At 71.1% G+C, this 57,671-nt stretch carries 41 protein-coding genes (1 of these 41 running past the window's edge); 22 read left to right on the plus strand and 19 right to left on the minus strand.

Features of this window, described 5'->3' with window-relative positions:
- Window positions 1–128 precede the first annotated feature (128 nt).
- Both ACWDRB_RS58510 and ACWDRB_RS58515 read right to left on the minus strand, forming a co-directional pair.
- Entirely contained in the window at window positions 129–893 is a 765-nt protein-coding gene (locus ACWDRB_RS58510; RefSeq protein ID WP_449910114.1) for a C39 family peptidase, read from the minus strand.
- Between the two features lie 51 nt (window positions 894–944).
- On the minus strand, window positions 945–2,495 hold the full coding sequence (locus ACWDRB_RS58515; protein ID WP_449910116.1) for a glycoside hydrolase family 88 protein: 1,551 nt from the start codon (window positions 2,493–2,495) through the stop codon (window positions 945–947).
- A gap of 280 nt (window positions 2,496–2,775) precedes the next feature.
- Here ACWDRB_RS58515 and ACWDRB_RS58520 point away from each other — a divergent pair, with 280 nt between their 5' ends.
- From ACWDRB_RS58520 to ACWDRB_RS58555, 8 genes are all read left to right on the plus strand, one after another.
- Entirely contained in the window at window positions 2,776–5,190 is a 2,415-nt protein-coding gene (locus ACWDRB_RS58520) for a PQQ-dependent sugar dehydrogenase (RefSeq protein WP_449910118.1), read from the plus strand.
- 66 nt (window positions 5,191–5,256) lie between these two features.
- Window positions 5,257–7,050, plus strand: coding sequence for a glycosyl hydrolase family 28 protein (locus tag ACWDRB_RS58525; protein WP_449910120.1), 1,794 nt, complete (start codon window positions 5,257–5,259; stop codon window positions 7,048–7,050).
- A complete protein-coding gene (locus ACWDRB_RS58530) occupies window positions 7,047–8,228 on the plus strand; it encodes a carbohydrate-binding protein (RefSeq protein WP_449910122.1) in 1,182 nt (393 codons plus the stop codon). The genes ACWDRB_RS58525 and ACWDRB_RS58530 overlap by 4 nt, the downstream gene beginning before the upstream one ends.
- On the plus strand, window positions 8,225–10,024 hold the full coding sequence (locus tag ACWDRB_RS58535) for a glycosyl hydrolase family 28 protein (RefSeq protein ID WP_449910124.1): 1,800 nt from the start codon (window positions 8,225–8,227) through the stop codon (window positions 10,022–10,024). The genes ACWDRB_RS58530 and ACWDRB_RS58535 overlap by 4 nt, the downstream gene beginning before the upstream one ends.
- A complete protein-coding gene (locus tag ACWDRB_RS58540; RefSeq protein ID WP_449910126.1) occupies window positions 10,021–11,970 on the plus strand; it encodes a glycoside hydrolase family 28 protein in 1,950 nt (649 codons plus the stop codon). Before ACWDRB_RS58535 ends, ACWDRB_RS58540 begins: the two co-directional genes overlap by 4 nt.
- 10 nt (window positions 11,971–11,980) lie before the next feature.
- Window positions 11,981–14,113 (plus strand): discoidin domain-containing protein, encoded by a 2,133-nt coding sequence (locus ACWDRB_RS58545; RefSeq protein ID WP_449910128.1) that lies wholly within the window; start codon window positions 11,981–11,983, stop codon window positions 14,111–14,113.
- Entirely contained in the window at window positions 14,110–15,810 is a 1,701-nt protein-coding gene (locus tag ACWDRB_RS58550) for a CBM35 domain-containing protein (RefSeq protein WP_449910130.1), read from the plus strand. Before ACWDRB_RS58545 ends, ACWDRB_RS58550 begins: the two co-directional genes overlap by 4 nt.
- A 27-nt stretch (window positions 15,811–15,837) precedes the next feature.
- A complete protein-coding gene (locus ACWDRB_RS58555) occupies window positions 15,838–17,583 on the plus strand; it encodes a CBM35 domain-containing protein (protein ID WP_449910132.1) in 1,746 nt (581 codons plus the stop codon).
- A 235-nt stretch (window positions 17,584–17,818) separates the two neighbouring features.
- On the opposite strand, the gene ACWDRB_RS58560 is transcribed toward ACWDRB_RS58555, so the two are convergent.
- Window positions 17,819–19,435, minus strand: coding sequence for an AMP-binding protein (locus tag ACWDRB_RS58560; RefSeq protein ID WP_449910134.1), 1,617 nt, complete (start codon window positions 19,433–19,435; stop codon window positions 17,819–17,821).
- A gap of 85 nt (window positions 19,436–19,520) precedes the next feature.
- On the opposite strand from ACWDRB_RS58560, the gene ACWDRB_RS58565 reads away from it, so the two are divergent.
- Complete coding sequence (locus ACWDRB_RS58565) at window positions 19,521–20,381, plus strand: LuxR C-terminal-related transcriptional regulator (RefSeq protein WP_449910135.1); 861 nt, start codon at window positions 19,521–19,523, stop codon at window positions 20,379–20,381.
- Between the two features lie 7 nt (window positions 20,382–20,388).
- Here the strand turns inward: ACWDRB_RS58565 and ACWDRB_RS58570 are convergent, their stop codons facing one another.
- Window positions 20,389–21,651: an ABC transporter substrate-binding protein gene (locus tag ACWDRB_RS58570; protein ID WP_449910137.1), complete on the minus strand. Its 1,263-nt coding sequence runs from the start codon at window positions 21,649–21,651 to the stop codon at window positions 20,389–20,391.
- 42 nt (window positions 21,652–21,693) lie between these two features.
- A complete protein-coding gene (locus ACWDRB_RS58575) occupies window positions 21,694–22,554 on the minus strand; it encodes an AraC family transcriptional regulator (protein ID WP_449910139.1) in 861 nt (286 codons plus the stop codon).
- Window positions 22,555–22,649: 95 nt separating this feature from the next.
- On the opposite strand from ACWDRB_RS58575, the gene ACWDRB_RS58580 reads away from it, so the two are divergent.
- From ACWDRB_RS58580 to ACWDRB_RS58590, 3 genes are read left to right on the plus strand one after another with little or no spacing between them, the layout of a single operon-like run.
- Complete coding sequence (locus ACWDRB_RS58580) at window positions 22,650–23,426, plus strand: phytanoyl-CoA dioxygenase family protein (protein WP_449910141.1); 777 nt, start codon at window positions 22,650–22,652, stop codon at window positions 23,424–23,426.
- A gap of 57 nt (window positions 23,427–23,483) precedes the next feature.
- Complete coding sequence (locus tag ACWDRB_RS58585; RefSeq protein WP_449910143.1) at window positions 23,484–24,278, plus strand: COG4280 domain-containing protein; 795 nt, start codon at window positions 23,484–23,486, stop codon at window positions 24,276–24,278.
- A 2-nt stretch (window positions 24,279–24,280) separates the two neighbouring features.
- On the plus strand, window positions 24,281–24,493 hold the full coding sequence (locus tag ACWDRB_RS58590) for a hypothetical protein (RefSeq protein ID WP_449910145.1): 213 nt from the start codon (window positions 24,281–24,283) through the stop codon (window positions 24,491–24,493).
- An 8-nt stretch (window positions 24,494–24,501) separates the two neighbouring features.
- Here the strand turns inward: ACWDRB_RS58590 and ACWDRB_RS58595 are convergent, their stop codons facing one another.
- From ACWDRB_RS58595 to ACWDRB_RS58605, 3 genes are all read right to left on the minus strand, one after another.
- Window positions 24,502–25,110, minus strand: coding sequence for a Chromate resistance protein ChrB (locus tag ACWDRB_RS58595; RefSeq protein WP_449910147.1), 609 nt, complete (start codon window positions 25,108–25,110; stop codon window positions 24,502–24,504).
- An 87-nt stretch (window positions 25,111–25,197) separates the two neighbouring features.
- Window positions 25,198–26,769: an amidohydrolase gene (locus ACWDRB_RS58600; protein ID WP_449910200.1), complete on the minus strand. Its 1,572-nt coding sequence runs from the start codon at window positions 26,767–26,769 to the stop codon at window positions 25,198–25,200.
- A 48-nt stretch (window positions 26,770–26,817) separates the two neighbouring features.
- Window positions 26,818–28,095 carry an MFS transporter gene (locus tag ACWDRB_RS58605; protein ID WP_449910149.1) on the minus strand — a complete coding sequence of 426 codons (1,278 nt, stop codon included), beginning with the start codon at window positions 28,093–28,095 and terminating at the stop codon, window positions 26,818–26,820.
- 122 nt (window positions 28,096–28,217) lie between these two features.
- Between ACWDRB_RS58605 and ACWDRB_RS58610 the strand changes: the two genes are divergently transcribed.
- Window positions 28,218–29,729: a PucR family transcriptional regulator gene (locus tag ACWDRB_RS58610; RefSeq protein WP_449910151.1), complete on the plus strand. Its 1,512-nt coding sequence runs from the start codon at window positions 28,218–28,220 to the stop codon at window positions 29,727–29,729.
- A gap of 38 nt (window positions 29,730–29,767) precedes the next feature.
- Here the strand turns inward: ACWDRB_RS58610 and ACWDRB_RS58615 are convergent, their stop codons facing one another.
- The 3 genes from ACWDRB_RS58615 to ACWDRB_RS58625 all read right to left on the minus strand — a co-directional run bounded on the left by ACWDRB_RS58615 (window position 29,768) and on the right by ACWDRB_RS58625 (window position 32,374).
- Window positions 29,768–31,096: a sensor histidine kinase gene (locus ACWDRB_RS58615; protein WP_449910152.1), complete on the minus strand. Its 1,329-nt coding sequence runs from the start codon at window positions 31,094–31,096 to the stop codon at window positions 29,768–29,770.
- On the minus strand, window positions 31,093–31,764 hold the full coding sequence (locus ACWDRB_RS58620) for a response regulator transcription factor (protein WP_192791537.1): 672 nt from the start codon (window positions 31,762–31,764) through the stop codon (window positions 31,093–31,095). The genes ACWDRB_RS58615 and ACWDRB_RS58620 overlap by 4 nt, the downstream gene beginning before the upstream one ends.
- A 64-nt stretch (window positions 31,765–31,828) precedes the next feature.
- On the minus strand, window positions 31,829–32,374 hold the full coding sequence (locus ACWDRB_RS58625; protein WP_449910155.1) for a hypothetical protein: 546 nt from the start codon (window positions 32,372–32,374) through the stop codon (window positions 31,829–31,831).
- A 310-nt stretch (window positions 32,375–32,684) separates the two neighbouring features.
- Here ACWDRB_RS58625 and ACWDRB_RS58630 point away from each other — a divergent pair, with 310 nt between their 5' ends.
- Window positions 32,685–35,915 carry a BTAD domain-containing putative transcriptional regulator gene (locus tag ACWDRB_RS58630; protein ID WP_449910157.1) on the plus strand — a complete coding sequence of 1,077 codons (3,231 nt, stop codon included), beginning with the start codon at window positions 32,685–32,687 and terminating at the stop codon, window positions 35,913–35,915.
- On the opposite strand, the gene ACWDRB_RS58635 is transcribed toward ACWDRB_RS58630, so the two are convergent.
- Both ACWDRB_RS58635 and ACWDRB_RS58640 read right to left on the minus strand, forming a co-directional pair.
- The gene (locus tag ACWDRB_RS58635) at window positions 35,903–36,541 is read right to left on the minus strand and encodes a hemerythrin domain-containing protein (RefSeq protein WP_449910159.1); all 639 of its coding nucleotides are present in this window, start codon (window positions 36,539–36,541) and stop codon (window positions 35,903–35,905) included. The genes ACWDRB_RS58630 and ACWDRB_RS58635 overlap by 13 nt on opposite strands.
- 141 nt (window positions 36,542–36,682) lie before the next feature.
- Window positions 36,683–37,009 (minus strand): DUF5713 family protein, encoded by a 327-nt coding sequence (locus ACWDRB_RS58640; protein WP_449910161.1) that lies wholly within the window; start codon window positions 37,007–37,009, stop codon window positions 36,683–36,685.
- Window positions 37,010–37,083: 74 nt separating this feature from the next.
- Here ACWDRB_RS58640 and ACWDRB_RS58645 point away from each other — a divergent pair, with 74 nt between their 5' ends.
- The 3 genes from ACWDRB_RS58645 to ACWDRB_RS58655 all read left to right on the plus strand — a co-directional run bounded on the left by ACWDRB_RS58645 (window position 37,084) and on the right by ACWDRB_RS58655 (window position 40,444).
- Window positions 37,084–38,259 (plus strand): ROK family transcriptional regulator, encoded by a 1,176-nt coding sequence (locus ACWDRB_RS58645; protein ID WP_449910163.1) that lies wholly within the window; start codon window positions 37,084–37,086, stop codon window positions 38,257–38,259.
- Between the two features lie 63 nt (window positions 38,260–38,322).
- A complete protein-coding gene (locus ACWDRB_RS58650) occupies window positions 38,323–39,339 on the plus strand; it encodes a hypothetical protein (RefSeq protein ID WP_363982346.1) in 1,017 nt (338 codons plus the stop codon).
- A 169-nt stretch (window positions 39,340–39,508) separates the two neighbouring features.
- A complete protein-coding gene (locus ACWDRB_RS58655; protein WP_355210383.1) occupies window positions 39,509–40,444 on the plus strand; it encodes a DUF5829 family protein in 936 nt (311 codons plus the stop codon).
- A gap of 69 nt (window positions 40,445–40,513) precedes the next feature.
- Here ACWDRB_RS58655 and ACWDRB_RS58660 read toward each other — a convergent pair whose 3' ends face one another.
- Complete coding sequence (locus tag ACWDRB_RS58660) at window positions 40,514–41,707, minus strand: MFS transporter (RefSeq protein WP_449910166.1); 1,194 nt, start codon at window positions 41,705–41,707, stop codon at window positions 40,514–40,516.
- 99 nt (window positions 41,708–41,806) lie between these two features.
- Between ACWDRB_RS58660 and ACWDRB_RS58665 the strand changes: the two genes are divergently transcribed.
- Entirely contained in the window at window positions 41,807–42,388 is a 582-nt protein-coding gene (locus ACWDRB_RS58665; protein WP_355210388.1) for a TetR/AcrR family transcriptional regulator, read from the plus strand.
- 438 nt (window positions 42,389–42,826) lie between these two features.
- Window positions 42,827–45,523, plus strand: a complete 2,697-nt coding sequence (locus ACWDRB_RS58670) for an ATP-binding protein (protein ID WP_449910168.1) — start codon at window positions 42,827–42,829, stop codon at window positions 45,521–45,523.
- A 108-nt stretch (window positions 45,524–45,631) separates the two neighbouring features.
- Here ACWDRB_RS58670 and ACWDRB_RS58675 read toward each other — a convergent pair whose 3' ends face one another.
- On the minus strand, window positions 45,632–47,170 hold the full coding sequence (locus tag ACWDRB_RS58675) for an alpha/beta fold hydrolase (RefSeq protein ID WP_449910170.1): 1,539 nt from the start codon (window positions 47,168–47,170) through the stop codon (window positions 45,632–45,634).
- Window positions 47,171–47,261: 91 nt separating this feature from the next.
- On the minus strand, window positions 47,262–47,744 hold the full coding sequence (locus ACWDRB_RS58680; RefSeq protein WP_449910172.1) for an Lrp/AsnC family transcriptional regulator: 483 nt from the start codon (window positions 47,742–47,744) through the stop codon (window positions 47,262–47,264).
- Between the two features lie 153 nt (window positions 47,745–47,897).
- Here ACWDRB_RS58680 and ACWDRB_RS58685 point away from each other — a divergent pair, with 153 nt between their 5' ends.
- Complete coding sequence (locus ACWDRB_RS58685; RefSeq protein WP_449910175.1) at window positions 47,898–48,878, plus strand: aldo/keto reductase; 981 nt, start codon at window positions 47,898–47,900, stop codon at window positions 48,876–48,878.
- A gap of 97 nt (window positions 48,879–48,975) precedes the next feature.
- Here the strand turns inward: ACWDRB_RS58685 and lanL are convergent, their stop codons facing one another.
- Complete coding sequence (lanL, locus tag ACWDRB_RS58690) at window positions 48,976–51,801, minus strand: class IV lanthionine synthetase LanL (protein ID WP_449910177.1); 2,826 nt, start codon at window positions 51,799–51,801, stop codon at window positions 48,976–48,978.
- Window positions 51,802–51,870: 69 nt separating this feature from the next.
- A complete protein-coding gene (locus tag ACWDRB_RS58695; RefSeq protein WP_165974944.1) occupies window positions 51,871–52,041 on the minus strand; it encodes an SflA family class IV lanthipeptide in 171 nt (56 codons plus the stop codon).
- Between the two features lie 291 nt (window positions 52,042–52,332).
- On the opposite strand from ACWDRB_RS58695, the gene ACWDRB_RS58700 reads away from it, so the two are divergent.
- Window positions 52,333–54,237 carry an ABC transporter ATP-binding protein gene (locus ACWDRB_RS58700; RefSeq protein ID WP_449910180.1) on the plus strand — a complete coding sequence of 635 codons (1,905 nt, stop codon included), beginning with the start codon at window positions 52,333–52,335 and terminating at the stop codon, window positions 54,235–54,237.
- Entirely contained in the window at window positions 54,234–55,082 is an 849-nt protein-coding gene (locus tag ACWDRB_RS58705; protein ID WP_449910182.1) for a MauE/DoxX family redox-associated membrane protein, read from the plus strand. Before ACWDRB_RS58700 ends, ACWDRB_RS58705 begins: the two co-directional genes overlap by 4 nt.
- 83 nt (window positions 55,083–55,165) lie before the next feature.
- On the opposite strand, the gene ACWDRB_RS58710 is transcribed toward ACWDRB_RS58705, so the two are convergent.
- Window positions 55,166–57,671, minus strand: partial view of a hypothetical protein gene (locus ACWDRB_RS58710; protein ID WP_449910184.1) — the 3' portion only. The gene runs 359 nt beyond the window's last position; only the last 2,506 of its 2,865 coding nucleotides appear in the window; the start codon falls outside the window, past its right edge; the stop codon is at window positions 55,166–55,168.

The raw sequence follows: 57,671 nt of genomic DNA on the forward strand, positions 1-57,671 counted from the left end.
GAAGGGTCTCGATGTCGTTCGTCACAAAACGATCAACGAGGCCCTTCCCCATTGGTGGCTACCGCCCAAGAACTTCGGACTTACTCGTCTAGGGCGCGGCCGTCACCGCGGGCCGTCACCGCGGGCCGTCACCGCGGGAGGAGCGGCTTGGACAGCTCGAACACCCCGCCGATCCTCCTGGCGGGGATGTCGTAGACGACGGCGGCCAGGTCCTTGGCGGGGATCACGTGGGTGCCGGTGGCGCCCCGGCGCGCGTTCGGGTCCCAGACGGTGATCGTGCCCTTCGCGGTGTCGTAGCCGTAGGCGACGATGGCGTGGCCGAAGTCGCGCTTCTTCCTGCTCCAGGGCAGCCGGTTGCCGAGGACCGCGACGATCGTGGGCTTCCCGAGCACGCCGACCGCCTGGGAGACCTGCGCCATCAGCGCGGCGGGGTCGTCCTTCGCGTACGTGAGCCGGAACTGGTAGCCCTCCGGCCTGACGTACGCGTTGAGCACGGCCAGCGTGTTCTCCCGCTTGGTCGAGCGGGCCTCGGCGCTCGTCTTCATCTCCTCGGCCAGCTGGTCCTGACCGCGCTTGACGCCGAACGCGCGCAGCACGATCGCGCTGGACGCCGGGGCGCAGTAGTAGCTGGTCCGCTGCGCCTGCCCCTTGATCCCCACCGAGACCGCGGCGGGCACCGCGAGCTGCACCCTGACCGGGGGCAGCACGGTCGCGGACCCGGCGACGATTGGCACGGTCGCGGACCCGGCGACGATTGGCGCGGTCGCGGACCCGGCGACGATTGGCGCGGTCGCGGACCCGGCGACGAGCGGCGCGGCCGCCGCGGGTGGGGTGGCGACGGGCAGGACACAGGCGGCGAGGGCGGCGCCGAGGACGAGTCTTGCGGAACGCACGCGGTCTCTCTCCGTGTTGCAGGCGATACGGAAGTGACCAAAATACACACTTCAGCGGCTCAGTTGTTCGTTCATGATGAGGAACGCCCCAAGCCCGTGGAAGTCGTTGACCGGCCGGCCGCGCCCGAAGTAGTAGGAGAGCGAGTCGCTGGCGTTGGTGCCCTCGCTGACGCCCACGAGGTTGGTCCGCCCGTCGGAGCCGAGCGACACCTGGGAGAGCACTCCCTGGTAGCCGCGTTCGGCGTTCGCGCGGTAGGAGGCGTCCACGTACCCGCGCTCGACCGCCCGCGAGATCGTGTACGTGTACATCGCCGAGCACGACGTCTCCGTCCAGTTCGACGGGTTCGACGGCTCGGTGACCACCTGCCACCAGCGGCCCGTGGCCGGGTCCTGCCAGCGGGCGTACGCGGGCACGAGCTCGCGCAGGATGTCGATGAGCGCCGCCCGGCGCGGATGGTCGGCCGGGATCAGCTCGAGGATGTCGGTCACGGCCATCCCGAACCAGCCCATCGCCCGGCACCAGGAGATCCCGTTCGTGTTGCCCAGGGAGGGTTTGACCCAGGACGCGGTGGGGCCGCCCGGCTCGTCGTAGGCGTGGTACAGCAGCCCGGCGGCCTGGCCCGACGTGCGGCGCAGGTGACTCCAGTAGATCTCGAGCTGCTTGGCCGGCTCGGCGCTGGTGAAGGTGTCGGCCGCCACCCAGGCGCCGTACCGGGCGAGGAACGGATCGGCCATGTAGACGCCGTCACCCCAGAGCTGGCCCTCGCGGGAGGTGGAGGTGGAGTGCCACCAGCCGCCGTCGGAGGTGCGCGGGTACGTGTTCAGCCGGGTCCTGATCTTGGCCGCGGCCGTGCGGTAGCGGGCCTGTCCGGTCTCCCGGTAGAGGGCGAGCAGGACGTTGCCGGCCTGCATGCTGTCGAGGTTGCCGAAGGTCTGGGAGATGCCGCCGGAGGAGTCCACGAACCGGTCGGCCCAGTCCTTGATGTACTGCAGGTAGCGGGGCTCGCCCGTGCGCTGGTAGACGAGGTACTGGCCCCAGAGGTAGAGGCCCTGCGGGTAGCTCCAGCCGCCGAGCGTGCCGGGGGAGAAGCGGGCCATCGTCGAGTCGACCATCGCCCGGGACCAGTCGGTGCCCGGCGAGGAGGGGTCCACGCTCAGCGAGTCGAGGTTCGGGCCGCCGTTGGCGGTGGTGGCCGTGGCCTTGACCGCGTTCGCGCCGGCTGTCAGCGTGACCCGTACGGTGACGGTCCGCCAGGTGGTCCAGGCGCCGGTGCCGGGGAAGGACAGGGTGGTGCCGGTGCCACCGGCGGTGACGGTCATCGGGCGGTCGGCGGCCGTCCCGTTGGCGTAGCGGAGGGCGAGCGTGACCGGGCCGGGGTCCGCCGCCTGGATCGTCCACTCGACGGAGGAGCCGGTGACGTTGTCGAGGTTGACGAACCCCGAGCCGGTGAACCCGGCGTGGTTCGACTCCACGACCCCCTGCGAGATCGTCCCGTTCTCGGCCTCGTAGAGGGTGGCCGCCGCGGCCGAGCTGACGGCAACCGGTTGCAGAAATAACAGACCGCCGAGTGCCGTGGCGGTGATTGCGCGAAGACGTCCCATGTATCACTCCGGGTCTGACGAGCTGTGATGCCGTGCCGCCGGTGCGGTCCTGCACGATCGGAGGCCCATGGCTCCGATCTCCTTGCGCACCTCAGGGATACATCCCGGCGTGGTGCCCTGTCTACCGGTCAATGTCATCCGATGTATCGATGCGACAAAGTTAGGAAACTTTCCTAAGCAATGGACCGTTCCAACTATTGACGAGGCTGACGGTTTATGGCAAACGTTTGGAAAGCTCCCCTCTCTTACACCAGGCATCACTCTCAGCCAGGAGCGCCCGATGAACTTCAGCAAGTCCCGGGCCTGCGTCATCGCCTGCTTACTCGCCCTGGGAATGGCCACGGCCCTTCCGGCGGACGCGGCGCCCACCCGGTACGAAGCCGAGAACGCGACGATCTCCCAAGGCGTCGTCGAGTCCAACCACGCCGGCTACTCCGGCACCGGTTTCGTCAACGGGGACAACGTCGCCGGCTCTTACACACAATGGACGATCAACGCGCCCGCCGCGGGCACGGCCACGCTGGCCTTCCGCTACGCCAACGGCACCGGCGCCGACCGCCCCAGCGACATCGCGGTCAACGGCACGACCGTCGCCGCCGCCCGGTCCTTCCCCGCCACCGGCGCCTGGACCACCTGGGCCACGATCACGCTGACCGCCCAGGTCACCGCGGGCACGAACACGATCAGGGCCACCGCCACCGGCGCGGGGGGCAACCCGAACTGGGACTACCTCGACGCCGAGGTCCAGTCCTCGAACTTCACCGACTACCAGGCCGAGTCCGGGACGATCTCGCAGGGCGTCGTCGAGTCGAACCACGCCGGATTCACCGGCTCCGGGTTCGTCAACTACGACAACGTCACCGGCTCGTACGTCGAGTTCGCCGTCAGCGCGGCCGCCGCCGGCACCCAGAGCCTGACCTTCCGCTTCGCCAACGGCACCACCACCGACCGGCCGATGACCATCGCCGTCAACGGCACCGCGGTCGCCACCGCCCGGTCCTTCCCCGGCACCGGCGCCTGGACGACCTGGCAGGAGATCAGCGTGGACGCGCCGCTCAACGCGGGCGGCAACACGGTCAGGGCCACGGCCACCACGGACAACGGCGGCCCGAACCTCGACCGGCTGCGGGTCACCGGCCCCGGCGACACCGAGAAGCCGACCTCGCCGGGCCAGCCGACGTGCTCCGACATCACGCACAACGCCCTGACCCTGGACTGGCCGCCGTCCACCGACAACATCGGCGTGGTGGCCTACGACATCTACCACCAGGGCCAGCAGATCGCGACCGCGACCGCGCCGCCGTACCGGCTGACCGGGCTCAACCCGAACTTCTCCTACCAGCTGTCGGTCTTCGCCCGCGACGCCTCCGGCAACGTGTCGCTGAGCAGCCCCGAGGCGAACTGCCAGACGCTGCCCGCGCCCGCCGACAACCCGCCCTCGCAGCCGGGGCAGCCCACGGTCAGCGGCGTTCAGTCCGCCTCCGCCACCGTGACCTGGGGCGCCTCCACCGACGACAACGGCGTGCGGGCCTACCTCGTGCGCGACAACGCCACCAACGCCGTGCTCGCCACGGTGACCGGCACCCCGCCCGCCACGACGGCCAGTGTGCCGCTCGAATGCGCGCACACGTACCAGGTGCACGTGGTCGCGCGTGACAGCGCCAATCAGCTCTCCACGCCGAGCGCGCCGTCCGCGTCGTTCACCACCGGCACCTGCGGCACCGTGCCGCAGACGCCGACCAGCGTCGCCGGCGGCTGGGACGTGCCGTGGGACATCTCCTGGGCGCCCGACGGCACGTACGCGCTGGTGACCGAGCGCGACACGTTCAAGGTCTTCAAGATCACCCCGTCGGGCACCAAGACGCAGGTCGGCACCGTGCCCAACGTGCAGACCACCGACGGCGAGGGCGGCCTGATGGGCCTGGACTTCTCGCCCACCTGGAACGGCACGAGCGACCAGGAGGTGTTCTTCATGCACACCGCCTCCGAGGGCAACCGGGTCGTGAAGATGAACTTCAACGGCACCGCGCTCAGCGGCTACGCCACCATCCTCCAGGGCATCGACAAGAACCGGTACCACAACGGCGGGCGCATCAGGTTCGGCCCCGACGGCTACCTGTACGTCACCACCGGGGACGCGCAGTCGTCGAGCAACGCGCCCGACCTCGACTCGCTCAACGGCAAGATCCTGCGCATCACCAAGACCGGCGCCGCCGCGCCCGGCAACCCGTTCGGCACCCGCGTCTACAGCTACGGCCACCGCAACCCGCAGGGCCTGGCCTGGGACTCGGCCGGCCGGCTGTGGGAGTCGGAGCTGGGCAACTCCTCGCGTGACGAGCTCAATCTCATCCAGCCGGGCAAGAACTACGGCTGGCCCACCTGCGAGGGCACCTGCAGCACGTCCGGCATGACGAACCCGAAGTACACCTGGAGCGTCTCCGAGGCCTCGCCGAGCGGCATCGCCATCGTCAACAACACGGTGTTCATGGCGGCGCTGCGCGGCCAGCGGCTGTGGCGCATCGTGCTGAACGGCGAGAACGTCTCGACGGTCAACTCGTACTTCAACGGCACGTACGGCAGGCTCCGCGCGGTCGAGAAGGTGCCCGGCGCCAACGCCATCTGGTTCGGCTCCACCAACTCCGACAACAACGGCGACGGCTCGGCCGACACCATCCGCCGCTCCAACATCCAGTAGTCACCCCCCTCATCGCCGGCGGCCGCGCCATCGCGCGGTCGCCGGATCCACCCCCCGGAGCCTCCGATGCATCCCTCCAGAAGGGCCGTGCTCAAAGGAGCGCTGCTCGTCCCCGTGCAGGCGGGCGCCGTGCTGCCGCCGGCGCCCGCCACGGCCCAGCCGCTCGACTCCCCGTGGGACCAGGTGCCCGCGATCCTGGCCAGGATCGTCCCGCCGACCTTCCCCGACCGCACGTTCCCGATCACCGATTACGGTGCCAAGCCGGACAACTCCACCGACTGCACGGCCGCCTTCCGCTCCGCCATCGCGGCCTGCAACGCGGCGGGCGGCGGCACGGTGCTCGTGCCCGGCACCGGCAAGTTCCGCACCGGCAAGATCCACCTGCTGTCCGGCGTGCGGCTGCACGTCGAGGCGGGCGGCACGATCCGGTTCAGATCGGACGCGGGCTCGTACCTGCCGACGGTGTTCACCCGCTGGCAGGGGATCGAGTGCTTCAACTACTCGCCCTTCATCTACGCCAGGAACCAGACCGACATCGCCCTGACCGGCACCGGCACGATCGACGGGAACGCGGCGGCCGGGCCCTGGTTCGGCTTCGACGACCAGCGCGGCCCGGACTGGGACCGGTTGCAGCAGCAGGCCGTGGACGGCGTGCCGGTGGAGCAGCGGCAGTTCGGCGACGGTCACTTCCTCAAGCCGAACATGATCCAGTTCTACGGCTGCCGGAACATCCTCGTCGAGGACCTGGACATCAGGAACCCCGCGATGTGGACCATCCACCCCGTCTTGTCCCGAAATATCACCATCAGGCGGGTCAAGATCTATAGCCGGGGCGCGATGGTGGACGGCGTCGACCCCGAATCCTCCTCCGACGTGCTCATCGAGGGCTGCACGTTCGACACCGGCGACGACGGCACCGTCATCAAGTCGGGCCGCGACACCGACGGCCGCCGCGTGGGCGTGCCGTCCACCGACATCGTCATCCGCGACAACACCTACTACGGCCGCTGGGGCGCGATCACGGTCGGCAGCGAGATGTCCGGCGGCGTCCGCAACGTCTTCGCCGAGAACAACCGCATCCTCGCCGGCTCCAGCTACCACTCGTTCTACGCCCTCTACCTGAAGACCAACAACCGGCGTGGCGGGACGGTCGACGGCGTGCACGTCCGCAACCTGACGGGCGGCCCGTGCGACCGGGGCGGCTTCTACATCGACATGAACTACAGCCTGACCGGCCCCGGCAACGGCCCGATCGTCAACCCGGTCATCCAGAACATCACCGTGGACGGCCTGAACATCGCCGGCTCGCCGTTCGCGATCAAGCTGTCGGGCTCCGCCGCCAGCCACATCCGGAACGTCACGATCGCCAACAGCACCTTCACCCAGATCGACACCCCCGCCCCCCAGCTCTCCAACGCCGACAACGTCGTGCTGCGCGACGTCCGCATCAACGGCGTCCTGTACGGGGGCTCGTCGCCGGGCAACCGGTACGAGGCCGAGAACGCGACGATCGCGCAGGGTGTGGTCGAGTCGAACCACGCCGGCTTCTCCGGCACCGGGTTCGTCAACTACGACAACGTGGCCGGCTCGTACGTGGAGTTCGCCGTGAACGCCGCCGCGGCGGGGACGGCGACGCTCACCCTCCGCTACGCCAACGGCACCACGGCCAACCGGGCGATGGACATCGCGGTCAACGGCACGGTCGTGGCGGCGGCCAAACCCTTCAACGGCACGGGCGCCTGGACCACCTGGCAGTCCACGACGGTCTCCGCCCAACTGGCCGCCGGCGCCAACACCGTCAGGGCGACCGCCACCACCGCGAACGGCGGCCCCAACCTCGACTACCTGGAGGTCCAATGAGCGTGACCCGTCGCCAGCTCGGGGCCCTGGTGGGGGCCGCGTTCCTCGCCCCCGCCCTGCCCGCCAGGCCGGCCTCGGCCGGCACCTTGACCGTCGCCCCCGCCTGGAAGCTCATGTGGGCGCCCGACCCGGCCGCCGTCGGGCTGGGCGCGTTCGAGACGATCGAGGACGACCGCGCCGACTCGCATCCGGCCGGGCAGCCCCACATCTACGCCGAGGGCGACGCCTTCCGCTTCAACATGCACACCGCCGACCGCGACACGTCGACGGACCGGCAGCGCCAGGAGGTCACCGGCAACCGGAACCCGGACGGCTACCTGCGCTGGCTGACGGGGGAGACCTGGCGGGTCACGTACTCGATGTACATCCCGAGCTCGCTGAAGGCGACGACGACCTTCACCCACATCAGCCAGACGAAGATGCCGGGCACCGGCACCAGCCCGATCACCGTCACGTCGCTGCGCCGCGTGAACGGCGTGCAGACCATCGAACACAAGATCTTCGAGTCCGACACCCTGGTGGGGCGCACCGAGCTCGAGCCGCTGCACGACAAGTGGATCGACGCCGAGTACGAGATCAAGATCGGCGACGGCGGCTCGGGCTCGGTGCGGTGGGTCCTGCGCAGCGGCGGCGCCACGCTCGTGGACGCCACCAAGACCGGCGACACCTTCCTCGGCGACCGGGTCCGCCCCAAGTGGGGCATCTACCGCTCGCTCGGCGACACCTCCGGCTCGCTGCAGAACTGCTACCTGCTGCTGCGCGACCTGCGCGCGTACAAGCAGGTGCAGGCCGCCGCCACCCGGCTGGAGGCGGAGAACGCCACGATCTCGCAGGGCGTCGTCGAGTCGAACCACGCGGGGTTCTCCGGCGCCGGGTTCGTCAACACCGACAACGCGGCGGGCGCCTACGTGGAGTGGCGGCACACCGCCGCCGCGGCCGGTCCCGCCACGCTGACCGTCCGGTACGCCAACGGCACGGGCGCCGACCGCCCCGCGGACCTGGCCGTCAACGGCCGGGTCGTGACCTCCGGCCTGTCCTTCCCCGGCACCGGCGCCTGGACCACGTGGGCGTCCCGGAGCGTGGTGGCCGACCTCGCCGCCGGGGCCAACACCGTCCGCCTCACCGCCGCCACGGCGGGCGGTTGCCCGAACCTCGACTACCTGGAGGTGGTCCAGTGACGATCTCCCGGCGCGACCTGATCAAAGCGGGCGGCGTCCTCCTCGTCGGCACCGGCACCACGGGCGGGCCCGCGTACGCCGAGTCGGCCATCACCGCCACCCCCGCGGCGGCGTCGCCGTGGGACCGGGTGCCCGAGATCCTCGCCAGGATCGTCCCGCCGACCTTCCCCGACCGCACGTTCACGATCACCGATTACGGCGCCAAGCCGGACAACTCCACCGACTGCACGGCCGCGTTCCGCGACGCCATCGCCGCGTGCAACGCGGCGGGCGGCGGCCGCGTGGTGGTGCCGTCAGGAACGTTCCGCACCGGCAAGATCCACCTGCTGTCGAACGTCAACCTCCAGGTGAACGGCACCATCAGGTTCCGCACGGACCCCGGCTCCTACCTGCCGACGGTGCTCACCCGCTGGGAGGGCATCGAGTGCTACAACTACTCACCCTTCATCTACGCCAACGGCCAGACCAACGTCGCCATCACGGGCACGGGCACGATCGACGGCAACGCGCCCGCCGGTGACTGGTCGTCGTGGGGGAGCGGCGGCGCGGACCGCGACCAGCTCCGGTCCTGGGGCGCGGATGACCACCCGGTGGCGCAGCGCCAGTTCGGCAGCGGCCACAAGCTGCGGCCCAACATGATCGGCCTCTACAGCTGCACGGCGGTGCTCGTCGAAGGCGTCAACCTGCGCAACCCGGCCATGTGGACCCTGCACCCGGTCTACTGCACCAACGTCACCGTCCGGAACGTCACCTTCTACTCCACCAACTCCCAGGGTGACGGCTGCGACCCCGACTCCTGCACCGACGTGCTGATCACCGGCTGCAAGTTCGACACCAACGACGACTGCGTTCCCATCAAGTCGGGCCGCGACCGCGACGGCCGCCGGGTGAACCGCCCCTCGCAGAACATCGTGATCCAGAACTGCAAGTTCAGCGGCCGTTGGGGCGGCGTGACCATCGGCAGCGAGATGTCCGGCGGGGTCCGCGACGTCTTCGCCGAGGACTGCGAGTGCAACGCGCCCGACTTCCCCGGCCGCTACCCGGTCAAGTACGCCCTCTACGTCAAGACCAGCTTCAACCGCGGCGGCTTCGTGGACGGCGTGCACCTGCGCCGCATCACCGGCCACGACCTGGAGCGCAGCGCCCTGTACGTCACGCTCAACTACGAGACCTCGGGCTCCCTGCCGCCGGTCGTGCAGAACTTCACCGCCGACGGCCTCATGATCGATGGCGCGGCGCAGGCGTACGACCTGGACGGCCGCCCGACCGACCACATCAAGAACGTCACGATCTCCAACAGCACGTTCACCGGGATCACGACGGCCACGCCGACCGCGTCGAACGTCGACAACCTCGTGTTGTCCCGGGTGAGCGTCAACGGCAAGGACATCTCCAACACCCAGCCGCCGGCCGGGACGCGGTACGAGGCCGAGGACGCCGTGATCTTCCAGGGCGCCGCCGAGTCGAACCACGCCGGCTACTCCGGCACCGGCTTCGTCAACACCGACAACGTGGCCGGCGCCTACGTCGAGTTCGCGGTGAGCGCGGCGGCGGCCGGCAGCAGGTCCCTCACGATCAGGTACGCCAACGGCACGAGCACCAACCGGCCGTTCGCGGTCACCGTCAACGGCACCGCCGCCGGATCCGCCGTGAACGCCCCCGGCACCGGCGCCTGGACCACCTGGGTGTCCGCCTCCGTCACCGTGCCCCTCGTCCCGGGCGTCAACGCCGTCCGGCTCACCGCCACCACCGCCGGCGGCCTGCCCAATCTCGACTACGTGGAGCTCCAGCCATGAAACCGCTCGCCCGAGCCCTGCTGGTAGGCGCACTCGCCCTGCTCGGAGCCGCACCCCTCCCGGTGAGCCCGGCGCACGCACTCGCCGAGTTCAACGTGCGCGACTACGGCGCCACCGGCAACGGCTCGACCAACGACGACGACGCCATCGACCGCGCCATCAACGCGGCCAGTGCGGCCCCCGGCGGAACCGTCGTCTTTCCCTCCGGCCGCTACCGGGCCCGCACCATCCACCTGAAGTCCAACGTCACGCTCAGGCTCGACTCCGGCGCCACCCTCCTGGCCGCGAGCAGCGGCATGGACGCCGCCGAGTCCAACCCCAACGACGACTACCAGGACTACGGCCACAGCCACTTCCACAACTCGCTCATGTGGGGCAGCGGCATCACCGACTTCCACATCACCGGCACCGGCACGATCGACGGCGACGGCAACCTCATCACCGGCAACCCGTCCTCCGGCCAGGCCGACAAGGCGCTGACCCTCACCGAGTGCTCGAACGTCAGCCTCGAAGGCGTCACGTTCCGGCGCGGCGGCCACTTCGCCGCCCTGATCAACGGCTGCCACGACCTCACGATCGACAACCTCAAGACGATCAACTCCAGCAGCGGCGTGCGCGACGGCATCAACCTGATCAACAGCTGGAACGTCACCGTCACCAACAGCCGCATCGAGGCCAGTGACGACGCCCTGGTGTTCAAGAGTGACTACGCGCTCGGCCACACCTACACCAGCCAGAACGTCCGCGTGCGCGACACCACCGTCTACTCGCACGAGAACAACGCGCTCCAGTTCGGGTCGGAGACCTGCGGGAGCTTCCGCGACTTCCGGTTCGAGAACATCACCGTGCTGGGCGCGGGCAAGGCCGGGATCGGCATCGTGTCCATGGACGGCGCGATCATCGAAGACGTCCACTACGACAACGTGACGCTCACCAAGACCACGTCGCCGTTCTTCTTCAAGATCGGTGAGCGGAAGCGCTGCCCCGGCTCGCCCCCCGCCGGACGGATCCGGAACATCACCATCTCCAACGTGACCGGGACCAACCTGACCGCGCCCGTCGTCACCGGCACCGTGGGCGCCTCTGACTACACCAGCACGCTGACCGGCACGCCGTCCGTGGACCTCGGCCCCGGCATCACGTTCCAGAACGTCGACCTCACCGTCCCCGGCGGCCACCCCGCCTCGGAGGCCACCCGGGTGCCCGGCGAGTTCCTCACCACCTACCCGCCGCGCGACTACGGCGCGCGCCCCTCGTACGGCTACTGGATCAGGCACGCCACCGGCATCACGCTCAACGGCGAGACCCGGTTCGACGACAACGACAACCGGCCCTACGCGATCGCCGACGACGCCTCCGACGTGCAGGTGAACGGCGTCGTCGCCCAGCGCGGCAGCGGCAGTGCCTACGACGTCGGGTTCAGCGGCGTCAGCGGCTACGCCGTGCGCGACAGCGCCGACACCTCCGGCGGCGCGCTGCGCGTGCGCGCCACCAACTCCACGCCCGTCCCCGGCACACCCGACAGCCTGTACGCCGAGGCGGAGGCGGGCACGGTCACCGCCCCCATGCAGACGGCCGCCGACCAGGCCGCATCCGGCGGCTCGTACGTGAGCGTCGCCGCCGGCAACAACAGCAAGTCCAGCGCGCCCTCCACCGGCTGGACCACGATCCCGTTCACGGTCGAGCACGACGGCACGTTCGCCGTCTGGGCCCGCGTGATCGCCGCCAACGACGGCGACGACTCGTTCTGGGTGCGCTCGGGCACCGGCTCGTGGACGAACTGGAACAACATCCCGATCGGCACCTCCTGGCACTGGGCCAAGCTGCCCGTCACGTACGACCTGGCGGCCGGAGCGCGCACGATCACCTTCGCCTACCGCGAGGACGGCGCCCGCCTGGACCGGGTGGCCATCAGCAGTGACCCCGCGTTCGATCCCGGATCCTAGGAGGCGCACCATGAGACGCACGGCGACGCTCGCCGTCCTGGCGCTCCTGCTCGGCCTGCTCACCGCCCTCCCGGCGCGGGCCGACCTGCAACACCCGCGCCAGGCGTTCCTGCGCAACTCGATCGCCGGCCTCTTCCTGCACTGGGGCGAGCGGACCTCGCCGCAGCACACCAGTTGCAGCGCGTGGGAGGCCGACGTCACCAACGGCGGCTGGAGCGCCTCCTACTGGGTGAACGAGGCCAAGAAGCTGCACGCCCAGTACATCGTGCTGGCCACCTTCCACAGCCGGCTCGGCTACGCCCGGCCGTACCCGTCGGCGATCCCGGGCTCCTGCCGCACCACGCGAGACTTCCTCGGCGAGCTGATCGACGCCGCCGACGCGCAGGGCCTGAAGGTCATCCACTACATGACCGACGACCCGCAGTGGCACAACGAGGGCCTGTCGTCTGGGTCGTGGCTCAACTCCTCGGCCTTCTCCGGCTACGTCGGCCACGACGTGGACCTGACGACCCGGGACGGGTTCGGCGAGTTCAGCTACCTGCAGTTCTTCGAGCAGATGCAGCGCTATCCCAAGCTCGCCGGGTTCTGGATCGACAACGACAACGCCTACTGGGAGCGCAACGACCTCTACGCCAAGATCTACCAGCAGCGCCCCGACATGACGATCTCGAACAACAACGAAGACACGCCGATCATGGACATGATCAGCAACGAGCAGAAGACCGGCATGACGCCGTCGTACGACTACCCGCAGGCGGTCTACACGGCGCTGCCGCGGCTGATCGAGGCCGACTTCAAGCTGCCCACCGGCGGCCCCTGGTGGTACGGCGGCTCCGACCAGGCCGTGGACCGCAAGCTCACGCTCGGCCGGCTCATCACGAACGCGGGGTCGTCGATCAAGGCGCTGATGGCCGAGACCGCCATGGTCAACGGCAAGTTGCCCGCCCAGCAGGTCAGCTTCAACAACTTCGCGAACACGTACCTGGAGGAGATCTGGGAGTCGCTCGGCGGCACGGAAGGCGGCGGCTACATGTTCGGCGGGCTCAAGCCGGGCTTCTGGAACAACGGCGCGCACGGCGTGACCACCGTCGCCAAGGACGACCCCAACCGGCACTACATCCACGTGATCACGCCGCCGTCCGGCAGCACGCTGTCGCTGCGCGACAACGGCTACCGGGTCGGCTCGGTGACGAACCTGCGCACGGGCGCGCCGGTCGCGTTCACGCAGTCGGGCGGCACGCTGACGCTCAGCGGGATCGCCAGTTGGGACCAGTACGACACCGTCTTCAAGGTCGTCACCAGCGGCCGTCAGGGCATCTACACCGGCGTCACGCTCTCGGCGAGCTCGTCCACCAGCGGCCACGGCGCGGCGGCGGCGGGTGACGGGAACTACCTGACCTACTGGGACAGCGACGCCGCCGAGCCCGCGCGGCTCACCTTCGACCTGGGGTCCGCCAAGCCCGTCCAGTATCTGGCGTTCAACCAGCGGGAGGACTCCACCGTCTACCCGTCGTCCGGGTCGGCGCGGATCTCCGGCTACCAGGTGCACGTCAGCAACGACGGCTCGACCTGGGGGAGCGCGGTCAAGAGCGGGACCGTGCCGAACGCCCGCGGTGTCCAGTTCATCGACCTGAGCGGGGTCACCGCCCGCTACGTCCGGCTCTCCAAGACCGGGCACCACGGCGTCGCCCGCTGGCGGGTGGACGAGGCGTGGGTCGGCGGCCAGTACGCGGGCGGCGGCGGCTCCACCGGCACCCGCTACGAGGCCGAGAACGCGACGATCTCGCAGGGCGTCGTCGAGTCCAACCACGCGGGCTACTCCGGCACCGGCTTCGTCAACGGCGACAACGTCACCGGCTCCTCCACCGAGTGGACGATCAACGCGCCCGCGGCCGGAACCGCCACGATCGCGCTGCGCTACGCCAACGGGACGACGACCAGCCGCCCGGCGGCCGTCACCGTGAACGGCGGCGCCGCCCAGAACCGCGACTACCCCGGCACCGGCGCCTGGACCACCTGGGCGACCGACACGTTCACCGTCCCGCTCAACGCCGGGGCCAACACGCTGCGGGTCACCGCGACGACCGACGGCGGCAACCCGAACCTCGACTGCATCGACGTCACGACGGGAGGCGCCTCATGAGGGCGTTACTCGCGGCACTGGCGCTGGCCGCCACGTGCCTTACCTTGCCGGCGGCACCGGCCGCCGCCTCGGACAACGGGCTGTCGATCAGGCCCGCGATGGGCTGGAGCAGCTGGAGCTTCGTCCGCCGCTGGCCCGACGAGACCAAGATGAAGGCCCAGGCGGACGCCCTGGTCAGCAGCGGGCTGGCCGACAAGGGCTACGTCTACGTCAACCTCGACGACTTCTACCAGAAGTGCGACTCCAACGGCTTCGTCGTCGACGACTACGGCCGCTGGGCGGTCGACACCGCCAAGTTCCCGTCCGGGATCAAGGCGCTGGTCGACTACGTGCACGCCAAGGGGCTGAAGTTCGGCTTCTACGTCACCCCGGGCATCGCGAAGAACGCCGTCACGGCCAACAAGCCGATCGAGGGCACGTCGTACCACGCGCAGGACATCGCGGACACCTCGCAGACCCACAAGAACTACAACTGCAAGAACATGTACCGGCTCAAGTACTCCCACCCGGGCGCGCAGGCGTTCATCAACTCGTGGGCCGACCAGATGGCCTCGTGGGGCGTGGACTACCTCAAGATCGACGGCGCGGACGCGTCCACGGTCGCGGACGTGGAGGCGTGGGACAAGGCACTGCGCCAGACCGGACGGCCGATCAACTTCGCGCTCTCCAACAACCTGCCGATCGCCCAGGCCACCACCTGGAAGCGGCTGGCCAACAGCTGGCGCACCCAGGGCGACGTCGAGTGCTACTGCGGGTCCGGCCCGAACGGCAGCGGCTACCCGCTCACCGACTGGTCCCACGTCGTCAGCCGGTTCAACTCGGCCGCCTCCTGGCAGCAGTACGCCGGTCCGGGCGGCTGGAACGACTACGACTCGCTGCAGATCGGCAACGGCGACCAGGTCGGGCTCACCGCCGACCAGCGCCGCTCGCACATGACGCACTGGGCGATGGCCGCCAGCCCGCTGCTGCTCGGCACCGACCTGACCGCGCTCACCTCCGTCGACCTGGCGATGCTGAAGAACGACCGGCTCATCGCGGTCAACCAGGACGGCGTGGCCGCCCAGCGCGTCGTCAACAGCGGCGTCAACCAGGTGTGGCGCAAGCGGGAGGCCAACGGCGACTACATCGTCGCGCTCTACAACACCGGCACGTCGGGCAACTCCACGGTGAGCGTCACCTGGGCGCAGGCCGGCTTCACCGGCCCGGCCGCCGTCACGAACCTGTGGTCGAGCGCCTCCGAGGGCACCGTCGCCACCTCCTACAGCGCCACCCTGCGCCCCGGGGAGACCCGCCTCATCCGTGCCCGGCCGGCCGCCGCCGCGACCCGTTACGAGGCCGAGAACGCGACGATCTCCCAGGGTGCCGCCGAGTCGAACCACTCCGGCTTCTCCGGCGCCGGGTTCGTCAACGCCGACAACGTGACCGGCTCGTACGTGGAGTTCACCGTGAACGCCGCCGAGGCCGGCTCGCGCACCGTCACCATCCGCTACGCCAACGGCACCTCGGTGAACCGGCCGATGACCGTCGCGGTGAACGGCGCCGCCGTCCAGACCCGCGACTTCCCCGGCACGGGCGACTGGGACACCTGGGCGGACGCCGCGCTGACGGTGTCGCTGAACGCCGGGGTCAACACCGTCCGCCTGACGGGCACCACCGCCAACGGCGGCCCCAACGTCGACTACCTCGACGTCTCCTGAGACGTCCGCTGATCGGAAGGAACGCCTGTGCACCCCCCACGCTTACGCCGCCTCGTCATCCTGGCCGTCGCCTGCCTGTCCGTCACCGGTCTGGTCGCGTTGCCCGCCCGGGCCGCGACCGTGCGGTACGAGGCCGAGAACGCCACCAACGTCCAGGGCGTCGTCGAGTCCAACCACGCCGGGTTCTCCGGCACCGGCTTCGTCAACAGCGACAACGCCGCGGGCCCGTACACCGAGTGGACGGTGAACGCGCCCGCGGCCGGCACCGCCACGCTCGCCATCCGCTACGCCAACGGCACCACCACGACCCGCACCACCGACGTCTCGGTCAACGGCACGGTCGTCTCGGCCGGGCGCACGTTCGGCCCCACCGGGGCCTGGACCACGTGGGCCACCTCCACCCTGACCGCCACGCTCGCCGCGGGCGACAACAAGATCCGCGTCACCTCGACGGCCTCGGGCGGCAACCCCAACCTCGACTACCTCGAGGTCACCATGGCCGACGCGCCCGCGACCGAGTACCAGGCCGAGGCCGCCACGCTCTCGGAAGCCTCGGTGGCGACCAACCACACCGGCTACACCGGCTCCGGTTTCGTCGACTACGTCAACGCCGTGGGCGGCTACATCGAGTGGTCCGTCAACGTGGCCGAGGCCGGCACGCACACGCTCACGCTGAGGTACGCCAACGGCACGACCGTCAACCGGCCGATGACCGTCGCGGTGAACGGCGCCGCCGTCCAGACCCGCGACTTCCCCGGCACCGGCAGCTGGGACACCTGGGCGGACGCCGCGCTGACGGTGGCGCTGAACGCCGGGGTCAACACCGTCCGCGCGACCGGCACCACCGCCAACGGCGGCCCCAACGTGGACCGGCTCTCGGTCAGCGGCTCCGGCGGGCCCGACGGGCAGGCGCCGACCGTGCCCGCGGACGTCCGCGTCACCGGCACCTCGGCCGCCAGCATCACGCTGGCCTGGACGGACTCCGCCGACAACGTGGCCGTCACCGGCTACCGCGTCTACGAGGGGACGACCGTGGTCACGACCACGCCGACGGCCGGCGCCACGATCGGCGGGCTCACCGCCGGGTCCACGCACACGTACACGGTCACCGCGATCGACGCGGCGGGCAATGAGTCCGGGCACAGCGCCGCGGCCACCGGCACGACCGGCAGCGGCGGCACCGGGCCGACGGCCGACCAGCTCCTCGCGAAGGTGACCGCGTGCAGCCAGATCTCCAACGGCAAGTACAAGACGGACTCCGACGTGAGCTCGGCGACGGTCGCGGTGTGCGAGAAGACCGGGGCGGTGTTCTGGAAGGGCGACATGGACATCGACTGCGACGGGGTGCGCACGACGCAGTGCAACGAGGACACCGACTGCTGCTTCCAGGCCGACACGTTCTGCCACACCAGCGGGGACTCGCCGCTCAACGCGGCGCAGCTCGCGTACATGGTGGTGCCGAGCACCAGCTCCATCTGGGACTACCGGACGAAGGGCATCGGCTGCGGCACCGTGGTGGCGATCGTCTACAACGGGCAGGTGGAGTACGCCGTGATGGGTGACACGGGGCCGAGCGGGATCATCGGCGAGGCGTCCTACCGGACGGCGGCCGACCTCGGCATCAACCCCGACCCGAGCAACGGCGGCACGGACACCGGCGTCACGTACATCGTCTTCACCGGCTCCGGCACCAAGGTCCAGACCATCGAGAACCACACCCAGGCCACCACCCTGGGCCGCACGCTGGCACAGCGTTTCCTCGACCAGAACTGACGCGCGGCGCCGCACTCCTGCGGCGCCGCCAAACCCCCATCCTTCACGGCTGCGCACGGTGGGCCGCGCGCCGATCTTCAGGCCCATCCTTTACGGCTGCGCACGCTGGGCCGCACGCGCCGACGTCAGTGACCGTCCGTCATGGCCGGTCGTGAAGGCGCACGGGTCGCTCGCCGTGACGACGCGCATCCTGGGCCGGCTCCGTGGTCGTCCTGACCACGGAGCCGGCCCGTCTTCATGGGCGGCCGAGGATGCCGGCGGCCCGCTCGCGCATCTCCACCTTGCGGATCTTGCCGGTGACCGTCATGGGGAACGCGTCCACCACGTGCACGTACCGGGGGATCTTGTAGTGGGCCAGGCGGCCCGCGCAGAACTCCCTGACCCGCTCGGCCGTCAGCGGCTCGACGCCCGGCCGCATGACGATCCAGGCCATCAGCTCCTCCCCGTACCTCTCGTCGGGCACCCCGATCACCTGCACGTCGGCGACGTCCGGGTGGCCGTAGAGGAACTCCTCGATCTCGCGCGGGTAGATGTTCTCGCCGCCGCGGATCACCATGTCCTTGATGCGGCCCACGATGCTGACGTAGCCGTCGGCGTCCATGGTGGCCAGGTCGCCGGTGTGCATCCAGCGGGCGGCGTCGATGGCCTCGGCCGTGGCGTCGGGCTGGGCCCAGTAGCCGAGCATGACCGAGTAGCCGCGGGTGCACAGCTCGCCCGGCACGCCGCGGGGGAGTGCCAGCCGGGTCTCCGGGTCGACGACCTTGACCTCGATGTGCGGCATGACGCGGCCGACGGTCTCGGTGCGGCGGGCCAGGCCGTCGTCGCGGCGGGTCATCGTGGACACGGGTGAGGTCTCGGTCATGCCGTAGCAGATGGCGATCTCGGTCATGTTCATCTCGCTGACGACGCGTTTCATGACCTCGACCGGGCACGGGGATCCGGCCATGATGCCCGTTCTGAGCGTCGAAAGATCGAAATTTCCGGACCCGGTCAGCAGGGCCAGCTCGGCGATGAACATCGTCGGCACCCCGTACAGGGACGTGCACCCCTCGGCCTGCACGGCGCGCAGCGTCGCCTCCGGGTCGAACCCCGGCGAGGGCAGCACCACGCACGAGCCGTGCGAGGTCGCGCCGAGGTTGCCCATGACCATCCCGAAGCAGTGGTAGAGCGGCACCGGCAGGCACACCCGGTCGGCCTCGGTGTAGCCGAGCAGCTCGCCGACGAAGTAGCCGTTGTTGAGGATGTTGTGGTGGGACAGCGTGGCGCCCTTGGGGAAGCCGGTCGTGCCCGAGGTGTACTGGATGTTGATCGGGTCGTCGAACGTCAGCCGGGCCGCCCGCTCCGCCAGCAGGGCCGGGTCGGCGCGCCTGCCGCTCTCGACCAGCTCGTCCCAGCCGGGCCCGCCGATGAACACCGCGTCCCCGAACCCGATCTCGTCGATCATCGCCCGGTAGTCGCTGCTCTTGTGCGTGACCGCGCTGACGAGCAGCCGCATGCTCGACTGCTTGACGACGTAGGCCAGCTCGTGGGCCCGGTACGCGGGATTGACGTTCACCAGGATCGCGCCGATCTTGGCGGTGGCGTACTGGACGAGCACCCATTCGGCGCAGTTGGGCGCCCAGATGCCGACTCGGTCGCCCTTGCCGATGCCGCGGGCCAGCAGGCCGAGCGCCACCTCGTTCACGGCGGCGTCGAGCTGCGCGTACGTCCAGCGGCGCCCGGCCGCCACGTCCACCAGCGCCTCGCGCTCGCCGAACCGCGCCACGGTGCGCTCGAAGTTCTCGCCGATCGTCTCGCCCAGCAGGGGGACCTCGGACCCGCCCGAGGCGTACGAGAGCAGTGCGTCAGCCATGAACGGAGAATTCCCCCGGACCCGGCCCGGCACCACCCCCTTTCGGGGGTGGCTCTCCGCCCCGGGCCTCGTCCATGCTGGACCCATGGCCGCACCGTACGCGCCCATCGATCGTGAGGCGTTCCAGACCGCCGTCGGCCGGCTGCGCCGGGCGACGGGCCTGCCGGTGGTGTTCGGCGGCCTGGTGGAGTCCCGCTCGCTCGGCGTGACGCTGACGGAGTTCAGCGGCACCCTGACCGGCGCGCTGCGCGGCCTGGTCGTCGGCGCGGGCAACGGGCTCGGCGGCCGGGTGATCACCACCGCGCGCCCCGGCACCGTCGACGACTACGCCGCCGACCCGCGCATCAGCCACGAGTACGACAAACCCGTGATCGCCGAGGGGCTGCGGGCCATCGCGGCGGTGCCGGTCACGGTGGACGGCGGCGTTTCCGGCGTCCTGTACGGCGGGATCCGCGAGCCCCTGTCGATCAGCGACCGCGTGGTGGACGCCATGACCCAGGTCGCCGCGCGGGTGGGCTTCGAGCTGGCCGTCAGGCGGGAGGTGGAGCGGCGGCTGGCCGAGATGGAGACCGCGGCGATCACCCGGGCCGCCCGCGAGTCGCCGTCCGCCGGCGAGTGGGAGGCGGTCCGCCAGGCGCACGCCCAGCTCAGGGCCATCACCCAGGACGTCGCCGACGCCGGGCTCCGGGCCCGGCTCCAGGACGTGTGCGACCGGCTGGCCCGCCCGGACGGCCGGACCCCGGAGCGGCCGAGCCCGCTGTCGCCGCGCGAGCTCGACGTCCTCGCCCTGGTCGCCGTGGGCTGCGGCAACGCGGAGACCGGGGAGAGGCTCGGGATCCGGCCCGAGACGGTCAAGAGCTACCTGCGCAACGCGATGCGCAAGCTGGGGACGCACACCCGCATGGAGACGGTGATCGCCGCCCGCCACCGCGGCTTCCTGCCCTGACGGGCGCTCAGTTGCCCTGCGGGTGGGTGCTCCAGTACTCGTCGGCGGCGGCCTGGATGTCCGTCAGGACCTTCTGGTAGGTGTCCGGCTTGACGACGAAGGCGCCGAAGCCGTCCAGCGCGGCGGTGAGCACCGGGGGCGGGGTGGCCTCGAAGTAGCGGTTCACCAGGCGGTAGTCGCCGCTGCCCGCGGCCTTGCTGACCTCGGCGATGGCCTGGTCGGCGATGGCGACCTTGGGGTTGGCCGACACGTCGCCCCTGGCCGTGGCCCACTTCTCCTGGGCGGACGAGCTCACCCACCACTTGAGGTATTTGGTGCTCGCGTCGGGGTCGGGCGCCTTGGCCAGCGAGCAGAGCGGGCCGCTCTCGAAGATCATCGAGGTCTTGGGCAGCGCGGGGTTGACGTTCGGGATGACGAAGAAGCCGTAGTCGGTCCCCGCCTTCATGTCGCGCTGCGTCATGCTCGTGTTGAACCAGGTGCCGAACGACACCATCGCGGCCTTGCCGGTCTTGAGCACGTCGCCCGGGTCGGTCTTGTCGCCGGGGTTGTTGAAGTAGCCGGCGTCGATCATCGACTTCCACCGCTTCATCACGTCGACCACGCCGGGGTCGGTGTACTTCGCCTGACCCGTCGAGAGGCGGTCGTAGAGGTCGGGGTCGGTGCCGGCCAGGAGCTGCTCGAACCAGACGAAGGAGAACAGCACGCTGGTGTGGTAGAAGGCCTTGACGCCGTTCTTCTTCAGCGTCTCGGCGACCTTGACCAGCTCGTCCCACGTCGCCGGCGGCTTGAGCTGGTACTTGTCGAAGACGCTCTTGTTGTAGAACATGCCCCAGTACGCCGCGTTCAGCGGCACGCAGTACTGCTTGCCGCTCACCGTGTAGTACTTGGCCAGGTCGGCGGACAGGTCGCCGTTCTTGATCGCCTCCTGCCAGATGGCGGTCGTGTCGGAGACCTGCTTCTGCGCGACGATCTCGGCCAGCCGCCCGCCCGTCGTCCAGGTGAACAGGTCGGGCTTCACGTCCGTGCGGAACGACGCCTTGATGAACGCCTGGTACGTCGGCTCGTCGGTGTAGCCGACCGGCTTCATGGACAGGCCGATCTGCTGCTTGGACAGGCTGCCCATCTCGTCGAAGTATTTGCTCCAGGCGCCCTTGTCGTTGTAGAGCTTCAGCTCCGTCTTGCCGGCGGCCTGCTTGGGCGCGGATCCGCCGGAGGAGCAGGCGGTGACAGCGAGGCAGATGACGGCGGCGACACCAAGTGACCGGATCATGCCCGGCCTCCTCTTCGATCTTGGGGGGATTAAGTCATCTAATCACTTGATATCTTGGCTGTCCAGAGGGACGACGGCTCGCCGCGTAACCTCCCGGTAACATCGCGGGGCCATGCCGTACCGCTCCTGGAAGAGCCGGCCGAAATACGACTGGCCGGAGAAGCCGCAGCGCTGGGCGATCCGGCCGATGCCCTCCGTCGTCGTGGTCAGCAGCAGGGCGGCGTGCTCCAGCCGCCGCCCGACCACGAACCCGATCGGCGTGCACCCGTAGTGCCTGCGCATCGAGCGGGCCAGATGCCCCGGGCTGACGGCGGCGAGGGACTGCAGCCGGGGCAGGCCCTCGCGCAGGTTCTCCTCGCGCCGCATCGCGACGCAGGCCGAGACCAGCCAGCCGGGCCGCCGGTCCACGGCCGTCCCGTCGGCGCCCTCCAGCAGCGGGACGACCTCGGTCAGCAGTCCGACCAGGTCGAGCACGCGGGGCACGCCGGAGTAGGCGGCCAGCAGGCGGCCGAACTCCGCCGCCACCGGCCCGTCCAGGTCGGCGCGGGCCGACAGCGGGAGCTCCCGGCGGTCCCAGTCCGCCGGTCCCGCCAGCCCCGCCAGGTCGGCGAAGGCCCGCCAGCGCTCGCTCGGGAAGGCGATGTTGACGAAGCGCATGCCGTCGGCCGAGGCGAACTCGTGCCGGTCGTGCGGCCGCACCAGCACCACGTCCCCGGCGCGCAGCGGCTGCTCCGCCTCGCCGACCCGCTGCACGCCCGCCCCCGCGGTCACGAGGACCAGCTCGTGGAAGTCGGCATGGGAGTGCGGCTCCGGCCGGTCCCTGCGGCCACCCTTCACCGGCACCAGGGCCGCGTGGTACGGCAGACCGGCCGCGAACTCGACCCAGCGCAGGACGGTCGGCATGTCAGGAAATTAATACTTGTGGAGCGGTGATTACTAGTAACCCGTCCCGCGAAGACCGAAGAATCCGAGTGACGCCCCACCCTCACAAGGAGCGCATGGTGAGAGTCGACCGGACCCTTCAGGACTACGACCGCGACGGCTACACGATCTTCCGTGACGTCCTCGACCGCGACCTGATCGCCGAGGCGAGCGAGCACGTCGCCTGGCTCCAGGCCAAGCACCCCGACCTGAACGGCGAGGACCTGGGCACCGAACTGGTCGCCCGCGACCCCTTCTGGGTGCGGCTGGTCGGCGACGACCGGCTGCTGGACATCGCCGAGCTCTTCGTCGGCTCCGACATCGCGCTGTTCGCCTCGCACTACATCAGCAAGCCGCCCTTCTCCGGCAAGCCGGTCCTGTGGCACCAGGACGGCGCGTACTGGCCGCTGGAGCCGATGCGCGTCGTCACGCTCTGGCTGGCCGTGGACGAGGCCACGACGGAGAACGGCTGCCTGCGCGTGATCCCCGGCTCGCACCGGCAGGACCTGCACGAGCTGCGGCAGCGCGACGACATCGACAACGTGCTCGGCTCGGAGAGCGCGGTGACGGTGGACGAGTCACAGGCCGTGGACCTCGTCCTGGCGGCCGGCGACGTGGAGGTCCACCACCCCAACATCCTGCACGCCTCCAACGCCAACACCTCGCCGCACCGCCGCTGCGGCCTGACCATCCGCTACATCCCGACCTCGACCCGGATCACCAGCGAGGAGCAGCCGTTCGTCTCGGCCCTGCTGTTCCGCGGGGACCCGGGCGTGAACGTCTACCAGCCGTTCCCCGCGTACGTGGAGGGCGAGCACATGCCCTTCGCCGCACCGCGTAGACATATCCAGTGACATGTGGGCAAACTAACGGCTGTTACATTCTTTGCGCAACGGAAGGATGTGGGGCCGATGGCTGCGGCCGCATGGGGCCTGGGCGCGGCGGTGCTGCTGGCCTCGATCGTGGAGATGGTCGAAGCGATGACGATCGTCATGGCGATGGGCATGACGCGGAGCTGGCGATCGACGCTCATGGGCGTGGCGGCGGCCCTCGTGGCCCTGGCCGCCTTCACCGCAGCCGCCGGCTACGCCCTGGCGACCTGGCTGCCGGAGGCGGCGCTGCAGCTCGCGATCGGCTCCCTGCTGCTGATCTTCGGCCTGCAGTGGCTCCGCAAGGCGATCCTGCGGTCGTCGGGGCGCAAGGCCATGCACGACGAGGAGCAGATCTTCGCCGAGGAGGTGGCCGCCGCCAAGGGCGCGGGCAAGGTCAGCGCCAAGGGGCTCGACTGGTTCTCGTTCATGATCAGCTTCAAGGGCGTCTTCCTCGAAGGCGTCGAGGTGGTCTTCATCGTGATCACCTTCGGCCTGAGCGCCGGCAACCTGCCGGTGGCGATCGCGGCGGCCGTCGTCGGCGTGCTCCTCGTGCTCGTCCTGGGCGTCGCCGTCAGGGGGCCGCTGTCGAAGGTGCCGGAGAACACCCTCAAGTACGGCGTCGGCCTGCTGCTGGCCGGCTTCGGGACGTACTGGTCGGTCGAGGGGCTCGGCATCTTCACCGACAGCCGCGAGAGCCTGGAATGGCCGGGCGCCGACCTGGCGATCCTGGTGCTCATCGCCGCCTGGTACGGGCTGTCGCGCCTGATGGTGCGCGCGCTCAGGCGTCCGTCCGCGGCGCGGTCCGGGGCCGTGCCGACTACTTCCGGGAGCTAGGCATGGGATTCATCCGAGGATTCGGGCAGTTCTGGTACGACCTGATCGTCGGCGACGACTGGAAGATCGCGGTCGCCGTGGTCGTCACGCTGGCCCTGGGCACGGTGGCGCTGCTGGCGTTCGGGCCGCCGTCAGCGGTGCTCGCGCCGGTGCTCGGCGTCTGCCTGATGGCGGCCTTCGCCATCGCGCTGCGGATCGACGTGCGCGACAGATAGCCCGGCGCTCACCCGGCGCCGTGCTGGAAGATCGCGGTGTCCTCGGCCTCGTAGACCGAGGCGGCGAACTCCTCCAGCGTCCGCGCGCAGTCGTCGAGCGCCTTGACGACCTCCTTGCGCCGGGCCGCGCCCAGGACGTCGCGGACCGTGACCTTCTCGAACCAGCCCCTGAGCTTGTTGAGATCCTCCTCGTTCTCCTCAAGCTCGCTGTAGGTGAAGTGCTTGGCCCGCACCTCCTTGGCCACCTCTTCGTGGAAGTCGGCGCACTTGTCGAGGATCTCCTCGTACTCGTCGTCGCGGGCGGCGTTGTAGAGCGCGACCAGGTCGGACTCGCCGATCACCGACGAGGTGCTGACCAGGAACGCCTGGCCGGACATCGACTCGACGATCTCGCTGCGCAGCGCCCGCAGGGCCCGCTCGCTCTGCGGGGTGCGCGGCGCGGCGGCCGCGGAGTTCTGCAGATAAACGGCGCCGAGGTTGCGCAGCTTGCGCCAGACCGCGGCCCGCAGCCTGGTCGGCTCGGTGGGCACCCGGTAGATCAGCATGAGCCAGGTGACCGCCTTGGCCGGCCCGGCGGCCTGTGGCTCGCCGCCCTTCGGCTCCTCCGTGCCCGGCACCGCGCCTCCTTCTCCGAACGGGACCACTCGATCGTATCCGCGCCCGGCGGCGGGGCGGGCCGCCCCATAAGCCGGCCCGCCGGCGGGCTACCCCGCGCGGTAGGCGATGTCCCCGTCGAGCATGGTCAGCCACGCGTCCACGCCGGACAGCGCGTCCGCGGGCAGGCTCCGGACGTCGCCGTCCAGGACCACCACGTCGGCGAGCTTGCCGGGCGTGAGCGACCCGATCCGGTCCTCCATGCGCAGGGCGTACGCCGCGTCGATCGTGTGCGCGCGCAGCGCCTCCTCCAGGGTGATCGCCTGCTCAGCCCCGATCGGGCCGCCCTCCCTGGTGCGGCGGCGCACCGCGTTCGACACCGTCTCCATGGGCCGCAGAGAGGAGACGAACGAGTCGCTGGACAGCACCGGGCGCAGCCCCGCGTCCAGCTCCTCGCGGATCGGCTGCAGCCGGTGCGCGCGTCGCTCGCCGAGCCGGCGCACGAAGTCGGTGCCGCTGTCGTACAGGAAGTTGGGCTGGTTGACCGGGATCACGCCGAGCGCGGCGAACTCCCTGACCTGGGCGGGCGTCGGGTGACCGCAGTGCTCGATCCTGGGCCGGGCGTCGTCGCCGGACACCGCCACCGCGGCCTTGATCGCTTCGAGGGAGTAGCCCATGGCCCGGTCGCCCTGGGTGTGGATGCCGATCTGCCAGCCCGCCGTCGCGGCCCGCCGTACGAGGTCGACGAGCTGCTCGGGCTGGTGGTAGAGGGAGCCGGTGAAGCCCTCGCCGTACGGCTCGTCGAACATCGCCGTGCCGCCCAGCAGCGTGCCGTCGCAGTAGAACTTCATCGCGCCGAACCGCAGCCGGTCGTCGCCGAACGGGCCCGCCAGGCCGATCGAGGACAGCTCGTCCAGCATGTGCGACAGCGGCATGACCGCCGTACGCACCGGCAGCGTGCCCGCCTCCCAGGCGGACCGGTAGACCAGCAGCTCGCGGCGCGAGACCTGCGGGTCGCACACGGTCGTCACCCCGGCCCGCAGGTACGTCTCCCCGGCCAGCTCCAGCCACGACCGCAGCTGCTCCAGGGGCAGGTCGACGTGGAAGTTCGGGCCGTGGCAGCCGATGTCCACGGCCACCGGCAGGAGCAGCTCCATCGCCGAGTCCAGCACCATGCCGGTCAGCCGCCCGCCCTCGTCGCGCACGAACGCGCCGCCCGCCGGGTCGGCCACGTCGTCGCCGATGCCGCGCCAGGACAGCGCGGCCGAGTTGACCACCGCCTGGTGCCCGGACACGTGGTAGACGATCACCGGGTGCTCGGTGGTGGCCTCGTCGAGCTGCCGCCGGGTCGGCCGCCCGCCGGGGTACTTGGCGTCGTCCATCCCGTACGCCCTGATCCACTGGCCCGCCGGGGTCCTGGCTGCCTCGGCGGCGACGGCGGCGACCAGGTCGGCGGCGCTGCCCACGGCCGGGTAGCGCGCGTCCACCGCCACCAGCGTCTCGGCGGTGGACAGCAGGTGGTTGTGCGGGTCGATGAAGCCGGGCAGCACGCTGCGCCCGCCCGCCCGCACGACCTCGGCCCCCGGGCCCGCCTGGGCGAGGACGTCCTCCTCGCGCCCCACGGCCAGGATGCGGCCGTCGCGGACGGCCACGGCCCGCGCGTACGGGTTCGAGGGGTCCATGGTGATGACGTTCCCGCCGGTGATGACGGTGGTGGACAATGCACTCTCCTATTCGGTGGTGATCGGAGCGGCCGGCACGTGGTCGCGGTGACGGGGCGCCACGGCCAGGCAGAGCACGCTGAGCGCGCACATGGCGACCAGCAGCGCCACGGCCGGCCACGCGGCGCCGCCGTACGCGCCGACGAGGGCGGTGGCGGCCAGCGGCGACAGGCCGCCGAAGATCGCGCCGGCGCCCTGGTAGGCGAGCGAGATCCCGGTGTAGCGGACCTGCGGCGGGAACATCTCGGACAGGATCGCCGCCATCGGCCCGTACGTGCCCGAGGTGGCCAGCCGCATCACGCCGAGCATCAGGAAGATCAGGAACGTGCTGTGCGTGCCGAGCACCGCGAACTGCGGCACCGCCAGCACCGCCGTGGCGATCAGGAACCAGATGGCGACCTTGCGCCCGCCGAACTTGTCGCCCATCCAGGCGATGCCGAGCGTGGCGACCAGCTCCACGAACGCGGCGAAGCTCAGGCCGTTCAGGATGAGCTGCTCGGTCTCGCCGACCGACGGGCCCGTGGCGTACGACAGCAGGAACGTGGTGAGGATGTAGTAGCCGCCGATGGCGACCGGCAGCGTCCCGATGCCGAACAGGACCGACCGCCACGACGTGCGGAAGACCTCCTTGATCGGCACCCCGGTCTTTTCGGTCTCCTCGAAGACGGGCGACTCCTCGACGCGGAGCCGGATGAACAGGCCCACCAGCACCAGCACGGCCGAGACGATGAACGGCGCCCGCCAGCCCCACGAGTGCAGCGCGTCGTCGCCGAACAGGGTCATCAGGCTGAACGCGCCCGTGGCCAGCAGCGCGCCCGCCGGGTTGCCGAGCTGGGCGAAACCGCCGTAGAAGGTCTTCTTGCCCGCGGGCGCGTGCTCGACCGCCATCAGCGCGGCCCCGCCCCACTCGCCGCCGACCGCCAGCCCCTGCACGAAGCGGAGCAGCACCAGGAGCACGGGGGCGAGCGTGCCGATCGACGCGTACGTGGGCAGCAGGCCCACGGCGAACGTCGCGCCGCCCATCATGAGCAGCGTGACCACCAGCGCCGACTTCCGGCCGACCCGGTCGCCGAAGTGGCCGAACACGATGCCGCCGAGCGGCCTGGCGAAGAAGCCGACCGCGTACGTGGCGAAGGACGCCATGAGCGCCACCGTGGGACTGGAGGCGTTGGGGAAGAACAGGTCGTCGAAGAGCAGCGCGGCCGCCGTGGCGTAGACGTAGAAGTCGTACCACTCGATCGTGGTCCCGACGAAGGCGGCGCCGGCCGCCCGGGTGGCGCGATTCATGGATCCTCCGGGTCTCAGGGGGTGCGACGACGATAAGCGCAGGTCAGCCGGAGGGGGGCCGGGACGAAACGCACCACCGGCGGTGAATTAGAGTGCGGTATGCACAGCCCAGAGGAACACCCATGGCGTTGACCGTCGCCCAGGCCATGACCCTGCCCGGCATGCGCATGCGGCTGCTGGCCGGGCGCGCCGGCCTGTCGCGCGTGGTCCGCTGGGCGCACGTGTCCGAGCTGGCCGACCCCGTGCCGTGGCTGCGCGGGGGCGAGCTGGTGATGACCATCGGACTCGGCCTGCCGGGCGACCCGGCCGGGCTGCAGGCGTACGTCGAGCGGCTGTCGGGGGCGGGCTGCGCCGGGCTCGCCTTCGCGCTCGGCGAGGCCGTGACGGCCGTGCCGGAGGAGGTGCTGGCCGCCGCCGACGTCCAGGGGCTGCCGGTGCTGGAGATCCTGACCCCGTTCATCGCGGTGACCGAGGCCGTCGCCCGGTGGCACGCCGACGAGCGCGTACGCGGGGAGCGGCGGGTCGTCGCCGCCCAGGAGGCCATGGCGCGAGCCGCGCTGCTGTCGGGCACCTCGGGCATCCTGCGTGCCCTGGCCGAGCACACCGGCGGCGAGTCCCTGCTGCTGGACCCGCAGGGCAAGCCCAGGGCGGCCACGCCGGCGGGGGAGCGGCCCTGGCACGCCCGGGCCCTGGAGATGGCGCGGGGCGCGGCCCGGCCGAGCGCGGGCGTGCTGGACGACGGCATCCAGGCCGTCCAGGTGCAGAGCCTCGGCTTCTCCGGGCCGCCGACCGGCTGGCTGGCGGTGTGCACGGGCTCGCCGCTGGAGTGGCACGCCAGGATGCTGGCCAACCAGGCCGCCTGCCTGCTCGCCATGGAGCTGCTCGGCGTGCGGGCCGGCCGGGCCAAGGCACAGGCCCAGCGGGGCGCGCTGCTGGCCGCCGTGCTCGACGGCGGGCTGTCGCCGCGCCAGCTAGGCGAGCTGTGCCCGGTCGCGACGCCGCCGTACGAGGTGGTCGTGACGGCGGCGCCGGTCCCGCCGGAGGCGGCGATCGAGGCGCTGGAGGAGGTGGCGGCGGACGCCGAGGAGCTGGCCCTCGTGTGCGCCCGGCCGGAGGGCACGGTGTTCGTGCTGCCGGAACGAACGGCCCCGGTTTCGCCGGGCGGGTGTTCGGCGGCGCCCTGGTGGGGAGCGGAGCTGTGCGCGCGGCTGGGCGTGCCGGGCGGCGGCTGCCGGGCGCTCGGCCTGGACGAGCTCCCCTCGGCGGTCCGGCACGCCGCCACCCTGGCCGCCCGGGGCGACGCCTACCTCCATGTCGACGACCTTGAGGCGTCCGCGCTGCTCAGGGACGCCTTCGTGCCCGACGCCGCGCACCGCTTCGCCGCCGCCGCGCTCCGCCCGCTGCGCGAGTACGAGGCGCGGCACGGCGGCGACCTGGTCGGCTCGCTCCGCGCGTACCTGGAGGCGGGGTCGAACCTGGAGACGGCCGCGCGGCGGCTGGGCGTGCACCGCAACACCCTGCGCCGCCGCCTGGCCGTCGCCGAACGCGTCTCGGGCCGCCCCCTCACCGACCCCGGGCACCGGCTCCAGCTCTGGCTGGCCCTCTCCCTCGGCGACCTCGTGCCTCCCGGCTAGAGCCCATGGCCGGGCGTTCCTTCAGGGCGGGCGGGTGATCAGGTGGCGAGGGGGAGGGACAGGACGAGGCGGACACCCGGGGTGAGGGGCTCGGCGCGGACCGCGCCGCCGTGTGCCTCGGCGATCTGGCGCACGATGGCCAGTCCCAGCCCCGAGCCGGGCAGCGAGCGGGCCGCCTCGGCGCGGTAGAAGCGGTCGAAGACGAACGGCAGGTCCTCGGTGGCGATGCCGGGCCCCTGGTCGGCGACCGACAGCGTGCCGGTCGCGGCCACCTCGACCAGCACCTCCGCGCCCGGCGGGCTCCACTTGATCGCGTTGTCGACCAGGTTGGCGGCGGCGCGTTCGACGGCGTCGGGATCGGCGTGGACCAGGCACTCGGCCAGCTCGCCCCGCAGCCGGACGTGCGGCGCCCGGCCCCGCGCCCTGGCGATCACGCGCTCCGCCACCAGGTCGAGGCGGACGTCCTCGGTGTGGATCTGGACGTCGCCGTACCTGGCCAGCTCCACCAGGTCGTTGACCAGCACCCGCAGCTCGCCTGCCTGCGAGCGGGCCTCGTGGACCAGGGCCGGGGCCTGCGGGTCGGCGGTGCCGCGACCCTCGCCCAGCAGTTCGAGGTTGGTGATGAGGCTGGTCAGCGGGGTACGCAGCTCGTGCGAGGCGTCGGCGACCAGGCGCCGCTGGGCCAGCAGGGACTCGTTGAGCGCGCCGGTCATCGTGGTGAACGAGCGGGCCAGCCGGGCGACCTCGTCGCGCCCGCTGCCGTCGAGCCCGCCCGCGGTGAGCGTACGGGTGGCGGTGACGTGCTCGACCACCTCGGTCAGGCGGCCGATGGGGCGCAGCACGCGCCCGGCGAGCAGCCGCGCCCCCATCCCGGCGATCAGCGCGCCGCCCAGGATCAGCGCCCCCAGCAGGAGCTTCAGGCCGTTCAGCGTGTCGTCGTCCCGGTCGAGCGGGAACGCGGTGCGTACCAGCGCCTGATCGACCTGGCCCAGCGGAGCCGTGTAGACGCGGTAGCGCGCCCCGCCGTAGCTCACCTCCTGGAAGTACGGCGGGAGCTTGCCCCGCGCGACCCCGGTGTCCCTGTCGGAGAGCGGGACGAAACCGGTGGTCGGCCCCGGATTCACGGGAGGCGGGAAGAACTGCAGCAGCGTGTTGCCCACGGAGACCGGATAATCCGGCAGGGGCGCGCGGGTGGCCTTGAACGAGGCCAGCAGCTGGGGCGCCTGCCCGGCGGCCAGCACCAGCTCGCCGTCGTGCTGGCCGCCCAGCCCGCTCGCCATCGCCGGATAGACCACCAGCGAGGCGATCAGCAGGGCCGCCGCCACCACGGCCGCCCCGGCCAGGGCGACCCTGGTCCGCAGCGTCACGGCTCCTCCCGCAGCACGTACCCCAGCCCGCGCACCGTCTGGATCAGCCGCGGCTCGCCCCCGGCCTCCAGCTTGGCCCGCAGGTAGCTGATGTAGACCCACAGCGCGTTGGACGACGGGCCGAAGTCGTACCCCCAGACCGCGTCGAAGATCACGCCGCGGCTCAGCACCCGGTTCGGGTTGCGCAGGAACACCTTCAGCAGCGTGTACTCGGTCCTGGTCAGGTCGAGCACCCGCGCGCCGCGGGCGGCCCGGCAGGCGGCGGTGTCCAGCTCCAGGTCGGCGAAGCGCAGCACCTCCTCGGCCGCGCCGCTGCGCCGCAGCAGCGCGCGCAGGCGGGCCCGCAGCTCCTCCAGCGCGAACGGCTTGACCAGGTAGTCGTCGGCCCCGGCGTCCAGCCCCGCGACGCGGTCGGCGACCAGGTCGCGGGCGGTGAGCATCAGGATCGGCGTGCGGTCGCCGCCGGCGCGCAGACGGCGGCACACCTCCAGCCCGTCCAGGCCGGGCATCATGATGTCCAGCACCACCGCGTCCTGCCGCCCGCCGCCGGCCGCCTCCAGGGCGCGCAGGCCGTCGGCGGCGGTGCTCACGTGATAGCCCTCACGGGCGAGCGCGCGCGTCAGCGAACGGCGCACCGCCTCGTCGTCGTCGGCCACAAGGACGTGCATGATCCCACTCTCCTCGCCGTGCCCGCCGCCGCCCACCCCTGAGCGCCTGCTGACGGCCGGGCGGTCAGGATCCCGGGGTCTTGACGGCGTCCGGCCTGATGTCCTCTCCCTGTACGAAGGACCGCTTGAAGTCGGCCAGCGCCTGGATCAGCCGTTCCGCCGACACGCCCAGGCGCTCGGCTATCGCGGCGAACTCCGGTGATTTCGGATTTATCCCGCCTTTCTGGCTGAGGAGGTTCAGCTCCTCCTCGGCGGCGGTCGCCCGGTCGAGCCCGACGCCCAGCGAGTCCGCCAGCGCCTTGGCCAGCATCCCGTTCTCGACGGGATGCTCCTGCTTCTTCACGTCCTGCTTCTTCACATCGGGCTCCTTCACCTCGGGCGAGCACTTGCCGTCGAGCTCCGCGGCCTTGGCCGCCTTGGCCTTCGCGACGTCGGCAGGCGTGCACGCCGCCGCCTTGGCGCACGGGTCGCCGGCAGGTGCGCACGTTGCGATCTTGGCGCACGGGTCGTCGGCGGGGTCCCGCTGGGACGAGGCCGCCAGCGCCCCCGACCCGCCCAGCGTCAGCACCAGCACCATGCCGGCGGCCAGGCCCGCCTTGCGTCGGTCCATGTCGCGTCTCCTTCTCCCGACCGGCCGGCCCTTCCGGCCCGGTGGCTGCCGCCAGCCAACCCGGCCCACCTTCACCCAGCCGTCGGCGAACCTTAGAAACGCCCTAGAGCAGGCGGGGCGGCACATGGGCGTGAGCGCGGCCGGGCGGGAGGCGTCGGTGGTGGTGATGGCCGAGCGGACGTCATGACGGAGTGTTGGTGATTGCCCAAATATGTGTGGATAGCTCATGATTGGCGGCTGTGGACCGTTCCCGCACTGTCGTGCGCGAGCGCGCCGGGTCGGGTGGGGGACTCGTAGATCAGGGGGTGCCATGCTCGACATCCAGGTCCTCGGACCACTCCAGGCCAGTCTGCACGGTCGTCAGGTGGAACTCGGCCCGGCCAGGCAGCGGGCCGTGCTCGCGCGCCTGGTGGCGGCGGGCGGCCAGGTCGTGTCGGCCGACCGGTTCATCGACGACCTCTGGCAGGGCCAGCCGCCGCCCAAGGCGCTGGCCGCCCTCCAGGTCTACGTCTCGAACCTGCGCCGAGCGCTGGAGCCCGGCCGCCCGCCGCGCGCTCCGGCCACGGTGATCATGAGCGCCCCGCCCGGGTACCGGCTCCGCCTGGCCGAGGAGAACGTGGACGCGTGGCGGCTGCCCGGGCTGATCGACGCCGCCGGGAAGGCGCTGCAGCAGGACGCGGCGGCGGCCGCGTACGACCTGCTCGACGAGGCGCTGGGGCTCTGGACGGGGTCCGCGTACGGGGAGTTCCCCGAGGAGTGGGCGCTGCCCGAGGCGACCAGGCTGGCCGAGCTGCGGCTGATCGCCGTCGAGTACCGGGCCGAGGCCGCACTCATGCTGGGACGCCACGCCGAGGCGGCCCCGGAGCTGCGCCGGCACGTCGACCGGCATCCGCTGCGCGAGAACGCCGTCCGCCTGCTGGCCCTGGCCCACTACCGGTCCGGCGGCCAGGCGGAGGCGCTCGCGGTGCTGCGCCGGGCCAGGGAACAGCTGGCCGACGAGTTGGGGGTCGATCCCGGCCCGGTGTTACGCGCCCTCGAACAGGACATCCTGCGCCAGTCGGACTCCCTGAACGCGCACCCCGTACCCAGTCCGGAGCCCGCACCCGCGCAGGATCCGGTGCCCGCTCCCGGGCCCGCGCTCGTCGGCAGGGAGCGCGAGCTGGCCGTCCTCCGGGAGGAGGCCGCGCACGCCGCCCAGCGCACGGTCTGGCTCGGGGGCGAGCCGGGCGCGGGGAAGAGCGCGCTGGCCGAGGCGTTCGCGGCGGAGCTGGGGGAGCGCGGCTGGCGGGTGGCCATCGGCCGCTGCCCGGAGATCGACGGCGACGCGCCGCCCGCGTGGGCGTGGAGCGAGGTCGTCCGCCGGCTCGCCGCCGCCCGCCCGCCGGACGACCCGGCCGGGCTGGCGCCCCTGCTGCACGACGGCGTGGCGATCCAGAACCAGTTCCGGCTGGCCCGGTCGGTGGCCGACTACCTGGCGGCCAACGCGCCGCTGGTCGTCGTGCTGGAGGACGTGCACCGCGCCGACGGCGAGACCCTGCACCTCCTGCGCCACCTCAAGCCCACGGCCAAGTTGCTGGTCCTGGCCACCCACCGGCCCGCCGAGGCGACCGACGACCTGGCCGCCACGCTGGCCGCCCTCGCCGCCGGGAGCAGGCACCTGGAGCTGCCCGGACTCGGCGAGTCCGACGTCGCCGCGCTGCTCGCCCGCCACTGCGAGCGCGAGCTGGGGCCGGCGACCGTGCGCACGATCGCCGAACGCACGCTCGGCAACCCCCTGTTCGTCTGCGAGATCGCCCGGCTGCTCGCCTCCGAGGGGCCCGCCGCCGCCGAGGCGCTGCCGCCCGGCGTGCGCGACCTCATCCGGCGCAGGATCAGCCGCCTGCCCGCCAGCGCCCAGACCGTGCTGCGCAACGCCGCCGTCATCGGCAGGGACGCGGACGTGGACGTCCTGATCGCGCTGCACGACGGGGACGAGGACACGGTCTTCGACGGGGTGGAGGCCGGGGTCCTGACGGGGCTGCTGGCCGAGCCCGGCCCCGGCCGGCTGCGGTTCACGCACGTCCTGGTCAGGCAGGTGCTGTACGAGGACACCGCCAGGATCCGCCGTACCCGGCTGCACGGGCGGGTGGTGACGGCGCTGGAGCGGATCCGCCCCGGAGACGTGGCGGCGCTGGCCCATCACGCGCTGGAGGCGGCGGCGCCGAGCGCGGTGCGGTACGCGCGGGCGGCGGCCGTACAGGCGTCCGGCCTGCACGCGCACCGGGAGGCGGCGGCGCTGTGGCGGGCGGCGCTGGAGTTCGCCGAGGACGACGAGACCAGACTGGAGCTGCTGTGCGGGCTGGTGTCGGCGCTCGGGCACGCGGGCGACGTCATCGGCGCCGTGGCCGCCCGCACCACCGCCGTCGAGACGGCCCGCCCACTCGCGGGGCGCGTCGCCGGCAGGCCTCTCGCCAGGGCCCTGACCTCGTACGACGCGCCCGTGATCTGGACGATCCAGCAGGACTCCCGCTACGACGAGGACTTCGTCGCGGCGGTGCGGTCGGAGCTGGCCGCGGGACCCGACGACGAGACGCGCTGCCGGCTGCTGGCGGCGCTCGTCTTCGCGCTGGAGGGGCACGACGACGTCCGGGTGGACGGCGCCGGAGCCGAGGCGGTGGCGCTCGCGCGCCGGCTCGGCCGCCCCGAGCTGCTCTGCCTGGCACTCAACGCGCGCTACTTCGCCGTGCTCTCCCCGGACCGGCGCGACGAGCTGGAAGCCATCGGCGGCGAGCTGCTGGAGCTGGGGAGCACCCACCGGCTGGTCGCCTATCTCACGCTGGGCCACAGCGCGCTGCTCATGGCCGCGTTGGGCCGCAACGACGTGGCGGCCGCGGCGCGCCACGCCGACCGCGGCGTGGCGGTCTCCACCAGCGGCCAGCTCGGCCTGTCGCTGGTGATCCTGACGCTCTTCGGCGCGCAGCGGAAGCTGGTCGAGGGCGACTTCGACGCCGCGGAGGCCATCTACACCGGGGTCTCCCGGCAGATGGCCGAGCGCGGCGGCGCGAACGCCGAGGCGCTGGGGATACTGGGCAGGTTCGTGGTGCGGCTGGCGCGCGGCAACGTGCGCGACTCGCTGGACGAGCTCGCCTTCCTGTGGGAGCACGTGCCCAACGACGGCACGGCCGAGCTGTACGCGGCGGCGCTGGCGGCGGCGGGCGAGCCGGAGGCCGCCAGGCGGGTCTGGCAGCCCGGGTCGTCCCAGTCGCTCGACTACTACTGGCTGCTGTGGGAGGGGTTGCGCGCGCAGACCGCCGTCGCGCTGGGGGACGTCGAGGTGGCCGTCCGCTGCTACCACAACCTGCGGCGGTGGGAGGGGGAGCTGGCCGGGATGCACAGCGGGTCCGTCACGCTCGGGCCCGTCGCGCTGCTGCTCGGAGACCTGGCGCGCCTGATGGGCCAGGATCCGGACGCGCACTACGCGCGGGCGGAGGAGGTCGCGGAACTGGTCGGCTCGCCCCACTGGGCCCGGGCGGCCCGTGAGAGGCGGGGTCACCTGCCGTAGCCGAAGATCAGCGCCTGGCGGCGCCGGTGACCGCGGTCGAGCACCCTGAGCAGGAGCGCGAGCACCGGCCCCGCCAGTTCGCGCAGCTCGGCCAGCTCCTCCGGCCGCGCGTACTGGCCGATCCGCGGCAGGTCGAAGCCGATGTCCCCGCCCTTGCGCACCTCGTCCTCGACCGACTTCCAGTCCGCCTCCGACACGTATTTCGCGATGACGGGGAAGAGCAGCCGCTCCTCCTCCTCGATGTGCTCGTCGAGGAGGTCGGCGAGCGTCGTCAGGGCCTTGGCCATCCGTCCCGCCGCTGCCCGATCCGTGCCGAGCCGGGCAGCGGCGACGGTGATCTCCTCCAGCAGCGGGTCGAGCTGGGCGTGGTCGTCGCTCAGGTCGCTCAGGTCCACCTCGGCGCCCGCCGAGCGCACGATGACGGGCCAGAGCACGTTGTCCTCGGCCTGGTGGTGATGGTGGATGCCGGCGCACAGCTTGGTGGCGAACGTGGCGATGGCGTCGAGCCGGGCCCGATCCGCCCGCTCCTCACCGGCGGCGAGCCCACTCATCAACGTGGCCAGGCGGCGCGCGTCGCCGCGCATGGCGCGGTGCGTGATGCGGAATCCGAGCATGTTGGGGGCCATGGGGTGCTCCTTCGATCGGGGGATGCCACCAGGGTGCGCCCCCGGACTTAGACCTCCCTTGGCGACGACTTGGCGCGGACTCATCGCCTCCGTACGGCGCCAATGTGGACAGCCCCGGAACCCTCCGCCGCGTCCGTCACGTCACCAGTCGCGGGTCGCGATCAGCTCCTCCATGTCCGTGTCCGCGAACCCGTAGGCCGTCGCCACGAACCAGAAGTCCTCGGCGATCACCTCGCGTGCCACCGTCTCCATCTGGCTGCCGGCCTCCAGGAACTCGACCGCCAGCTCGTTGAACTCGTCCGTCGCCGCCTGCGTGAGGACGTACAGCGCCGCGAGGTCCGACGGCCGCTCGGCCTCGATCCGCTCGCACAGGCGCAGCAAGATGTCCTTGCCCTTGTCGACGAGCCGGCGAGGGTAGTAGGCGTCGTCGTACATGCCCTTGAGGAAAGGGTGGCCGGTGGGGGACACCTTGATCTCCTTCGCGCCGTGATCCGGTGTGCCGATCCTGCCCGACACCTCCGACAACGGCCAGTATGGAGCGCATGAACGCAAAGCCCGGGCGTCCGCGTCTGTTACGTGAGCTGAATGATCGAGCCGCGCTGGAGCTGCTCGGCTCGTCGGGAGCGCTGACCCGGGCGCAGGTGAGCGAGAGGACCGGGCTGTCGAAGGTGACGGCCAACCATGTCCTGTCCCGCCTGGAGGAGCGCGGCGTGGTCGTCAGGTCCGGTGTGCAGGAGGGCGGACGCGGGCCCAACGCCGTCCTCTACGGGCTCAACCCCTCGTGCGGCCATGTGATCGGGGTCGAGGTCTACCTGGACACGACGACTGCCGTGCTCGCCGACATCACGGGGCGGGTGCTGGCCGAGACGACGGTCCCGACCGAGGCCGCCGTGGATCCGGCCGAGGCGATGCACGCGATCGTGGAACGCCTCACCCGGACCGCGCGGATCGACCCGGCGCAGGTGCGGGCGTGCGTGATCGGCCTGCCCGCCGTCATCGATCCTGGTACGAGCCTTGTCCACTTCTGCTATGACATGCCCGCGTGGTGCGGGGACGTGCGCGAAGCCCTCCACCGGAGGCTGCGGCTGCCCGTCACGATCGACAACGACGTCAACCTCGCCGCGATGGCGGAGCGGGCGCTGGGGGCCGCGAGTGACGTACGCAACTTCGTCCTGGTGTGGATCGGACGTGGGCCTGGCTCGGCCGTCATGGTGGGCGATCAGCTCTTCCGGGGGACCGTGGGCGCGGCCGGAGAGCTCGGCTGGATGCCCGTCCCCGGCGCGGCCGTGAGCGACGGCGGCTTCGACCGCAGCCGCCACGAGGTGGGGGCCGCGTTCCAGTCCCTGGTGGGCTGGCGGGCGGTGCAGGAACTCGCCGAGAGGCACGGGATCGCGGCCGAGGACGCCGAGCGCAGCGTGGCGGGGGCGGTGGGGAGTGCGGCGGGGGCGGTTTTCCTCGATGAGCTGGCCCGGCGGATCGCGTTGGGGGTCGCGTCCATCTGTGCCGTTCTCGATCCCGAACTCGTCGTGCTGGGCAGCCACGTCGGTTCCGCCGGAGGTGACGAACTCGCCGGCCGCGTCCAGCAGGCGGTGGCGCGCATGTGCCTGGCCAGGCCGCGGGTGGAGGCGAGCGCGATCCTGGACAGGCCCGTCGTGCGCGGCGCCCTGCTGGTCGCGGTGGAGCAGGCACGTGAGCGGGTGTTCTTCGCCGACCTGTGAACGGCGTCGGCCTGAGGGCTCGCCGACCTGGGCAGCGCCCGGAATGATCGCTAATCTGCCACAATGTCATCCCATTATCGAGCGCCTGGCGCGTTAGCACTCGCGGCGGCCGTCGCACTCACCACGACGTCGATCGCACCGGCGCACGCGGCGCCCACCGCCGCCGAGGATCGGGTCTTACGGGTCTACAACAACAACATCGAGAACCTGGTGAGGAACAACGCCGACGGCACGTGCACCCGGGTCTCGGGCCCGGACCACCTCGCCTCGATGCTGGTCGACGACGACGGCAAGACGGGCACCTCCGGAGTGCAGGCCCCCGATCTCCTGATCGTGCAGCAGGTGCGCGGCACCGGGCAGGCCACGGCCTACGCCGACCAGCTCGGGGGCATGTTCGGATATCCGGCGGGCACGTACAAGGCGATCGTGGCCTGGGACAACCCCGAGGAGTGGGGCAGCACGCACAAGTGCAGCCAGCAGTCACTCGGCGACCTGAAGAAGCGGCAGACCAACGCGATCATCTACAACACCCGAACGCTGGGCCTCGCGGCGGGCGACATCTCGAAGTACTGGAGCGCGGGCTGGTTGAAGCCCGGGACCTCGTACGCCGGCGGGGCCGGTTGCACGCTGTACAAGCCGCCGGACAGCGACGACGGCACCACCAACCAGTACAAATGGAAGCGCACGAGCGCCATCGCGGCGAAGTTCACGATCAAGGAAACCGGGACGACGGTCTTCGCCGCGACCATGCACCTCCCGGAGCAGAACGGCGCGAACGCCTGCGCGGGCGCGGGCGACACGGGCATCGCGAACTCCGGCATCCACGTCGGCGCGGACGCCACGAGCCTCATGAACGCGTCGACGATCCGCGTGATCGGGATCGACGCGAATCGTACGAACATCGCCGCCACGACCCTCGGCGGCTTCGGCATGACCGGCTACGGAGCGAAGACGACCTCCGGTTCCAGGAAGATCGACTACCTCTTCGTCAAGGGCACCGTGCGGTCGTCGAGCATCGACCACACGGTGAGCAGCACGAAGTCGAACCATCTCGCGCTGTACGGCTTCATCGAGTTCTGACGGCGCTGGGTGCAAATCGGCGGCGCGCACCTGCGCGGGCGGCCCGCGCGCGCAGGTGCGCGGACGACGGGACGGCTCACTACACAGCCACTATAAGATCGCCACAAATCCGGTCGGGTCCTGTCAAAACGATAGTGAAGGTGATCATCTTCGCCTTAAGATCACTTCCATGCTGATTCGCCGGACATTACGGATGATCACTGCTCTGGCCGCGACCTGCACCGTCGCGATCGCCGGGGGCGTGGGGACGGCCCAGGCCGAAGAGTCCCACGTGTCATCCCAGGGGCAGTTGCTGTTCTACAACCACGCCTACAGCGTGGTGGACCGCGAGACGGCGGACGCCGTCGAGAACTCGGCCTACCTGCGCGAGTTCGCCAACTTCGAGGTCCGGACCACGACCGGTGGCGGCCTGACCTGGAAGGGCCGCTACCTCAAGGGCCGCGAGACCTACATGGAGCTGTTCGGCGAGGGCGACCTGCCCGGCCAGGACGCTCTCTTCGGCTCCGCCGGGCTGGCCGTCTCGACCGAGCGCGCCGGCGACCTGGCCAAGGTGACCGCGCAGCTGAAGGCCCAGGGCGTCTCCGACCCGGCCGAATACCGCCAGACGCGTGACTTCGGCGATGGCGTCCCGATCCCGTGGTTCGACACCATCCGCACCACCTCCGCCCAGTACGAAGCCTTCGACCCGTGGGCGATGGAGTACTTCCCCGAGTACTTCGCCGACCCGCGCAGCCAGACCGAGCCGGAGAGCTACCCCGGTGACGTCAGCCGGGAGCGCTACCTGCCCGACACGTACCAGGACCGCCTGATGCGGGACATCACCTACATCCGCATCGGTGTCACCGCGCGGGACCTGGCCATCACGCTGCCGGTGCTGCGAGCCGGCGGGTTCGACGTCGCGACCGTCGGGGGCGGCGCCATCGCGACCGGCGGTGGCACCACCATCCAGCTCGACTCCGTCGCGCGTGAGCAGGCGGGCCTGAAGCGGGTCTCCATGTCGCTCAACCGCGCCGTGGAGACCCGGCACGAGGAGCGGATCGGACGTTCGACCCTCGCCGTGGGCCCGGGTGCCCGCGCCGAGTGGACCTTCGACGCCCCGCAGTAACACTTCCTCCAGGCGCCCGGCCGGCTGACGACGCTGATCGTCGCCGACCGGGCGTCGTCGTTCCGCTGGTCACCCAAGGCTCTCGTTCCGGCGTGCGCCCCACACCGCCAGCCCGGCCACCAGGACGAGAACGCCGGCCAGCCACAGGATGCCCTGGAGCGGCAGCGCGTCGACGATCGCGCCGCCGGCCAGCGCGCCGAGACCGATCGAGAGGTTGAACACCGCCACCCACAGCGCGGAGGCCTCCTCGACCGCCTGCGGCGCGACCTTGATCATCCACGTCTGAAGGCTCGTGGAGACCCCGCCGTACACCAGGCCCCAGACGACGAGCAGCGTCACCCCGCCCGCACCGGTGAGCCCTGCCACGGGGAAGAGCAGCACGGTCACCCCCAGGGTGACGGCGATGACGAGGACCGTGCGATGGAGCCGTTTCGCCACGACGGCGCCCGCGACGAAGTTCCCCACGATGCCCGCCACGCCGAATCCGAACAGCAGCGGCCCGACGAGCCGCTCGTCGATGCCGGACAGGTCCCGCAGCACGGGACCGATGAACGTGTAGGCCGAAAAATGGCCGGTCACGATCAGGAACGTCGCCAGGATGCCGACCCGGACGCCCTGGTTGCGGAACTGACCGGCCAGCCGCCGCAGGCCGACGGGCTGAGCGGCGGTCAACGGTGGCAGCACGGCCAGCAACGTGACCAGCACGGCGAGCGCGAGGGCGCTCAGCGCGCCGAACGCGATCCGCCAGCTCGCCAGCCCGCCGATCATCGTGCCGATGGGGACGCCGAACACGTTCGCGGCCCCGACGCCACCGAAGATGATCGCAGTGGCCCGCGGTACGTCCGAGGCCGCGACGAGCCGTACGGCCAGACCGCCGGCGATGGCCCAGAACCCGCCGATCGCCACCCCGACCAGCACGCGGGCGGCGATCAGGAGCGGATAGTCCGGGGCCAGGGCGGAGGCCAGGTTGGCGAGCGTCATGAGCCCCATCAAGGCGACGAGCAAGATCCTTCGATCCAGCCTGCCGACGAGCACCGGCACGACCGGCGCCGCGACGGCGGCGACGATGCTGGGGACGGTGACCATCAACCCTGCGGCGCCCTCGGACACCGACAGCGCCGATCCGACGGGGGTGAGCAGCCCGATGGGGAGCTGCTCGGCCGTCACCAGGAGAAATGTGCCGAAGGCCACGGCGGACACCGCGATCCAATGATTCCGCGCCGACGGGTCCCGCCCGGTCGTCGTGGGGTGCGTTGCCGTCACGTCGTATCTCTCCTCTCTCATTTGGGAGCGATCGCTCCCATACGACGACACACCCTAATACGGGAGCGATCGCTCCACAACGTTGGTAGAGTGGCGGCCATGGCACGGCCGAGGGAGTTCGACGAGCAGGACGTGGTCGCCAAGGCGACCCGCCTGTTCTGGCGTCGTGGCTACCACGCCACGTCGGTCCGCGACCTGGGCTCCGAGCTCGGGCTCAAGCAGAGCAGCCTGTACCGGACCTTCGACGACAAGCACACGCTGTTCTTGCGGACGCTGGACCACTATCGGGCGACCGAGTCCACTCAAGCCGAAGAGCAGCTCACCGCTCCCGGTCCCAGCCTCGAGATCCTGCGGGAGTGGCTGATCTGGATGATCAGCCACGAGGCCGGACTCGGTTGCTTCGTGGTCAACACGGCTGCCGAACTCGGCACCACCGACGCCGAGGTCCGGCAAAGGACCGAGGCCGCGTTCGACGTCACCCGGAAAACCCTGGCGTCGCTGCTGCGCCGCGGCATCCGCGACGGCGACCTGCCCGCCGCATTGGACGTCGACGCCGCGGTGGAGGTGCTGTTCACGACGGTGCTCGGCCTGCGAGTACGCGAACGCGCCGGACATGACCCCCAGCGGCTCGCCACGGCCATCGACTTCACGATCAAAACGCTCGCGACATCCGCGATCTGACTCCCATACAGCCCACCTGGCAGCGGCACGGCCGCCCTGGGCGGGTGAGCATCGCGGCCGGTCTGACGTCTTGAGGTCCCTGGGCGCCGCGCGGTCGTGCTGGTGCCGCTGCTCACGCGCCCATGCCGTCCAGGATCGCGCCCGACCGCCTGCTCGGCGGCCGAAACGTGGGCCGGCGGGTCATCCGGCCACCGCGTACGTGGCCGAGATGGTGCCGGTCCGGTAGCTGTGCGAGGCCAGGAGCGTGCAGGTCAGCCGGTCGCCATCGAGCTCCGCAACGATCTTCCTCATCGACATTCCTCGGTTTCCTGGGGCTTACAGCTGTTGCCGGCAACTCTGGCCCGCCAGGCCGTACCAGGACATCCGTGAAGATCACCCGACTGCTACGGAGTCGACACTGGTTCGCCGCTGAGAAGCACGTACGCCACAATGGGCCGTATGGTCCCTGGCGAGCCGCGGGAGGTCTCGCCCCGCGAGGCCGAGGTGCTGGCGGGCTTGGCCGAGCACCTGACGAACGCGCGGATCGCCCACCGGCTGCAGATCTCGGTCCGTACCGTGGAAAGTCACGTCTCCTCGCTGCTGCGCAAGTACGGCGTGGCCAACAGGGCGGCCCTGGTGGCCCTGAGCGGGCGTCAGCCGTCCCCTTCGGCCAGGCCGGGGCATGTTGAGGGGATCCCGGTCAGCCACACGTCCTTCATCGGACGCCGGCAGGAGCGGCAGGAGGCGCTGGCGGCGCTGACACACGCCGCGCCGGTCTGCCTGGTGGGGCCCGGCGGCGTCGGCAAGACCCGGCTGGCCGCCGTGCTGGCGCAGGCGGCCTCGGCGTCGTTCCCCGCCGGCGGGGCGTTCATCGATCTGACCCCGGTCGGCGAGGGGTTCGTCCTGCGGACCGTGGCTGACGCGCTGGGCCTGGCCGAGCGCCTTCCCCAGCCGCTGGAAAGCGTGGTCGCCGAGCGGCTCGCGCTGGGACGGTCGCTGCTGGTCCTCGACAACTGCGAGCACCTACTGGACGAGGTCGGCGACCTGGTGGAGAGACTGCGCTCGGACTGCCCCCAGGCGGGGATACTGATCGCGAGCAGGGAGCGGCCGGGCCTGCCCGGCGAGCGGGTCATCACGGTGCCGCCGCTGGCGGGGGAGGCCGAGACGCTGTTCCTGGACCGGGCACGCGCGATCGATCCAGGGTTCGCCGCGGAGCCCGCGGTCATCGCCGAGGTGTGCGCCCGGCTCGACGGGCTGCCGCTGGCGATCGAGCTGGCCGCCTCGCGGGTCGCCGTACTGGGCATCGACGCCCTGCGGGTGGGGCTGCAGGACCGGCTTCGGCTGCTGTCGGGCGCGCGCGGCAGGCCGCCCCGGCACCGCTCGTTGCGCGCGGTCATCGGCTGGAGCTACGACCTGCTGGAAGAGGAGGAACGCGCGCTGCTGCGCCGCCTGGCGGTGTTCGCGGGCGGGTTCGACCTGGCGGCGGCCACGGCGCTCATGCCGGACACGCCGCCCAGCGCGACGGCCGACGTCATCGGCCGGCTGGCCGACAAGAGCCTGCTCGGGGTGGTGGGCGGTGGCCGGTGGCGGCTGCTGGAGACCATCAGAGCCTTCGCCGCCGACCGGCTCGCGGACAGTGGCGAGACCGAGGAGACGCTCCAGCTCCGTCTGCGCTGGGCCGCGGGCACGGCCGCGACGCTGGAATCACGGCTCGACGGCAACTGGACACCGCAGTTCGACCTGGTGGCCGACGATCTGCGGGCCACGCTCGCCGACACGCCCGCCGTACCGGACCGGCAGGCTCATCGCCTGGCCAGGTCGCTGGCGCACCTGACGTTCGCCCGGCGCTTCCATCGGGAGGCGATCGGCCACTACCTGGCCGCCGCCGACCGGGCCCGCGACGCCGCGGACGGTCACCAGGACCTCCTGAGCGCGGCCGCCACGGCCGTCTCAATCGCCGACGGCTCACTGGCCTTCCGCCTGCTGATACGTGCCGCCGACCAGGTTGAACCCGCCGACCAGACCGAAGAGGCCGACCAGGCTGAAGCCGCCGGCCTGCGCGCCGCCACGTTCGCCTCCGCCCTCGTGGTCACCCACCGCTACAGAGGCGCGCACGACCGCGACCCGATGTCCGAACACCTGCCGGCGCTGATCGACAAGGCGACCGTCGGCGCCGCCTCTGCCGATTCGCGCACCGCGGCGCTGGTGGCGATCGCGCGGGCCTGGGACCAGGACGGCCTCGAACTCGCCCGTTCCGCCGTCGAGGCCGCCCGTGAGTGCGGCGACGTCATCGTCCTCCTGAGCGCGCTGGACGTGCTCACGCGCGCGTACGCGCGGGCCGGCCGGATGCGCGCCGTCCAGCGGATCTGCCGGGAGCGGCTCACGCTCATCGAGCACCTGCCGGCACACGAGCCGTCCGGCGCGGCCGAGATCGTCGACACCTTCCACTCCGCCGCGCGGGCGGAGCTGTGCGTCGGCGACCTGCCGGCCGCGCTCGCCGTCGCCGACCGCGCGCAGCGCGAGGACCCCATCGGCGAACACCCCTACCTGTCCATCCCCAAGACCATCCGACCGCTCGCCCTGAGCGGTCGTTTCCCGGAGGTCTTCCAGCAGGCGCCCGCCATGTGGGAGGCCTGGCATCAGGCAGGCAGCCCGCGCAGCGCCTGGATGTCGACCGCGATCTCCGCCGCGGCGCTCGCCCACGGGCTGGCAGGCACCGGCGAGTTCGACCTCTGGCGCTCGCGCGCGCTGGAGATGGCCAGGATGGAGGACGCGGCCTCCTCACCGGTCCTGGCCCCCTTCGCCGCCTTCGTCGACGCCAGGGTCGCCGTCCACACCCGCGCCTACCATCAGGCCGCCGCACTGGTCGAACGCGCTTTCGCCCCCTTCGCCGTGCGCTGGTACGAGGCCTACGCGCGGGCCGCCGGAGCAGAGCTGGCGGTCGTCGCCGGCTTGCCGGAGGCGGCCGAACGGCTCGCCGCCGCCATGCCGTACGCCGAACAGAACGACTGGGCGGCCGCCTGCTTGGCCCGTACCCATGGGATCCTGCACGGCGACCGCGACGCGCTGGCAGAGGCGGTCGAACGATGGACGTCGATCGACGCCCGATTCGAGCGCGCCTGCACGCTGCGTTTGCTGCCCGGCCGCAAACCGTAGGCTCGGGTGCGCGCCGACGGGTCAGCACCGGTGTGGCGAGACATCCTGAGCAGGGCAGCGGCCTGATCACCCCGCAAACCGGCTGCGGCCGGGCCGGGGGAGCGGTGGTCAGCTCGGGATCGGGCTGCCCTCGCAACCTCTGCCGATCCGGCCCGTCTCGAAGTACCGCACCACGTCGGCGGCGCACTTGGGCACCCGCGTGGTTGACACGTGCACGTCGTCGGCGACCGTGTAGACGGTGCCGCCGATGGCGCGCCGCGTCTGCAGCGTCCAGTCGTAGGCGGACATGAACTCGTGCAGGTGTCCCGCCAGCACCAGCGACCCGCTGCCCCGCTTCAACGTGGCCTGCTGCACCGGCAGCGGCCAGCCGGGACACATGGCAGGCACTCCCCAGGCCCGGCCGGTCGCCGGATGGCGCTTCACGAGCTGCTGGTACTGACGCCAGGCGGTGTCGAAACCGGCCCGGCTGCTGTCCTCGTTGCACGCGACGGCCAAGTTCATGGTCATGTTCAGCGTTTCGGGCGCGCCGGGAACGGACGGCCCCATCATCGGCGCGCCGAGCAGCTCCTTGACGGTGGCCGGGGCGGTGGTGCCCGTCGCCGTCCGCAGCTCGGCCAGCGCCTTGCCCGCGCGTACCCACTCGGTCGAGTTGCGCCTGGCCAGGTCGGCGACGGCCGAACCGTCGACGGGCCGCTGCAGGTCGGTGTAGGTCTTGGGGCTCTTGTCGTACGCGCGGACCAGCTTCGCCACCTCCTCGCGCACCTGCGGAGCGGTGGCACCGAGACCGTAGGTCCCGTCGCGGCGGGCCAGCCAGGCGGCCATGCGCCCGAAGTTACGCTCGGCCGCCTCCGCGGCGCCCTTGGCGTGCTCGTCGATACGGGTCCACGGCGGCGCCACGCTGTCCAGGAAGGCACGGCCGGTGTGCCCGGGATACAGGCTGCGGTACACCATGCCCAGGTAGGTGCCCCAGGAGAAGCCGAGCAGGTTGAGGCTGCGCTCGCCCAGCGCGGTCCGTACCAGATCCAGGTCCTTGGCCACGTTCTCGGTGGTGAGCTGTCCGAGGAAGGCGGGGTCGGAGCGTCCGCACTTCTCGTTGGAGGCGACCTGGGCGTCGTAGATCTTCCTGGCCGTCTCCTTGGTCAGCGCGCCGGGCTCCTGCGGGCCCTGCGGCGAGAGGGGGCAGGCGACCTTGGTGCTGTACCCGACGCCGCGCGGGTCGAAGCCGATGATGTCGTACCGCTCGTTGAGCCCGGCCATCTCCTCGTTCCTGAGCGCGGCCCGCAGGACCGGGTCCAGGTATCCGCTGTTGCCCGGCCCACCCGGCAGTACGGCGACGGCGCCGAGCCGGTGGGCCTCGTCCGTGGCGGTCAGCCGGGTCACCGCGATGTCGATCTTCCGCCCGTCGGGGTCACGGTGGTTCAGCGGGACGCTGACCGTCCCGCACTCCAGGCGCTTCATCAAGGAGCGGAAGGCCGCGACCTTGTCCTCCGCCACGCCCAGGCCGCGGATCACCTCATCGGAGTAGGCCGGGCAGGATTTCCACTGCACGGAAGACACGGGGTTCGAGGTGGCGCTCGCCGCGGAAGGATGCGCCACCAACCCCGCCAGCGCCAGGGCCAGCGCCGCCAGTGAAGTTCGGTACGTCATGGGGGCCAGTAATAGAGCAGGAGTTGTTTCCTCACCGTTTCCGTGAGGACGGTCGCCGATCAACGCTCCACTGGATTCGGGAGCCCGAGCATCACTCCAGGGGCAGGGGGCGGCGTGGTACGGGCGCGGTGTGGATGAGAGACGTGGTCGTGTGACCGTACGGGGTGAACAGGTCGAGGATCGGTTCGAGCTCGTCGACCGCCCGCAGGTGCATCGTGAAGTAGAAGCAGTCGTCGCCCGTCATCCGGTAGCACTCGACGATCTGGGGGACTTCCTGGGCGATCTTGGAGATGCGGTGCAGCTCCCGGATCGCCGGGCGGATGCGAACCATCACGGTGACCGGAAAGCCCAGGGCCCGCGGGTCGACCTCGGCGTGATAGCCGGTGATCACTCCGGTCTCCTCCAGCCGCTGCACCCTGTCGGCCACCGCGGGGGCCGACAGGGCGACCCGGCGGCCCAGCTCGGCGAAGCTCACTCTGGCGTCGACCTGCAGCTCGGCGAGGATACGAAGGTCGAGGGCGTCGATCCCCTTGGATTCGTATGCCCGCTCGGGTCTGATCTTTCGATTCGCCATTCTCCTAAATTACGGGCTGGCCGACGATAGGGGTCATGCCGCCCGGCATCGACGGGCTGGCCGCCGCCATGCTGGTCGCCTGCGTGTTCGCCGCTCCGTCGGGAACTTTCGGCCTCCGGTGAAGACCGCGCTCACACAGGAAGGTAAGACGACATGCAATACGTGAAGCTGGGCTCGTCAGGACTGCAGGTCTCCCGGATCTGCCTGGGCATGATGACGTACGGCGATCCGGGTTCTCGGGAGTGGATGCTGCGCGAGGACGCGGCCGAGCCGATCGTGCGGCGCGCGGTCGAGGCCGGCGTGACGTTCTTCGACACCGCCGACATGTACTCCGACGGCGTGAGCGAGGAGATCACCGGGCGGCTGCTCGGCAAGCTCTTCGCCCGCCGCGACGACTACGTTCTCGCCACGAAGGTCTACTTCCCGACGGGGCCGGGCCCGAACGACCGAGGGCTGTCCCGCAAACACGTGCTGTCCGCCATCGACGCCTCGCTGACCAGGCTCGGAACCGACTACGTCGATCTGTACCAGATCCACCGCTGGGACGACGAGACGCCGATCGAGGAGACCATGGAGGCCCTGCACGACGTGGTGCGGGCCGGCAAGGCGCGTTACATCGGCGCCTCCAGCATGTACGCCTGGCAGTTCGCCAAGGCGCAGCACACCGCTCAGGCGGCCGGCTGGACCAAATTCGCGTCGATGCAGAACCACTACAACCTCGTGTACCGGGAGGAGGAGCGAGAGATGCTCCCGCTCTGCCTGGACCAGGGAGTGGGCGCCATCCCGTGGAGTCCGCTGGCACGCGGACTGCTCACCGGGAGCCGCCACCGCGACGGCCGGCGGCGCACGGTCCGATCCGGCAGCGACCCGCTGGCCGACAGCATGTACGAGGACGCGGACTTCGACGTCGTCGACGCCTTGCGCGCGGTCGCCGACGAACGAGGACTGCCTCCGGCGCAGCTTGCGCTCGCATGGCTGCTCGGGAGACCCGGTGTGAGCGCGCCGATCGTCGGGGCGAGCAAGGTGGGCCATCTGGACGATGCCATCGCGGCGGTGGAGGTGTCCCTGAGCGAAGAGGAGGCGGCCCGCCTGGAGGCCCCGTACCGGCCACATCGAATCATCGGGCACTCCTGAAAGCCGGTCGCCGCCACTCCGCCTACCTCGAGGGATCTGCGGCACTCGCTCTGCCCCCAGCGCGGCAGCGCTGATCTGGCGGGGCCGGCGCGGTCCTCTAGTTCCCTCTCCCGTTCTGCGCTGCCCGGTCCGATTCGGGCAGCTGCCAGTCGGCCGTCCACAGCCGCGTTCCCGAGCGGCGGTCGAGGCGGCGCAGGAACGACAGGACGCCGGCGGTGCCGGTGCTCCAGGTGTAGGCCGCCTTGTCGAGGTCGTTGCCGGGGAAGACCGGTTGCGCCGGCTCGCCGCCGGCCCGTACCAGCATCTGCTCGGCGATGTCCTCGGCGTGGCGCCAGTAGTCGTCATCGCCCGTGACCATCGCCAGGTCGATCAGCGCTTCGCCGATGCCCGCCAGGCCGCAGCACTGAGAGACCACCCAGGCTTGCGGGGCGACGACCAGGCACGCCCGCGCGCCCCGCTCGGCCAGCTCCAGGTAGCGGTCCTCGCCGTACGCGCGGGCCGCGCGGGCCAGCGTGCCGGTGATGCCCGACATGCCCTGGCACCAGGAGGCCCCCATGGCTCGGGCATCCGGGCCGTGCAATTCGCCGATCAGCGCCTCGGCCTGGACGGTCAGCGCCGCCAGCCGCTCCCGGGCCGCCTCGCCCGCCGCTCGGTCGCCGGTGGCCGCGTGGTAGGAGAGCAGGAAGTCCGCGCAGCCCGCGTCGCCGTGGGCGTACGCCGTGTCGACCGACACGCCGGAGCCGGGCTGGGCGGGTGCTACGGCGTCCTGCGACCGCGTGACCTCACCGGCGATCAGCAGCCGGGCGCACTCGGCGGCGATCCGCAGATGCCGGGCATCGCCGGGGTCGATGGCGCCCAGGGCCAAATGGCCCGAGCCGATGCCTGCCACGCCGTGCGCCTGGTCGGCCCGCTGCGGGCCGTCGATGGTGACGGGGGCCGGCGCCGCGAGATCCGGCGCGCCGCTCAGACGGGCCGCGGTCAGGAACAGCGCGGTGCCGGTACGGCCGAAGTACAGCGAGGGCGGGAGCTTGGCGGGCGGCATCACGCGGGCCGTCCACCGGGCCAGGTCGGCGGCCACGGCCTTGGCCTCCGGGTGGTGCAACAGTTCCATGCCGACTCCGGCACTGCCGCCGTAGACGTTGGTCACCGGCGGGCTCTCCCGGCGGGCGTCCTCGGGCGCGGCCATCAGCTGCTCGGCGAAGGCCGCGCACTCGCGCACGGTGTGGTCGAGCGCCTTGGACAGCAGTTCCCCGGTGAGCCTGGGCGGGGAGGGCAGCTTCCACCGTCCCGCCTGCGGCTGTTCGGTGGCGGGCCGCCCGTCGCCGAGGCCGGTCACGGCCGGTACGGGGCGCGGCCGGTCGGCAGGGGCCGGTCCGTGGGCGGGTCTGAGCTCGGCGGCGGCGGCGGTGCGGTCGGCGGGGTCGAGGCTCAGCAGGCCGGGCAGCAGGCCGAGGACGCCCGTCGTGACGTCCGGGAACATCCCCGCCAGGCACATGAGCGTGCGCTCGACGTTGCGGACCGGGTCCGGGCCGATCATGATCGGGTTCATCCCGGTGGCCGCGAAGAACAGGGTGGCGCCCAGCGAGAAGTAGTCGTCGGCGGGCACGGAGGCACGGTCGGTGTGCTGGTCGGGAACGCTGTAGCCGCGGCTCCAGCCGGGCAGCTGCAGCCCGTCGTACCTGCTGTTGCCGAAGTCGATCAGGGTGCAGCGGCCGTCCTCGCCGAGCACGACGTTCTTGGGCGACAGGTCGCGAATGACGACGCCGTGCGCGTGCACCGCGTCGATCACCTCCAGCAGCCGGACGGCGAGTGTGCCGAGGTCGCGCTCGCCGGTGGCGGGCTCCTCGGTGAACAGGCCGTTCTCCGCGACGAATCGGTTGAGGTCGCGGCTGCCCGCGTCGGTCATGACGAGGAACTCGTCCTCGCCGTGCCGGAAGTGGTCGATCGGCTCCGGTACGCCTGCCACGCCCGTGAGCGCCTGCAGGACGCGCAGCTCGTTGCGGAGGTACATCCGCAGGTCCCAGCCCTCGACGTTCTCCCCGACGTACGCGCGGGCCTCCTTGACCACGACCCGCCGCCCGGCGGCGTCGGTGGCGCGGTAGACGTTTCCGCGCGGGCCACGCACGACGCCGGACGTCACGCGGTACCGGCCGCCGATGAGCCGCCCGCCGCCTCCGTCGGCGGCCTGCCCGGTTGTCTGCCCGGTTGTCGGCGCGGGCGGCAGCGTTCCCAGCGATGGTGTTCCCAGCGACGGCGTTCCCAGCGACGGCCGTTCGTCAGGCTCCGACGGGCCGGCCCCGGCAGGCTCCGTGGGACGGAACGGGTCGGTGGCCCAGGGCGGGCAGGTGAACTCGGGGCCGGCCGCGCCCGGCAGTTGCTCGCCGTCCGGCCCGATCACGATCAGCTCGAAGTCGCCGTTCTCGTCCACGCGGTACTGCGGGGCGAACGGGGCATACCTGTAGTACACCGGAGCATCGGGGCGGATCCGCCGATCGCTGACGATGCGCGGGGCCGACAGCCCGGACAGGGCGTCGGCGAGGGCGTGGCCCAGTTCGACCACCGCGTCCTGCTCCGGGTAGACCGTCATGGCCTTGCCCACGGCTCCCGGGTCGACGTCGCCGGAGTTGAGCTCCATGAGCCTGTGGGTGGACCGGGCGACCTTGAAGGCGCAGCCGGTGCCGGCCAGGATCGGCAACGCGCGGTCAAGGGTGTCGTTGAGGGTGCCGGGACGTGCGGAAATGTGGATTTTCCAGCCCTGCAACGGAATGTCGTGGTGAGGGTCGTGAACGCTGATCCACGTGTCGTCCTCGTATATTTCCCTACCATTCGACTCTGCAAATTGGGTAAGGCGGTCGAGCACATTAAAGTCCACGGTCATCCCTCGATAACGGAGCGCATCGGCCTGATATGAGAAAAAGGCCATCAGAGCACCGCCGACGGCCTTTCCCCAGCACCTCTCGTCACCACGCTTGACCGCGTGGGATCAGGTGCTTCACACGATGGACGGGCAGCACGGGAAGCTGCTGCAGACCGTACGCTTGCAGGTGTTGACGCAGGCCTGGGGGCCGTGGAGCAGCTTGTTCAGCTCGCCTTCGAAGTCGACGGCGAGATCTTCGTACTCCAGGACTCCGGCGTCGCGGGGCTCCAGGGCGAGGACCGACATTAGGGCTCCTTCCTTGGCCACCTATGGGCGGCCGACGTAGGGATCCGAGCCTCGGGATGGCGCCGGTAGGCACCTTTCCCGCGCTCCGCCCGCGACCAGGAACCGGCTAGATGTTCCCGCGTCGCAAGCAAACGGACGCATTATGTGCATATATCCGGAAGCCTGTCCAGAGGTAGCCGTAACAGCCAAAAATGTGTTTACATGCGCCTTTACAGTGGGAGTTGGATCTTCTAGATTGACGTGCGTGATGGGGGGATCTCTGGCGCGCCGGTCTCCGAACGGCGCCCTCGCGTGAGGCTCTGGCGTCGCCGACGCAGGACGAGCGTCCCGGACGACCGTTCGGGGCTCGTGGCCCAGTACTGGGAGAGCCACGACGAGCACCTGCTGACCGCCACCCTCGGTACGATCGCCCGCAGGCTGCCGTCCTTGGTGGCCGCCGCGTTGCGGATGGCGTGGGAGGCGAGTCCCCGCGACACGGTCGTGGCCCTGGCGGGCAACCTCGCTGCCGGCGTCTTCACGGTCTTCGGCCTGGTGGCCACCTCCGACGTGCTGGCCTCGCTGCTGGCCGCCGGTCCCACACCCGATCGGGTATGGACCGCGCTGCCCTCGCTGCTGCTCGTGGCCGCCGCGACCGGGTTGCGCGGAGCGCTGCTGGCCGGTGCCGGATGGGCGCAGGCCCGGCTCAAACCGCTGGTCGAACGGCTGGCCGAGACCCGCCTGTTCGAGCTGACCACCCGGGTGGAGCTGGCCGCGTTCGACGACCACGACTTCCACAACGCGATGCGCCGGGCCCGCGACAGCGGCGTGCCCGACACCGCCACCGTGGTGGAGACGACGATCGCCGCGGTCACCGGCGCGGTGGGTGTGCTGGCCTCGGCCGTGGCGCTCGGCCTGCTGCATCCGGTCCTCATGCCGTTGCTGCTGGTCGCCGCCGTGCCGGCGGGATGGGCCGCGGTACGCATGGCGCGGCTGGGCTACCAGGCGTTCTACCGGCTGTCCGCCGCGCGGCGGCGCAAGTTCATGCTGTCGGACCTGATGGCCGAACGGCAGCCCGCCGCCGAAGTGCGGGCGTTCACGCTCCGGGACTTCCTGCTCGGCCAGTACGCCAAGGTCGCCGACCTGGAACAGGACGTTCAACTCGACGTGGCACGGCGGCGGGCCGCGACCAAGGCGGGCGGCGACCTGCTGACCGGCCTGGCCACAGCCGGCGTGTACGTGGTGCTCGGCGTGCTGCTGGCCATCGGCGTGATCCCGCTGTCGGTGGCCGGCGCGGCCGTGCTGGCGATCAGGACCGGGCAGGTGTCGCTCACCGCCCTGATCCAGACCATGAACCGGCTCTACGAGGCAGGCCTCTACTTCGGCGACTACCTGGCCTTCTGCGAGATCGCCCGGGAGCGCGTCCCCCCGCGGCCGGCAACCCCTGCCGAGCCGGCGCCGTTCAGCCTGCTGACGGCCGAGAACGTCACGTTCACCTATCCCGGAGCCGACCGGCCCGCACTGTCGGGCGTCAGCGTGACGGTCGGCCAGGGCGAGGTCATCGCCCTGGTCGGCGAGAACGGCTCCGGCAAGACGACCTTGGCCAAGCTGCTGGCCGGGCTGTACCAGCCGCAGGAGGGCACGATCCGTTGGGACGGCGTGGACCTCGACGCGTTCGACGGCGACGCGTTGCGGCGGCGGATCTCCGTGATCGCCCAGGATCACACGCGCTGGCCGCTCACCGTCCGCGAGAACATCGTCATGGGGCACCCCCTGGAGGAGGATCGGCTTGCCGCCGCCTCCGCCGCGGCGGGTGCCGACGAGGTGGTGGCACGACTGTCCGACGGCTACGACGCGCTGCTCGACCGCCGCTTCCGGGGTGGCCACGACCTGTCGGGCGGCCAGTGGCAGCGCATCGCCGTGGCACGCGGTTTCTACCGCGACGATGCCGCGCTGGTCATCTTCGACGAGCCGACCTCGGCCCTGGACGCCCGTGCCGAGCACGCCCTGTTCGAGCGGATCCGCGGCCACGCCGCCGGACGCACCGTCGTGCTCATCACCCACCGGCTGGCCAGCGTCCGCTACGCCGACCGCATCTACGTGCTCGACGGCGGCGCGATCGCCGAGCAGGGCACGCACGCCGAGCTGATGGAACGCGACGGCCAGTACGCCGGCCTGTACGAGCTGCAGGCCTCGGCCTACCACCAGACGGTGCCATGATCGTCGCCGAGTCGGCGTACCTCGCCGTGACCGCGGTGCTGCTGGTCGCGGCGCTGGTCAAGCTGCGGGACGTGCCCGGCTTCGCCCGGTCGGTGGCCGGCTACCAGGTGCTGCCGGGCAGCCTGGCCAGGCCGGCCGCGGTGGGCGTGCTCGTGGCCGAGCTGGCCGCCGGCGGGCTGCTGCTCGCTCCGGGCGGCCGGCGGTGGGGCGCCGTGGTGGCGGCAGTCCTGTTCGCCGCGTTCCTGGCGGCCATGGCCTCCGTGATACGGCGCCGGATGGCCGTGGACTGCGGGTGCTTCGGCGGCCGCGACCTCGTCGGGGCCGGCACGCTGGTGCGTACCGGTCTGCTGCTGGTCCTCGCGGTGACGGCGGCTCTGACCGGGCCGGTCGCGTTCGCGCCCGTTCAGCTTCCGGTGGCGGCGGTCCTGCTCGGGCTGTCCTTCTTGCCCGCGCGGCTGCTACGTGCGGAGAGAGCCTCGTACGGGCCGCGTCCCGGCACGCACTTCGCGCTCAACGGCAGGCCGGAGCCGGCCGGCGACCGGACGATGTACGCGTTGGTCTCGCCGGCGTGCGGGTTGTGCAAGGCGATGCTGCCGGAGTTCGTCGCGACAGCCGACCGTCTGGATGTCGCGCTGGTCAGCGCGGTGGAGGGATATGGTGGCGCCGGGCTGCCCGTGATCGTGGACCCGGATGTCTTCGACCGCAACGACATCCCGTGGCCGCCGTACGTGGTGGTGACCGACCGCACCGGCACCGTCCTGTCGGCGGGCGGCGCGGCCGATCCGGCACAACTGGAGCAGGTACTGTCTCGCGCCGAAGCGGTCGCTCTCCGAGACGGGCGATGAGACGCGGGACGCCTGTCGTGCGCCGGGTGTCGATCTCGCGGCGTCCCGGGTATCGTGATCGACCGGCTGATCGCCCGCCGGCCTCAGGCTTTGAGGGCTCGGTCGATGAGATCTCGCATCCGGTGTTCCTCCTCCGAATCGTCGCGGGGCTCGGGCTTGAGCTGGAGCTTGTCCTTGAGTACTTGGGCGAAGGGCTTCATCGACCAGCTGGGGAGGACCTCCGCCGCGCGACGCAGCGCCGCCAGGGCGACGGTCGCGTCGGGCTCTTCCATGCCGGGGATCGTGAAATCCGCCATCGCCTGCCCACACAGGACCCTGAGGGCGTCGGGATCGAGGGATTTCACGCCTGTCAAATTCGTCATCGCGATCAGCTCGCCGGCGAGATAGCGCCGGGTCTCGATCGAGACGCCGGTCGTCGGCGTCGCGAAGAACGCGATGAGCATCGGCAGCACGTCCGGCTTGTACCGCGCGTTCTGGCACGCGAACGCGCAGTACGAGGCCATGATGCTGTCCCGGTACCGCGCGATGTCGGCATCGGCCTCGTCTTTGACGCCGCCCAGCGCTTTCCAGTGGTCCTTCACGCCCTTCAGGGTCAGGCTGACCTCCGTCGTCGGCTTCTTCTCGCCAGGGGGCATGCCGGTCGCCAGGTGGCCGAGCGCGTAGAAGTACTCGACCATCGCCTGCTTCGACTCGTGGCCGGTGTTGATGCGCGTGTACCAGTCCTCTTGTTGACCTTCTGTCGGTGTTCCCCACGGCCCCGGGATCAGGTCGACGAAGGACGTCCGCAGGAACGAGAAGCTGCCGCGCCAGTCGACCAGGGCGAGCTTCTGGAACAGCGCGGCGATCTCGCCCTCGGGCTTCGAGCGCAGGAGCAGGGGGATGCCGTCTACGTACGGAGACCCCAGGTCCGTATGCGTGACCGGCCAGCAGAACCTGTTCACGAACTCGGCGTTACCGGAGGCGCTGCGCATCAGCGCCTGCTCGTCCTGGTTGCCGTGCTTGAGCATGTGTATCACGAGCTGTCCCTCGTCATGCCGGGCGAGATCGAGGTCGAGCTCCTGCAGCCGCGCCTCAGCCTGCGTGCGCTGGGATGCGTAGCCGTCCTGCTTCGACAACACCGTGAGGTCGCCGGCGGCGACCTTGCCGGTGCCGAAGGAGGCGTACTTCTGGAAGCTCTTGCACAGGAACACCTCGAGGCTGCCGTCGGCGATGGCGTCCTTCAGGCCGTTGAGCACCTCGTCGAGCCGGGTCCGGCCGGTGGACGGGTCGAGCCCGTCCTCGACGGTGGTGTCGAGTATCAGCGCGAACGGCGGGTCATCCCGCTTGCGTGTCTTCAGGCTCTTGAGCACGCCATCCACGAGGGTCTTCGCCGGTGACGACTCGAAGGGCGTGCTCGGGTTCAGCGCCGCGACCATGACATCCTCGCGCGGCTTCGCTATCTCCCCCTTCTTGAGGTTGCCGAGCAGCATCCCGGTCTCGAAGTAGTCGATGCCCTCGGTGGGCCGCGAGACCTGGTCGGTGCGCCGCGACGACAGCGCGATGTACAGCGCCGTCCCGAGCGCGTCCATGCCGCTGGTCATGAGGTGGCTGCTGAGCTCGATCTCCCTGCCGACGTACGGCGCGATGCTCGGCGCCCGCTTCAGCAGGACGTCCTGCATCGTCTTCCAATAGTCGACACGTCCGTAGTTCTTGGCAGCGGCGAGCACGACGGCGATCTCGTCCATCATGAGGTCGACCGCGCGCAACGCCGTCGACGGGTTCGGCTCCTCGACGACGATGTCGAGGAGCCGGCTCAGCGAGCGCAGGGCGTCGGCGGTCAGCGCGTCGCGGCGGTCCGGGCCGAGCTTGTCGGTGAGGCCGAGCAGGAGGTGCTCGACCATGGCGCACACCGGCGCCAGCTCGCCCTTGCCGCGCGCGGTGTCCTGCAGACGGGAGAACGCGCTGGAAGTGATGAGCTGCGCGAGGTCGGCGTGCGCGTCGACGGTGAAGTTCGGCGGAAGCGAGGGTTTGCCCGCGTCCATGAGCTCGTAGAGCTGGTACGCCGACGGCGTCGCGCCGATCCCCTCCAGGATCTCCTTCCACTTCAAGGAGGGGTCGCTGGCGCCCCTCAGCACGCTGATGCCCGTATCCCCCTTGAGCGGCCGGATCTCGAGCTTGGCCAGCACCTTCGGGTCCAGCACCATCTCGAGCTTGCGCAGCACGCGCGGGCTGTTGACCAGGATGTCGCCCTCTTGCAGCTTGTGGTCCGACTGCAGCTTCTCCGCGAAGTCGTCCAGGGCTTCGCCGAAGGACGTGCGCCAGTAGCTGGACTCGACGTCGTGCTGGGTCGTCAGGTTACTCTGGCCGGTGCGCTTGCTGCCCGCCGTACGGAAGCCCACCTGCTTGACGATGTGCTCCTGAGCGGGGGCCGCCACCTTCCTGAGCGCCGTGCGGCGCAGCTCCGAGTACGGCTCCTCGCCGCTGCTGATCAAGGTGATGTCAGCCAACGCCTTTTTGAGGTAGGCGATCGACGAGGCGTCGTCCGCGTCGTCGGTTCGCTTCGCGAGCTCGACCAGGTCAACGGTGCCCTTGACCGGCGTGGCGAGGTCG

The organism is Nonomuraea sp. NPDC003707 (assembly GCF_053587055.1).

Coding starts and splice junctions, on each gene's coding strand:
- ACWDRB_RS58560 (WP_449910134.1), bottom strand. CDS start 19,435: ATGGCTGACGCACTGCTCTCGTACGCCTCGGGCGGGTCCGAGGTCCCC.
- ACWDRB_RS58665 (WP_355210388.1), top strand. CDS start 41,807: ATGGCACGGCCGAGGGAGTTCGACGAGCAGGACGTGGTCGCCAAGGCG.
- ACWDRB_RS58585 (WP_449910143.1), top strand. CDS start 23,484: ATGGCTGCGGCCGCATGGGGCCTGGGCGCGGCGGTGCTGCTGGCCTCG.
- ACWDRB_RS58590 (WP_449910145.1), top strand. CDS start 24,281: ATGGGATTCATCCGAGGATTCGGGCAGTTCTGGTACGACCTGATCGTC.
- ACWDRB_RS58635 (WP_449910159.1), bottom strand. CDS start 36,541: ATGGCCCCCAACATGCTCGGATTCCGCATCACGCACCGCGCCATGCGC.
- ACWDRB_RS58570 (WP_449910137.1), bottom strand. CDS start 21,651: ATGATCCGGTCACTTGGTGTCGCCGCCGTCATCTGCCTCGCTGTCACC.
- ACWDRB_RS58620 (WP_192791537.1), bottom strand. CDS start 31,764: ATGCACGTCCTTGTGGCCGACGACGACGAGGCGGTGCGCCGTTCGCTG.
- ACWDRB_RS58625 (WP_449910155.1), bottom strand. CDS start 32,374: ATGGACCGACGCAAGGCGGGCCTGGCCGCCGGCATGGTGCTGGTGCTG.
- lanL (WP_449910177.1), bottom strand. CDS start 51,801: ATGGCCTTTTTCTCATATCAGGCCGATGCGCTCCGTTATCGAGGGATG.
- ACWDRB_RS58610 (WP_449910151.1), top strand. CDS start 28,218: ATGGCGTTGACCGTCGCCCAGGCCATGACCCTGCCCGGCATGCGCATG.
- ACWDRB_RS58630 (WP_449910157.1), top strand. CDS start 32,685: ATGCTCGACATCCAGGTCCTCGGACCACTCCAGGCCAGTCTGCACGGT.
- ACWDRB_RS58600 (WP_449910200.1), bottom strand. CDS start 26,769: ATGGACCCCTCGAACCCGTACGCGCGGGCCGTGGCCGTCCGCGACGGC.
- ACWDRB_RS58520 (WP_449910118.1), top strand. CDS start 2,776: ATGAACTTCAGCAAGTCCCGGGCCTGCGTCATCGCCTGCTTACTCGCC.
- ACWDRB_RS58695 (WP_165974944.1), bottom strand. CDS start 52,041: ATGTCGGTCCTCGCCCTGGAGCCCCGCGACGCCGGAGTCCTGGAGTAC.
- ACWDRB_RS58565 (WP_449910135.1), top strand. CDS start 19,521: ATGGCCGCACCGTACGCGCCCATCGATCGTGAGGCGTTCCAGACCGCC.
- ACWDRB_RS58675 (WP_449910170.1), bottom strand. CDS start 47,170: ATGACGTACCGAACTTCACTGGCGGCGCTGGCCCTGGCGCTGGCGGGG.
- ACWDRB_RS58655 (WP_355210383.1), top strand. CDS start 39,509: ATGCTGATTCGCCGGACATTACGGATGATCACTGCTCTGGCCGCGACC.
- ACWDRB_RS58525 (WP_449910120.1), top strand. CDS start 5,257: ATGCATCCCTCCAGAAGGGCCGTGCTCAAAGGAGCGCTGCTCGTCCCC.
- ACWDRB_RS58530 (WP_449910122.1), top strand. CDS start 7,047: ATGAGCGTGACCCGTCGCCAGCTCGGGGCCCTGGTGGGGGCCGCGTTC.
- ACWDRB_RS58515 (WP_449910116.1), bottom strand. CDS start 2,495: ATGGGACGTCTTCGCGCAATCACCGCCACGGCACTCGGCGGTCTGTTA.
- ACWDRB_RS58540 (WP_449910126.1), top strand. CDS start 10,021: ATGAAACCGCTCGCCCGAGCCCTGCTGGTAGGCGCACTCGCCCTGCTC.
- ACWDRB_RS58670 (WP_449910168.1), top strand. CDS start 42,827: ATGGTCCCTGGCGAGCCGCGGGAGGTCTCGCCCCGCGAGGCCGAGGTG.
- ACWDRB_RS58645 (WP_449910163.1), top strand. CDS start 37,084: ATGAACGCAAAGCCCGGGCGTCCGCGTCTGTTACGTGAGCTGAATGAT.
- ACWDRB_RS58650 (WP_363982346.1), top strand. CDS start 38,323: ATGTCATCCCATTATCGAGCGCCTGGCGCGTTAGCACTCGCGGCGGCC.
- ACWDRB_RS58580 (WP_449910141.1), top strand. CDS start 22,650: ATGGTGAGAGTCGACCGGACCCTTCAGGACTACGACCGCGACGGCTAC.
- ACWDRB_RS58550 (WP_449910130.1), top strand. CDS start 14,110: ATGAGGGCGTTACTCGCGGCACTGGCGCTGGCCGCCACGTGCCTTACC.
- ACWDRB_RS58680 (WP_449910172.1), bottom strand. CDS start 47,744: ATGGCGAATCGAAAGATCAGACCCGAGCGGGCATACGAATCCAAGGGG.
- ACWDRB_RS58685 (WP_449910175.1), top strand. CDS start 47,898: ATGCAATACGTGAAGCTGGGCTCGTCAGGACTGCAGGTCTCCCGGATC.
- ACWDRB_RS58705 (WP_449910182.1), top strand. CDS start 54,234: ATGATCGTCGCCGAGTCGGCGTACCTCGCCGTGACCGCGGTGCTGCTG.
- ACWDRB_RS58545 (WP_449910128.1), top strand. CDS start 11,981: ATGAGACGCACGGCGACGCTCGCCGTCCTGGCGCTCCTGCTCGGCCTG.
- ACWDRB_RS58575 (WP_449910139.1), bottom strand. CDS start 22,554: ATGCCGACCGTCCTGCGCTGGGTCGAGTTCGCGGCCGGTCTGCCGTAC.
- ACWDRB_RS58605 (WP_449910149.1), bottom strand. CDS start 28,095: ATGAATCGCGCCACCCGGGCGGCCGGCGCCGCCTTCGTCGGGACCACG.